Here is a 51,566-nt window from a genome sequence, read left to right on the forward strand (position 1 = left end):
GTCGAAGCGTAAGCCCCGGCGTTGGTGGAAATGGTGAAAATGCGTTGGCGTGATTGGGGAAATTGCGTTGGCGGAATCGGCTAAAGTGCGATGGCGAAATTGGTTGTTTTTACAGTAGCGCTAACAAACGCCCGCTCGTTCGCCGCGTGGGTCGGCCTGACGCCCTCCGAGCACTCCAGCGGGGAGAGCGACCGCAGGGGCGCGATCACCAAGGCCGGCAACAAGCACCTGAGAAAGGCGCTGGTCGAGGCCGCGTGGCACTACCTGACGTGCTCGGGGCGGCCGAAGGACCTCGCCAAGGGCCAGGCCCCGGACCGGGGCGCCCGCAGGCATGCCGCCAAGGGCGTGCGGAGGCTGGTCGAGAGGCGGGAGGCGCTGCTCGCGCGCGGGGTCCACGGCAACAAGGCGAACGTGGCCACGGCGCGCGAGCTCGCCTGCTGGGTATGGGCGGTCGGCCTCATGGCCGAGGAGGCGTAAGGGGGGGCGGTCCCCCGCACATAAGCCAGTCACCCCGGAAGCGGTTCGATCCGAAGCCGTTGAGGCGAACCTCAGGTCCCTTTTCTGCGAGCGCCCAGGGCGCCACACGCGTGCACAGACTGTCGGTTCGACGTAGAAGCCTCAGCCGTAGCAACGGATTGCCCAGCGAGAGATCGCCGCGGGCGGATATTAAACTGCAAAGACGAGCGTCGGTAAGACACGCCGAGGTCGCCGCGGACGGACTGATATAGGGAGAGGGCCTGACCCCATATCGTTGGGGCCAGGCCCGATTTTGCCTCTTGACAATGTCCTGCTCATATTAAAAGGAACGTCCCCAAGTGCCGGCCCGGCAACGCCGATGTTTTGGCGCGGACAGCGAAAGCCCGCCAGAGCGAGCAAGGTGCCTTGAAACGAGGCGGCATTGACCTTCTGGTCATGCCGCCGAAGTTGAAAGGCAGATTGCCGCTCTGGCGGGCTTGCAGCGTCGAGCCGTTGCGCGGTTTGGAAAACCGCGCAACTAGAGCTACATGACCATAACGTAGCGTGATCCCACGTAGTACTGCTTACCCATCAGGACCGGCTCGCCATTGGGGCCCGTGAAGCCGGCACGCAGGTTGAGCAGCGGATCGTGCGGAGCAATGCCCAGCTCGGCCGCCTGCTCGGTATTGGCGCGAACGGCCTCGACCGTGCGGTAGCCAACCGAGACAATCGGCGTTCCGCCAACACGCTCGACCTCGGCAAAAATCGACTTGTCCTCAAGATCGGCCGTCAACAGCTCACGGTAGGCGTCAAACGGCACAAAGATGTTCTCCTCAAAGATGGGCTCGCCGTCGGCTGTACGCACGCGCTTGATGTGCAGCAGCAGCGCGTCCTTCTGCAGGCCAAAGAACTCCATCTCGTTTTGACGTGCCGGCACAATCTGGCGATCGACCACATGCGCGCCCGCCTTCATGCCATTATCGGCACACAGCGCGGTAAACGTCTGCAGCGTCGAAGCGTGGAACTGGCGGTTGATGTGCGGCGTGGAGACAAAGGTGCCACGGCCCTGCTGCTTAACCAGGTAGCCATCGGAGCACAACTCCTCGACGGCGCGGCGCACCGTAATGCGGCTCACGTCGTACTGCTCGGCTAGCTCAAGCTCGGACGGAATACGCTCCTTGGGTGCATAAACACCTTTCTCGATCGCATCCTTGATTTCGTCGTAAATCTGCTGGTAAAGCGGTGCATTTTTGGGCGCAGGCATATCTAATCACTCTTATCGAAATATCGAAATAACTAATACGTATATAACGTCTAGTTTCATATTACCTCATAATGATAAAACGATACACCCTCCCTACCAAAAAGCGACAGCTTCATTTTGGTAGGTTTTATCTGGGCAAACGAGAGCCTCTCGAAAGCAACGGGGCTTTCGGGGGGCTCGTTCGGATGGGTTGCGCAGGACCGGCAAAATGCCAATACCCTACTTGCCGTCGTCCTGCTGCAGGCTGTCCTGTTCGCTGAGGCGCGCCTGCCTGCTGGCCATGCGTGCGGGCTTGTCGGGATCGGGAACGGCCGTGGGCATGGGCTCGTCGACATGACCACCCCACCAGCCGCCCACAAAGTTGAGCGTGTGGAACACGTTGATCACGGCGCCGGGATCAACGTCGCACACCAGCTTGATAATGTCCTGACTCTCGTAGGTCGAGACAACGGTGTTCAGCAGGTACATCTTTTCGCGGCTATATCCGCCGACGACCTCGGCGCAGCTAATGCCGTGCTGAAAATGGTCAACATAGGCGGTCATGACCTCGTCTGCCTTGCGCGTCGTGATCTGCAGCGTCACGCGATCGTAGCGACGATAGAAACTGTCGATGGTCTTGGTCGAAATAAACTGGAACACAATGGAATACGCCGCCTTGTCCCAGCCAAACATAAAGCCAAAGATCGCCAGGATAAAGCAGTTGAAACCAAAGATGACGCCCCAGATGGTCTTGCCCGTGTGGTTGGAAACCCACAGCGCGATAAAGTCGGTGCCGCCGGTGGATGCGCCGGATTTAAGCGCGATGGCAGCGCCCAGACCCGAGACCACGCCGCCAAAAATGATGAGCATGATCTTGTCGCCCAAAAATGGAGCGAAGTGAAAGACGTTGAGGAACAGCGACGAGAGCACGACCTGCATCATCGAGAAGATGACGAAGCGCTTGCTGATGCCGCTCCAGCATAGGAGCGCCACGGGGATGTTGAGCGCGAGCATACCGAGCGAGATGTCGATGTGAACGCCGCCCAGCGAGGTAACGCGATCGAGCAGGACCGCAACGCCGGTGAGGCCGCTCGGAAGCAAGTCGGCGGGCTGAATGAACGCCTGGATCAGGAATGTCTGGAGAACGGCGGAAATCGTGACCGCCACGGCAGTAATAGCGCGGCGGACGATGGTGAGGCGGCCGAGTACGAGCACTCGGTCCGTGAGCTGATCGATGGCGTTCGCCACGTAGGCTCCTTTCGAAGGCAGATGTGGTTGTGGGGCATGCCCGCGATTGTAGCATGGAGCGTGCGGGGGCGCTTCAATTCAACCTCCCTCGACAACCAAAACGGGACCAGCAACCCCCACGACCAAAGGGCAAAATTCCAAGTGAGTAGACTTTTTACGATCTGCCGAGCACACCCAAAACCGCCACCCCTGTGACCTGCGGTTTTACAAAGGAAGATATGCATTGTGCTCGGCCTGCGGCAAAAAGTCTACTCACTTAGTCCGAATCGAAGCCAAACGGATCAAAATCGAAACCAAATTGAGCCAGTCCACCGCAAAAAACGTTTGAACCCGTGCTTCTCGCGGCGGATTGACACTACAAAGCGGCCAAAATGTCGGTCAGATTATCAATAACGGCATCGGCTCGCGATTGATCGAGGTTGACGCCCTCGTGCGGACGCAGTGCCAGGACGCGGGCGCCGGAACGTTTGCCAGCCTCGATCCCCAAAGGCGAATCCTCGATAACCAGGCACTCGGCAGGCTCCACCCCCAGCGCCTCCATGGCACGCAGGTAGATCTCGGGGTCGGGCTTAAACGCACTGCACTCGTGACCGCTGATGGTGTAGTCCAGCACATCGGCGATACCGGCAATCTCTACCAGCTCGTCAATGAGCTCACGATAAGACGAGCTCGCGATGGCACACTTCACGCCGCGCTCGTGCAGTGCGCGCATCACCGGCTCCGTCTGCTCGTTGAGCAGCTCGGCATACGGAACGGGGTGGTCCGGGCTGTAGACCTGCTTGTACTCCACGCGAAGGCGCTCGCGCAGCTCAACATCGTCGGGCACCAGCGCCTCCCAAATGGCCGGCTCGTTAGACCCCGAAAGATCGGGGATCTCGTCAAAGTGGAACCCCTTCTCCTCCATAAACGCCACGCGACGACGGTTGTAGAACCACTCGGTATCGACCAGCACGCCGTCCATGTCAAACAGCACTGCTTTGATCATACGCATCTCCTCCCACCTGCCAAAAAGGGACAGGTTTATTTTGGTAGGTTTTATCCTGGGTTTTGCGACGCGACAGGCGTGCCCTCCCAAGAGCAAAAAAGGGGACGGGGCGCAAACCCCATCCCCTCTCAATCAACCCGTAAGGTCTACTTACTTGTGATTAGTAGGAAAGCTTCCACATGTAGCGACGCATGGTCAGCGGGTGCTGACGGGCCTCGGCGATCTGGTTGCCGTACTCACGCATAACGGCGAGGTGCAGCAGCGGGTTGAAGTAGGTGATGACGCTCGCGGGCACGGCGTCAGCCAGGCCGTAGTCCTTGGAGTCGATCAGAGCGACCTTGGCGCCCATACGCTCAAGGAAGGTGAGGGCGCGGGCGTCCATCGGACGGGTGGCGCCATCGGACATGAAGAAGACGTAGGGCTTACCCTCGGTGGAAACCTCGAACGGGCCGTGGAAGTACTCGCCGGTGTTGTAGGCGGCGGCGTCGATCCACTGCATCTCGGTGAACAGGAAGGCGGCGTGAGAATAAGCCATCTTCTCGGAGGCACCGGAAGCCATGAAGTAGATCATCTTGTCGTCCTTGAAGTCCTCGGCGAACTTCTTGGCGAGCTTCTTGCAGTGCTGAGCGGCGTTCTCGCAGAGATCGAAGATGTTGGTGAGGCCGGTGATCATGTCCTCGTAGTGGTCATAGCCCTCGGTCTGCTGAAGGATCTCGAGAGCAAGAGCGATAGCATAGCCGGGCTTCTCGCACTTGGCAGCGTAGTTGGCGTGGAAGCCGTGAACGATGACGTGGTCGGCGTCGACGGTCAGAGCGGAGCCAGCCTTGTTGGTGAGGGAGACGACCGGGCAGTTGTGCTTCTTGGCGGTCTTGTTGGCCTCGACGGTCTCGGGCGTGGAGCCACCGAGGGAGCAGGTGATCACGAAGGTGTGCTCGTTGACCCAGGAGGGCGTGTCGTAGTTGAACTCGTTAGCAGTGAAGATCTGAACGTTCAGCTTGTCCGTGTTGTTGGCCAGGAAGTACTTGGCGGGGTAAAGGTCGGACATGGAAGCGCCGCAGCCGACGAAGGCGACGCTGTGGATCTCGTGGTTGGACAGGACGTCAGCGACGATCTGCTTAGGGAGGTTAAGGTCGATCTCGTACATCTGACACATTCCTTTCGATTTTTGCGGCGCCACATTGCCGGGCGCTCGCAGGGTTACCGTGGTTTGGACCGAGTCGCCGGCCCGTTGAGGATGTGTCAAAGGAACTGCCCCTTTGACACATTTAGGGATGGAAGCCTGCCTGGGGTATGGGATGCCAGGCAGGCCTCCGGGGGAAAGCGGTTAGGCGCTTAGTCGCGACTAGGCCAGGATGCCGGCCGCGGAGAGGGCGATGCCGCCCACAATGGCGATCACGAGAAGCCAACCGGTGTTGACGTTCTTCTTGATGAGCCAGTACATAAGGCCGGTGAGGCCGAGGGAGATCATCTGGGGCATCATGCCGTCCAGGATGTCCTGGATAACGACGGTACCCTCAGCGAACTGCAGCGGGGTAGTGGCGCCGATCAGCGTGGCGATCATGCCGCCCACGGACATAAGACCCACGATGCCGCAGACATACATGAGCTTCTCCATGAGGTCGCCGCCCTGAAGCTTGCTCAGGTACTCGTGGCCGCCCTGATAGCCCATCTTGGCTGCGAACCAAGTGATCAGCACAGAGGGGACGATGGAGATGAGCATGGCCAGGATCGGGCCCATGATGGAGCCCTGCTGAGCCAGCTGAACGCCCAGGCCAAAGGCGATAACGCGGATGGTGCCCTGGAAGAAGGAGTCACCGATGCCGGAAAGCGGACCCATGAGGGAGGTCTTGACCGCGTTAATCGAATCGGGATCGAAGTTCTCGGGATCCTTGGCGTACTCCTCCTCCATGGAGGCGGCGAGGCCCAGGATGAAAGCGCTCGTCTGCGGGGTGCAGTTGTAGAACGCCATGTGACGGTGGTAAGCCTCTTTCTTAGCAGCGAGCTGCTTGGGGTCGGACTCATCCGGATAGAGGCGATCAAGCGTGGGAACCATGCCGTAGAGGAAGCCCATGTTCATCTGACGCTCGTAGTTCCAAGAGGCCTGGATGGCCCAGGAGCGCCAGAAGAACTGGCTGACCTTCTTGTTCAGGGACACGTCCTTGGTTGCGGTTGCCATAGTGTGTTCCTCCTTAGTCTTCGTCGTCTTCGAGCGGATCGTAGTCGGAATCGACACCGGCGGCTGCATGGGAACCGTTGAACTTGAAGCCCATGAAGACGACAGCCAGGCACACACCGATCAGAGCGACCGCGATGACGGACAGGTTGAGGTAAGCGGCGAGCAGGAAACCGATGAACAGGAACGGAGTCATACCCTTCTTGATCATCATGGTGAGCAGCAGGGCCAAGCCGTAAGCGGTCATGATCTTGGTCGAAACGTTAAGACCAGTGGACAGCCACTCGGGAACCATGTTGACGATGGCCTGAACCAGGTCGGTGCCAACAAAGACGGCGAGGAAGATCGGCAGGAAGTACATGACGGCGTACAGACCGGAGCCGGCGCAGATGTGCATACGGTAGGCGGTCTTGAACTTTCCGTTATCGATCGCGCTATCTGCCACATGAGTGAGGGCGGCGATGATGGAACGGAACACGATGCCGAGGAGCTGACCCAGGACGGCGACCGGGATGGCGATCGTCATGGCGGTCTCGGCGGAAGCATCGGTCAGGCACGCAAAGGCAGCGGCCACGATGCCGCCCAGGACCATATCGGGCGGAACGGCGGCGCCGACCTGCACCAGGCCCATGGACACGAGCTCGACGGCGGCACCGACGGCAAGGCCGGTGGGCACATCGCCCAGCAGCAGACCGACGAGCGTAGCGCCAACGAGGGGCTGCTCGAAGTTAAGACGACCGAGCAGGCGGGAGTCCCACATGCAGAACACGCCGACGAGGCCGACGAGCACCGCACTGATGAACGTATTCATACCCTTCTCCTTTCAGTCAGGCAAAAGCCTGGTTGATTACAGCTTGGCGTCGATGTCGACGCTCTGATACGTAGGGGTCTGCTGGACGTAGAGCTTAATGCCCATGTCGAGCAGCTGGTTGACGTCGGCCTTCTGGTTGGCGTCGAGGAAGACGGAGCTGTCCTTGCCGCCGACCTGATCGGCACCGTCGTGGTTGGCGGTGGCGCCCAGGTTGATGGCGTCGAGCTTGTAGCCCTGGCAGAACTGCAGCATCTCGGCCGTGTTGCCAAAGACGAACATGACGCGCTCGCCGAGGGTGTTGAGCTTGTCCATCTTGGCGAGGGCACGCTCGACGGTGAAGACGTTCAGGCGCACGCCCTGAGGCTTGGCCAGCTTAAGAGCGCCCTTCTTGATGTCATCGTTGGCGGCAGCGTTGTCGACGACGATGATGCGCTCGGCCTGAACCTTGGTGGTCCAGGTAAAGACGACCTGGCCGTGCAGCAGACGGTAGTCAAGACGTGCGAGGACGATCTTGGCGGGACCGGAGCTGTGACGGGGCGCCTTTGCCTTCTTAGCGGGAGCCGCGGGAGCCTCGACCGGCGCGTTGGGGTTGGTCAGACCGGTGCGGGCCTCGTTGATGAGGGCCACGAGCTCGGCGCCCTTGACGGGAACGGGGCTCATAGCGAGCGTGAGCGCCAGCGGAATGTTGAAACCACTGACAACCGTGAACTTCGTGCCGTTCTTGGAAAGCTCGACCATGTTGTTGTTGACCGAGCTGCCGAGCATATCGGTCAGCACATAGACGGTGTCGTCCGCGTTGAACGTGGCGATCATGGCGTCCACCTTATCGGTGATAGGCTCCTTGTCGTCACGAGCAAGCGACACGACGTGGACGTTCGACACGTCGCCGAGAACCATCTCGAGCGTGTCTTTGGCGCCTGCGGCCAGGCCGCCATGAGATGCGAGAATGATCTGATTCATCTTGCCTCCTCCTTTTCGTTATGGTCATTATAACGTCTTATACGTTGCTTATATTGCTAATTAGTATAAAGACCGTTTGCGGGTGAAAATCGACCGTTCGCGGGTTTAACGCACTTGAAACGTGGGAGCTGGGCAGGCCGGCGACGGCGGGATAACCCCAGGTCGGACGCCGTGCGCAACCCCCTATCGCACGAAGTACCAGGGGCTTTCTTGCACGGTGGGCTCCAAGGCAATGCCCGTGCGTTCCTTAAACAGATCCATGTCCTGCGATTTCTCTGTCCACCACGCGTTGGGCTTAAAGGTCATGCTCTCAACGACATGACCGACAAACACACTGTTGCGCAGCTTGGAGAAGTCGGTGTTCATAATCAGGATGGACGCGAGCACCAGCACAATGCCCAGGACCTTGATCGCGCCGGCGGGCTCGGCATAGACACCAATGCCCACCAGTACGGTGACGACCGTCTCGAAAGACATTACGACGGGAACCTTCGATGTCTCGAGTCCCATGGACAGACCCTGCATATATAGGATGTAGGCCACGGCTGTGGGGATGAGTCCAAAACCAAGGAACAGCAGCAGCAACTGTGGCGACATTGCCGCGGCGACATCCGGCCACGGAGCCGCGATAGCTGCCATAACCGCACCGCCAAAAACAAAGCCCCAAAACGTGACAGCCAGCGGGTGGACCGTCTTGGTTGCTATCCGGCTAAACACCGCGAGTGACGCACCACAAAGGCCTGCAATCACGCCCGACGTGACGCCCCAAACCGAAAAATGAAAACCGGAAAGGTCACCATTGGTCACTGCAAGCACGCAGCCAACGATGTTAAAGACAATGGCAACGAGCTTGTTGGGGGTCACGTCCTCGCGATAAAGCACGCGGCCGAGCATGACGCCAAACACCGGCGAGGTGTAGAGCAGCACCGAGGCCGTGGACATGCCCACCTCGCCCATGCACTCGTAATAGCAGGTGTTGGCGGCGGCCAAACCGACGATACCGACAAGCGCGCAGGGAACGAGCTCTTTAGGACTTGCCTTGAACAGAGCCAGCGGACCCTGAGCCACGGTAGACCCCTCACCCGGACGGCAGCCCATAAACATCAGGACCGGCGCCAAGATAAGCGCTCCGACCAACAAGCGAAAGGCAGCCATGCTCTGGGACGAAACGCCCATGGCCGAGATGCCGTTTACAAAGATTCCGATGCTGCCCCACATAAGCGCGGCGATCAGCACCAGCACATAGCCCAGATTGCTTTTCTTCAACGCAGCCTCCTCGGTATTGTTTCCAATATGCTTCACACTACGTTATAGTCGTTATATACATTTTTCAAGACACAAATCGGCGAGCGGAAAAATCTGCTCTACCGCTACAACCCATTGGTGCAAAGGGGTCAGGTTCATATGCGCCAACTTGGTGTAAAGTAACCTGTCCCCAATGACTAGGACTGTCCCCAAGTGCCGAACGTCTCCAAGTGCCGCATCTGGGCCAAGGCGACGCCGATGCTTTGGCAACGCCAGCGAAAACCCACCTGAGCGAGCAAGGTGCCTTGAAGCGAAGCGGCATTGACCTTCTGGTCATGCCGCCGAAGCTGAAAGGCAGATTGCCGCTCAGGTGGGTTTGCAGCGTCGAGCCGTTACGGCGTTTGGTAAAACGCCGTAACTAATAATCCAGCTTCCACATGTAGCGTCGCGTCATGTAGTCCTTGTGGGTGACGGCAGAGAGCGCGCGCATGTACACGTTGTTGAGAATCGGGGCAAAGATCAGGTGGTTGAAGTATTCGCTCACGCTGTCCTTGATGTCATTGAGGCCGAGCTCCTTGGCGTCGAGCTGATAGACGCGCTCGCCACCGTACTGGTTGACGAAGCGGATGCCGCGCTCGTCGTTGCAGCGGCTGCGGCCGACGCTGATGAGCTGGAACAGCGAGGTGCGCTTGTCCAGGATCTCGAAGGGGCCGTGGAAGAAGTCACAGGTGTTGATGGTGCAGGAGTCGATCTGCAGCATCTCCTGCACGTTGCAGATGCTAAAGACGTAGGCGGCACCAAAGAGCGGACCCTGAGCCATGACGTTGATGCAGGGCTTGTCGGCGTTCTGCTCGGCCCACTTGGCAGCGAGCGGACGAGTGTACTCGACGGCCTTGCGATAGATAGGGTCGACCAAGTCGAAGGCGGCCATGGCGGTCTCGTACTCGGCATAGCCCTCGGTCTGCTGCGTAAGCTCCATGGCGATCATGGTCACGACAGCGGAGTTGGTGCGGCCCATGCAGGACTCGTCGACGGCCAGGCTGTCGTACTGGATCTTGTAGTCGCAGACCTCGGTGAGGCCGGACTCGTCAACATAGATGGCGATGGTGCTGGCGCCGTGGTCCTTGGCGACCTGGGCGGCGATGATGGTCTCCTTGGTGCCGCGCATGGACACGACGACGGCCAGAGTGTTCTCGTTGACATAGGCAGGGGTTGCGTGCACGAACTCGTTGCTGGTGTAGCTGGAGCTCACGACCTGTGTGGCCTCGTGCTCCATAAAGTACTGGGCAGGATAGTTACCGCCGTTGGATCCGCCGGCGCCAATCCACACGACGCGCTTGATGCCGCCCTTGTCAGCCTTGTCAGCCAAAACCTGGGAGACGACGTCCTTAACCTGTTCCTGAGTAGTCATCGTGCATCAGCCTTTCTTCTCGTTTGATGCTCTCGATGGCATACAAGTTACATACATGTTTTGGCTATGTCGACTAGTTGTATGCTATATTTGTCTTAGAAATTTTGCTGATGCGGTTTTCGATAACTAGCTACCAGCGGTTTTATTGTTGTATTGAATACATGCTTGATTAGACTCGCATACAAGTTAGATACAGGTTGATCGCATGAACGCTTCATCTAAAAAGAAACTGAGCCAGTACGAGCGCTTGGCGGGCATGTTGCGCGACCGCATCGCCGCCGGCACCTACGCGCGCGGAGACAAGCTGCCGTCCGAGATGGAACTCATGGACGAATCGGGGCTGTCGCGCAGCACCGTACGCCATGCCCTTAAGGTGCTCGTTGATGAGGGTCTGGTTCGAACCGAGCGCGGGCGCGGCGCCTTTGTGGCCGACACGCCGGCGCTCCACGAGAACAACCTGGTGTTTTCGAGCTATACGGCGCAGGTCCAGGGTCAGGGCATGAAGCCCACCACGCGCACGGTGGACTCGGGCTTTACCAAGGCGGGCGGCAGCATAGCCAAGTTCTTTGATGCCGCCGTGGGCAGCAAGCTCGTCAAACTTGTCCGTCTGCGTTATCTGGACGATGCGCCACTGTGCCTGGAGACCACCTATCTACCACCGAGCTTTGAAGCACTCATCGACCGCGATATCAACGGTTCGCTCTACGCCACGCTGCGCCAGGAATTCCATCGCGCGCCGGCACAGGGACATAAGACCTTTGAGGTGTGCTATGCCTCGCAAAACGAGGCGTTTTTGCTCAACGTTGAGCGTGGGCAGGCGCTGATCCTGATCACCGACTACGTCTACGACACCGACGGCCGCCCGCTCCATGTCTCCAAGCGCATCCAACGCACCGACCGCGCCAAATACACCGAGCCCATCGGCTAACCTGTCCCTAAATGGTAGGTTTGGGGAGGTCGGGGAACCAGGTCGGTTTGGGTTGGTTGGGCGTGCGCTCGGCTAGGACCAACTCCATCCAGCACATGTCGTACCAGCGGCCGAACTTTTGGGCGCAGCGATCGAAGGCGCCCACCAGGCGATATCCCATATGGGCATGGAAATCCTGGCTGTTGTGCGTCAGGTACTCATCGTCCTTGTCGTGCGGCACGGCAATGAGCGCGCACATGTTGGTGATGCCCATCGCGATCAGGCACTGCTTGAGCGCATCGTGCAGCTTGCGGCCCAGCCCGCCGTGGCGCACGTCGCGCGCCAGGTAGATCGACGTCTCGACCGACCAGTCGTATGCCTCACGGCTGTTGAGCGGACTCACATAGGCATAGCCTACCGGACGCCCGTCCAGCTCCATCACCAGATACGGATAGCGCTCGAGCGTGCGCTCGATGCGCCCGGCGAACTCCTCAACGCTCGGCACCTCATATTCGCAGGTAATCGCCGTCTGGCGCACATACGGCTCATAGATGGCAAGCAACGCCGGCGCATCATCGGGCGTCGCCAGGCGAATCGTCGGCTCGGGCATCTCGGTCATACAACCCTTCTCCCCCAAAAGCAAAGACCGCCCTGCGCCAAACCCAGCGCAAGGCGGCCCCTCGTCATTACATCAGGCTACAGGACAGCCGCCAGTGCGTCGATGTCCTCCTGCGTCGTGGCCCAGCTGGTACAAAAACGCACCACCGTGTGGGTCTCGTCGTACTTTTCCCAGTACTCGATCGAGGCATGCTCGCGAATGCGCGCCATATCCTCGTTGGGCAGAATCACGAACTGCTGGTTAGTCGGCGTCTCCAAGAAGAACCGGTAACCGTGCTCGTGCAGCACGTGACGAAGCGCCTGCGCGGTTTCAATCGCCTGGCGACCAATCTCAAAATACAGGCCGTCGGTAAAGAGTGCCTCAAACTGCACGCCCGTCAGGCGGCCCTTGGCCAGCAACGCACCGTGCTGTTTAATACGCGGAATGGGATGCGCCGGGGCGTGCATGCCGCAAAACACCACAGCCTCGCCGCAGAGCGCGCCGCACTTGGTGCCGCCGATGTAGAACACGTCGCACAGCTGCGCCAGCTCGGGCAGGGTAATGTCGCACTCATCGGCCGCCAGCGCATAGGCCAGGCGGGCGCCGTCCACAAACAGCGGAATCTCACGCTTCTGGCACACCGCATGAATCGCCGCGAGCTCGGCCTTGGAATACAGCGTGCCGTACTCAGTCGATAGGCTCACGTACACGGCGCCCGGGAACACCGTGTGCTCGTAGCTCTCGTTTTCGTAGAACACCTGGATATAGTTCTCGAGGTCCTCGGCGTGCATCTTGCCCTCGTAGCCGGGGATGGTGAGCACCTTGTGGCCGCCAAACTCGATTGCGCCCGCCTCGTGGCAGGCGACGTGGCCAGTCTCGGCGGCAACGACGCCCTCGTAGGGCGCAAGCAGCATGTCGATCACCGTCGCGTTGGCCTGCGTGCCGCCCACCAGAAAAAACACGTCGGCATCGGGGGCCTGACAGGCCTCGCGGATAAGCTGCTTGGCACGCTCGGTGTGTGCATCGGCACCGTAGCCGGGCTGCGGCTCCATATTGGTGTCGACGAGCGCCTGCAGCACTGCCGGATGTGCGCCGTGGGAATAGTCGTTGTTGAACGCGAGCATGGCAATCCTCTCTTACCGGGTATCGGCCAGATGATTCAAACGGAGCTATTGTACGCCGTTGGGATAGGCAATGCGCGCGGCAAGGCACTCGAGTGCCAGTACCAGAGCAAAACCGCAGCTCACATCACTCAAAAAGTGCGCCCCGATCACGATACGGCCGAACGCAACGAGCGCCACGACCACAGCCGCCGTCCAAAAGACCACGCGGCGGCGCGACGGTTTTTCCTTAAAGGCCGCCGCGGGAAGCCCGGCGAGCATAAGGCCGATCGCCGCATGCGCGGTGTGTCCACTCGCGAACGACTTGAACCCGTCCTTGATCACGCCGGCGGCGATATAGGCCCACTTGTCGGGGTTGCCGATCACCCACCACGGCTGAAAATTGAGCCCCGGCGTGACCTCGATCACGCGCATGCGCGGGCGTGACCATAACGGCTTAACAATGACGTTGAGGATGATGGCCTGAGCGACCCACACGGCCAGTACCATCAACGCCCAGCGTGTGAGCTCGTCGGGCTCGGTCGTGCGAGTAAGGCGATAGACGACAAGGTTAGCGGCGATGACCAGCACAAACGTCAGTACCAACTGAACCGCGATGAGTTTGCCGCCAACCCGCAGGGACGAAACGATCTCGTAGCCGGCCAGGCCAATGTTGACGAGGATGCCGAGCACGGCGAGCCATTTGCTCCCCCTGGAGTCGGGACGCACCGCGCGCACGAGCATAACGCCCGCGATGCTCGCCGTCAGCTCAAACGGCAGCTCGCCGGCGGCCTCGATAAAGCGGCCGTACATGCTGCCGATGTTGAACAGCGCGCACGAGATCTGATAATCGAAGAAGCTGCCCACGCCCAGACAAAGACACAGGACAACCGCGATAATGGCGACATCTTTCTTATAGATGTATCCGAACATGCTTTCCTTTCGGTCGGGCGAAGGGCGGTCAACCTGCAATGTGGGTGAGACGAAGATGGCTTTGTCCCGTAAATACCCTTACAGGTTGAGCATAAGTAAGCGAAAACGTTCCATTTGTGGCAAGGTGGCCCGAAGGAGGAGGGAAGCGTACTTGCGTACGCGACCGACGAGTGAGGGTCAGATTGCCCAAATGGGGCGTTTGCAGCGTCGACCCGTTAGTCGTCGTCGCTCGCACCCAACTGCTGCAGCAGCATGAGCGCGGCCGCCACCGGGCCGGTGCCGTCGTTGGCGTCGAGGCCGCGACCCAGGCCGCTGCCCGCACCGGCGCCCGCCTTGTAGGGCACCGACAGCTTGCGACTCTTGGGGAAGTTCACCGCGCCATAGCGGGTCTTTAGTTCAAAGGCCACCTTCTTGGGCACGTCGACGCCCAAAAACGTGATGCGGCCGCCACTGAGCGTGACGCTCTCGAGCCCCAGGCGCTCGCCGCGAATGCGGATGCGCGCGCGATTGAACAGGTTGAGTCCCGCCGACGGCAGCTCGCCATGCGCGGCCTCGGTCTCCTCCTGCACCTCATCGATGCTCTCTAGGTCCTCGGCCGCTGCGAGCTTGCGGTACACGAGCACGCGCTGGTCCACCGCCGGCATGTACTCCTCGGACAAGAAGTAGTCGGCCGGCAGGTTAATGCCCACGCTCGCCGCCTCCACGCCGGCGTCATCATCGCCGCGCGCCTCGGCCACTGCCTGACCCAGCATCTGCGTAAACAGATCAAAGCCCACGCTCGACAGGTTGCCGTGCTGCTCGGCGCCCATGAGCGAGCCGGCACCACGGATCTCCAGGTCACGCATGGCGATGCGCATGCCGCTGCCCAGGTCCTGGAACTCGGAAAGCGCGGTCAGGCGCGCCGTTGCCTCCTCGGTGAGCGGCAGCTCGCCCGGGAACATAAAGTACGCGTAGGCCTGCGTGGCAGAGCGGCCCACACGGCCCTTGAGCTGGTAGAGCTGCGCCAGGCCCAAACGCTGCGAGTCCTCGATGATGAGCGTGTTGGCCGTTGCGTTGTCGATACCGCTCTCCACGATGGTCGTAGCGATAAGCACGTCAATCTTCTTGGTCGCGAACTCGATCATCACGTCCTCGACCTCGCGCGGGCTCATCTTGCCGTGCGCCACACCCACGCGCGCCTCGGGCGCGGCCTCGTGCACGCGCGCCACGGCGTCGTCGATGGTCTTGACGCGGTTGGACACGTAGTACACCTGACCGCCGCGACCCACCTCCAGGCGAATTGCCGCACTCACCACGTCGGGGTCGTACTCCACCACGTGCACGATCACGGGACGACGCCCGGTCGGCGGCGTGGTGATCAGGCTCATGTCGCGCACGCCGCTCGTGGCCATCTGCATGGTTCGCGGAATCGGCGTGGCCGAAAGCGTGAGCACGTCAATCTGCTCGCGCAGGTTCTTGAGCTGCTCCTTGTGCTGCACGCCAAAGCGCTGTTCCTCGTCGATGATCACCAGGCCCAAGTTCTTGGGGTTCACATCGGCCGAAAGCAAGCGGTGCGTGCCGATGAGCACATCGATCGTGCCCTCGGCAAACGCCTTGAGCGCGCGCTTCTGCTGCGCCGGCGTGCGGAAGCGGCTGAGCACCTCGACCTCCAGACCAAACGGGGCAAAGCGCTCAAAGAAGGTCTCGTAGTGCTGCTGGGCCAGAATGGTTGTGGGGCAGAGCACCATGACCTGACGGCCGGAGTCCACACACTTAAAGGCAGCGCGCAGGGCGACCTCGGTCTTGCCAAAGCCCACGTCGCCGCAGAGCAGGCGGTCCATGGGCTTGGGCGCCTCCATGTCGGCCTTAATATCGGCGATAGCCTCCAGCTGGTCGCGCGTCTCGTCGTAAGGGAAGCTCTCCTCCATCTCGATCTGCTCGGGCGTGTCGGGCGGGCAGGCGATACCGGTAATCGACGAGCGGCGCGTATACAGGTCGACCAGGTCAAACGCCAGCTTTTTGGCGTTCTTGCGCGCCTTGTTGGTGGCGCGTGTCCAGTCGGCGGTGTTGAGCCTGGTCAGACGCGGCTTATCGCCGTCGGGGCCAACATAGCGCGTGATGCGGTCGACCTGCTCGAGCGGCACGTAGAGCTTGTCGCCGTCGGCATATTCCAGCAAAAAGTAGTCGCGCTCCTTGCCGCCCACTTCCTGGCGCGCGATCTCGCTAAAGAGCGCGATGCCGTGGGTGGCGTGCACCACGTAGTCGCCCGGCTTAAACGGGAACGTGATCTGCGTAATGTCCACCTTGCGGCGGCTGCGCGCGCGGTTGGCGTCCATGCGGGCGTTGAGATCGGCGATCGAGAACACGGCCAGGTTGGCATCGGGCACCACTACGCCCTGCGGCAAGGCGGCATCGACAAAGGTCACACGTCCGCGCGAAATAGTGGGCACGGCGGCGCCGGCGGCAGCCTGGTCGGCACCCGCCTCGAGCGAGCGGGCGTTGAGCGCGTCGGCCTTACGCTCGCGAATGGAAGCATGGGCCTCCTGGCGTGCGGCACGGTCGGCGGAATCCGCCGCTGCCACGCGTACGCGCTCGCCAATGACGCCGGCATTTTCGGGCGCGGCCGTCAGCGACTCCTCAAAGGTAATGCCCTCGTCGCCAAAGGTGAGCTCCATCGACTCGCGCGCACCGCGATCGGGGATGGCAAACACGCAGGCATAGCGCTTGCCCACGACTTCCTGAATGCGCGTCATAAAACGGTTGTCCGAGCCTGCGATGGCCGGCTGCTCAATCTTGAGCTCAGCCGTCACCGCACCGCCGGCACGGATGAGGCTCACATAGTTCAGGCGCTGCTGGGCACCAAAATCGAGCTGTTGGGCGCGCACGTACAGACCATCCAGGCGGTCAATCCCTGCCTCGCCGGCACGGGCCTCAATATCCTCGTAGGCGCGCAGGCAGTCGTCGAACAGCGAGCGCGGCTCGGACAGAACCACGAGTGCCTTGCCGCTCACGTGCGCCAACGGGCTTACGGTCTGGCCGTACATCACCGGCAAAAAGCGGTCGAGCTCGGGCGTGACGATGCGTGCATCCACCATCTCGAGCAGCGCTGCCAGTTTGCTGTCGTCCTGGCTGGCGCGATAGAGCGCCACATGCATGTTGTGGACGGCCTCGTCGGTAAGCGCCAGCTCACGACAGGGGAAGATCTCGATGCTGTCCTCGTTGCCGATGGTCTGCCCCGTTGAGCTCACCATGCGGCGGATGCGGTCAATCTCGTCGCCAAAAAACTCGATGCGCACGGGCGCCTTTTCCTGCGCGGGGAACACCTCTACGGTGTCGCCGTGCACGTGAAACAGACCGGGCGCATCGGCGGCGCCGGCATTGGTGTAGCCCATGCCCACCAGGCGCTGCGGCACCTCATCAAAAGGAGTCTCCTCGCCCACCGCAAAGGTCGTGGACTCCCAATAGCGGCTCTCGACCGGCGGCACGCAACGCAGCAGCGCGCGAGCCGAGGCGACCATGATGCAGTTGTCCCCGCGCACGATGCGTCCCAGTGCCTCGCAGCGCTGCGCCACCACGGCATCGTCGGGCGCCTGCTCGCGCCACGGATAGTCCTTGCGCTCGGGAAAACGGCACACGTGCGCTAGGCCCACGTAGGCGGCAAGGCTGCGCGCGGCGCGATCGGCCGCATCCTCGCCACTCACAATGTAGACCGTGGGACGCGGGCGGCGCGCAAACTGGGCGGCCGCCATAAGCGTGCGGCCCGACTGCGACACAGCCAGCGTCACGTCCTCGCCGGCATCGAGTCCGGCCTCGACGGTCTGCAGCGCCTCGGCAGTGTAGAGCTGTGCGGCTATACGGTGAATGAGCATGCTGTTCCTCCGGCATTGCGACGCCAAAAGCCCGCCGGGGCAAGCTCGACGGGTCGTACGTCAAATACATTGTCTGTCATGGTAGCGCATGGAGAGGACTCCGGCTCAAGGGCAGACCCAGCCCCGCAAAAAACGCCAGACGAAGATGTGTTCCGCCCTACCCCGCTACGCGCACGCTGGGGCACAAATCTGCCAGCGGACACTCGTCACACTTGGGTTTGCGGGCGTCGCAGATCTCGCGACCGAAGGTGATCCACTGATGGTTGACCGACTCCCAATACTCGTGCGGCAAAATCTTGAGCAGATCCTGCTCGGTCTTGAGCGGCTCCTTGGCATGCGTCTTGGGACTCAGCATCAGGCGGTGCGCAATGCGGTTGACGTGCGTGTCCACCGCAATGCCCTCCACGATGCCATACCCCACGTTGAGCACGATGTTCGCCGTCTTGCGTCCCACGCCCGGCAGCTTCACGAGTTCCTTCATGTCGGCCGGCACCTCGCCGCCATAGTCGGCGACGATCATCTGCGCGGCCTCCACGGCATGCTTGGCCTTGCTCTTGTAGAAGCCGAGTGACTTGATGGTGTCTGTCACGTCAGCCACGCTCGCCCCGGCCATGGCCTCGGGCGTGGGCCACTGGGCAAACAGCCTCGGCGTCACCTTGTTGACCTGCGCATCGGTCGTTTGCGCCGAGAGCAGCACCGCGATCAGCAGGCGGAAGGGATTCTCGTGGTCCAAAAAGCACTCGACCGGGCCATAGCGACGGTTGAGGCGCTCACACACCTCGATGGCGCGCTCGCGCTTGGCGGCATTGGTCTCGCGTGGCATAACGACTCCTCGGCTCAACGGCACAATAAACTTATGGACACAATTGTCCCACGTCCGAGACGCTTACGCCTCCAAGAATGCGCCGGTCTGACGGCTCCACAGGCTCGCGTACTCGCCACCCGCCTCGACGAGCTGCGCATGCGTGCCGTCCTCGACGATCTCGCCATCGGCCAGCACCACAATGCGGTCGAGCGCCGCCACGGTGGACAGGCGGTGCGCCACCACAATGGAGGTACGGCCGCGCATCAGATTCTCGAGCGCCTCCTGCACCAACGCCTCGGACTCGCTGTCGAGGGCAGAGGTCGCCTCGTCGAGCACCAGAATCGGCGCGTCGGTTAGGATGGCGCGGGCGATGGCCACGCGCTGACGCTGGCCGCCCGAGAGCTTGACGCCGCGCTCGCCCACCATAGTGTCAAAGCCACGGGGCAAGCGGTCGATAAACTCCAGGGCGTTGGCCAGGCGCGCGGCCTCGCGAATCTGCTCATCAGTGGCGTCGGGACGACCGTAGGCAATGTTTTCGCGAATGGAGCGGTGGAACAGCAGCGCCTCCTGCGGCACGTAGGCAACCTGGCGGCGCAGGCTCTGCTGCGTGCAGCGCGAGACGTCCTGACCATCCACGAGCACGCGGCCGCCCTGCACATCGTCCAAGCGCAACAGCAGCTTGGTGAGCGTCGTCTTGCCCGAGCCCGATTTGCCCACCAGGCCCACGCGCTGGCCCGCCGCCACATGAAGTGTCAGGTCATCGAACACGCTCTCGCCCGCCGCAGCGTCACGGTACGCAAAGCTCAGGTGCTCAAAATCAATCGCGCCCTCGGTCACTTTGAGCTCAGGGGCGTCCGGGTCATCTGCCACCAGACGCGGCTCGTCCAGCACGCGCGTCATCTCGGCCGCATCGCCCAAAGCGCGGTTGATGCGCTGCATCATGGAACTCACGTAGTTCAGGCGCATGGTGAGGTTATAGGTATAGGTAAAGATCATGACGAGCGAGCCGGCCGAGATGCCAAACCACGCGTTGCCGCCCGCCACGAACACACTCACCACGGCCATGGTGATGACGATGAGGCCCGAGGTCGTAAAGTTGCGCTGCATCATGGCGTGCATCGAGACCGTCTCGGCGTCGCGCGCGGCGCGATCGGCGGCGTCGAACAGATCGCGTTCAAAGTCCTCGCGCCCGCAGGTCTTGACGGCCAAGATGTTCGTGACCGCGTCGGAGAGCACACCCGAGAGCTTGTTCTGCGCGGCGGACGTCGCGGCCGAAAGCGGCATGATGCGCTTGTACATAAGCCAGACAAACGCGATGTAGACGACCATGATGCACACCAGGATCACGGTAAACGTCGGCACCACCGGGGCGAGTGCGGCCACGGTGCAGATGACCGAGGTGATGGTGGGGATGAGCGAATACACCGTCACGTCGACCAGACCCGTGTAGCCGCTCATAAAACGGCTCGTCTGGCTCACGAGCGATCCGCCAAAGCGGCTGGTATGGAATGTCATGGATTGGTTGGAGAGCGTGTCGAAGCATAAACGCGCCAGGTGATAGTTGCCTGCGATCTCGAGCTTGTAGACGGTGTAGTCCTGTAGCTTGGAGAGGATCTGACCCACCAGGTTAACGAGTACGAGCGCCAGGATATAGGGGCCGAAGACCTCAAACACCTGGTCACCCGCCGCGGGACCGGCTTGAACGCGGTCGACAATGAGGGCCATCACATAGGTATTGGCAAACGTCAGCAAAAAGATGTAGCCCGCCGACGAGAACACCGAGAGAAAGACAATCAGCGGCTGCGTGCGCGTGACACCCCAAAACCGCTGCAGCGTGCGGCGCACGGTGGAGCGGCTGAGCGGGCTGGTGCTTCTCTGAGACATGGACTTCCTTTCGCGTCTGATAGGGCGAAACGCCATTGTTGCACACCGAAGCGCGCTTCAGGCATGCGCGATGCGAAAAGCGGTGGGGCGCCCGCGTTTACGCCGGCGCCCCACCGTCTTGTTGCAATTAGCCCTCGTCTTCTTGGTCTGTGGGAAGGCCCGCGGGCGTGAGTCCCAAGATCTCATCGGCTTGATCGGCGTCTTCCAGTGCGTCGATGTCCTTGAGCTTGCGCTCCATAACGTTGGTGCGCGTGGTAATGATGCCCTCGACCGTTTTGCCCGCGGTCTCGATCTGCTGCTGGGCGCGGCGCAGCGCCGCCTGATAGCGCGGCAGCTCGGCCTTGACGGCGGAGAGCACGCGCAGTACGTCGTCGGTACGTTTTTGCAGCCTAAACGTCTGGTAGCTCATCTGCAGGCTATTGAGAATGGCGGCCATGGTGCTGGGACCGGCTACGTTGACGTGATAGTCGCGGCCCAGGGTCTCGATAAGCCCGGGGCGGCTGACGACTTCGGCGTACAGTCCCTCAAACGGCACGAACATGATGCCAAAGTTGGTCGTTGCCGGCACACTCAGGTACTTTTCGCAGATGTCCTTTGCCTCGCGCTTCACCATCATATCGAGCGTCTTGCGCGCTGCGGCGACGGCCTCCGCGTCACCCGACTCCTGCGCGTCGAGCAGGTGCTCGTACGCGTCGCCCGGGAATTTGGAGTCGATCGGCAGCAGCACGGGATCGCCCTCGTCTACCGGCAGCTTGACGGCAAACTCAACGCGCTCCGAGGCGCCGGGCTTGGTGGTGACGTTTTCCAGATACTGGTCGGGCGTAAGGATGTCCGCCAGGATCGCACCCAGCTGCACCTCGCCCAAAATGCCGCGCGCCTTTACATTGCCCAGCACGCGCTTAAGGTCGCCAACGCCGGTGGCGATAGATTGCATATCGCCCAGGCCCTTGTACACGGCCTCGAGCTGGTCGCTCACCTGCTTAAACGATGCCGACAGTCGGTCGTTGAGCGTGCGAGAGAGCTTCTCGTCCACCGTCGCGCGCATCTGATCGAGCTGCACGTTGTTGTCTTTGCGGATGGCGCCCAGCTGAGCATCAACCGTCTCGCGCACCTTGTCCAGGCGTTGTTCGATGCCCTCGCGATTGGCGCCGAGCTGTTGGGCCGTCTCGCGGCGCAGGTCATCCATCCGGTCACCAGCTTGCGAGAACTCGCGTGCGATGGCCAGGTAACGTTGCTGCTCCACGGCCGCATCTGTCGTCTGCTGCTGCGCGATGGCATTGGCCGTGCGGCGAGTTTCGGCCAGCGCGACGTTCAGGGCATCGAGTGCGTTGTTGGCCTGCTCGAGTGCTGCCAGCGTTTCCGCGCTACTGTCGCCACGCTCCCGCAACTCGGCACGCAGGCTCTTGAGCTGGAGGGCGCAAGCCACAGCAACCCCCACCGCCACCAAGGCGATCACAACAAGCACGATATCAATAGCAGACATAGACTCCGCCCAACAAACTCAATCGGTCATCAATCAAAACCGCGATCAATCTTACCCCGCCACACACACCGGGCGCCCGGCCCCTTCTTGGGCGCCCCTCTCCTCCGCATATTCCATAATGCGGCGCGCCGTTTTCCTGCTCACCTTTGAGTCATCGCCGGCCAAGTATGCGTATACGTTTCCTTTATTCAGGCGCAGAGCACGGCAGAGGCCATAGCGCGTTACACCCGATTCCTCCAATGCTTCCAGCGTTTTCTTTCTCATCAGGGCGTTCACCCTTCTATCGGCCGCCGGCTTTTCCTTCACCGCTCTATACGCACGCCAAACGTTGGCATAACGATTAGGGAGCTCACTTTTGGCGCATAGAGACGCCATGCTACCCGCTTGGCCGTACAAGAATAAAACGTCTCGGTAATCCTGTTCCATCCACGAGCCCTCGGATAAACCCAAAACGTATTCGGCTTTTCCTTGCGCTAAAGCGAGCAAAAACAGAGGCTCCGCCACGCGCGGCGCATCCGTCGTCGCCTGCTCAACCAATTTTCTAAAACTCAGCGACTGCTGTCCGGATAGCTCTCGGCAATAGCCTTTTAAGAATCCCTCAAAGGTCAGATTCAACCGAGCACCTCCTTTCTGTATTGCCTGTATGCACAGACCATCTCTTGATAGCTTCGCTCCGAAGGCGACGACGCCAGTGCTTCTCCCTCGTCGAATATAAGCCGTTCGAGCAGACCCCAATCAAGTTGGTCGACGAATGCCTGACTATGAAGATCGATGATGTCGTTCGGACGGTAGGCATAGAGCTTCATTACCGCCAGGTCCTCCAAGGATGGCGTAAAGTACCTGATAAAACGCGCCCCAATATCCAAGGGAATCAAACGGTCTTCGTAATTGAATGGCATCTGATTACAATATGCCACCGCCATACCATTCACCTCGGGGTATCGAGCTATGATCTCGCGGAGACACCTGTCTGCCTCAAACACATCAATGTCATGTGTAACCGACCGATTCGTCACATCGTTTAGCATGAAGGCGCTTCCTCCCACCAATACAACGCTCGGTCTATCGTCTCTTGGACCTATTTCCAGCTCCGCCTCTTCGTCAATGCCCAACAGAGTCTGCTCTAAATCCTGCTTATACATATCAAATCCTATTATTATTCATCTTCAATAATACTATTCAGTCGCACGATAGGGCCCGTAAGATGCAAGGATTCCACTCGTGGCGATAATCCTTGCATCCAAGAAGACCAATGGCGGCAAACGTCAGCCTTCCCAACCGACCTGGAAGGTTGTTATGGCATCGCCTAGGCGCTGGCCGAGGGCTGACAGATGTTGGAGCACCTCGTTGGGCGATGCGCCGTTGAGGATGCACGTGAGGGCATACGACGCCAGAAAGATGGCCGCAAGCCCTAACGGGATGAGCACGATCATCGCCAATGTGCGCAAGCGCTGGCCCACACGGCGACGACGCGCACGACGCTTGTCGAACGCGAGCTCCTGCGCATATGAATCTTGCTGTACGGAATAGGCCTCTGGCGCCGATTCACACCCGGGCACAGCTGCAGGTACAGCAGCGGGCACGACATTTTGCGCAAAGGGCTGGGCTGCCGCCCCTTGCATTTGCATCTCCATGAGTCGTTGCTGCTGACGCAGCATGCGCTTAGCTTGTTGCTGTGGAGTCTCAAGAAACAGGTCCATGTTGGCCTCCAAAGTCGGAGAATTCGACGCTTACGACCAGCATCCCGCACCGCCATGACCGCGACAACGCAATCGCCGGCAATAGCCACAAAGTTTCTTTTGCTCAAAAGCTGTCGAAAAGCTCAACAACTCCCCTACCAGCACTTTCTCTGAGCTTTTTTCGCCAGCAATCTTTTGGCCTTCCACCCTTACGCCAACTGACCAAAATCTAACCAAAAGCTTGACGGAAATTGTGGAGACCGGGACCCCATACAAAAACGTGCCGCCCCAAAAGGGGCGGCACGCAAACTTCTTATCTGCTTTTCTGTAACGAGCATGCGACGACCCAACGCCGGGGCGCAGGGCGGGGAAACCTTTGCCTCGCGCGACCCTGCGAAGCCGTGAGCGAGAGGGAAAGGTTTCCCCGCCCTGCGCCCCGTGGTCGGTGAGGACCGACTACATGCCCGCGAGACCGCGGGCAGCGGTGGCGCACAGAAACGCCAAGGCTAGAATCACGAGCGAGCCCGCAATATCGGCCACCACGCCCGCAAAGCGACGCTCAAACAACCAGCTCTCAAAGTGCGGGGCGACGTTGCGCCAAACACGCCACAGCAAGATGCCCATACCGATGACGCCCGGGATATTGAGCAGTAGGATCTCGGAGCACAAAAGACCGATCAGGTTGCCGGCGGCAAAGCCCGCATCGCCCTCGCAGTATTTGCGATAAATCATGTACAGCATGTACGCCACAAACGGCTGCAGGCACGCAGAGATAAACGTAACTACCATCGAGGGATCCTGCGAAAAGACCTCGGTGAGTTTATCGACGCTCGTGGCGTCCTTCGAAGCCAAGAACAAACCGATAACCACAAGGGGCACCACGCCCAAAATTACCTCGACCAGAGTAAACAACTTGGCAGTCAAATCCTCACTAGCCGAATTCAAATGAGGCGCCCACTCAAGATGAGCATGCGCCCCAACCTTCTTGTCCTTCTCGACACGATCGGCCTTTTTACCCTCGGCAACCCGACGACCAGGATCCTTGCGAGTTCCCGCCGCAGCAACCCGAGCCCGAGACTTCTTACCCATACAAAAACACCCCATCAGGTAGTAGATAAACTAAAAGCCGCTACCCAGTGTACCCCCTAAACAACGGCGCCGCCCCAACCCGGAGCAAGCCCCGTCAACCAAATGGCCGCAACCCAATCCCTATACAAAACGTGCCGCCCCTATCGGGGCGGCACACAAACTTCTTATCAGCTTTTCAGTAACGAGCACGCGACGACCCAAAGCGGGCCGGGAGGGCCGGACTACCTTCCCTCAACGCGACCCTGCGAAGCCGTGAGCGAGGAGGGAAGGTAATCCGGCCCTCCCGGCCCAGCTCACGCTAGCGCCACACGCTAGTAGTTCACCACCTGCTCTTCAAAGTACGCCTTGGGGTGGTTACACACCGGGCACACCTCAGGCGCCTCGGCACCAACGTGCAGGTGCCCGCAGTTCAGGCACTTCCACACCTTCACGCCCTCACGCTCAAACACTTCGCCCGACTCGATGCGCTCGACGAGCTTGTTGTAGCGCTCCTCGTGGGCCTTCTCGACGGCGGCGACGCCACGGAACTTCTCGGCGATCTCGGCAAAGCCCTCCTCCTCGGCGGTCTTGGCGAACTCGTCGTACATCGTGGTCCACTCGTAGTTCTCGCCCGCGGCGGCGTCGCGCAGGTTGTCCAGAGTGCCCGGAACGGCGCCGTCGTGCAGATACTTAAACCACAGCTTGGCGTGCTCGGACTCGTTGCCCGCCGTCTCGGCAAAGATATTCGAGATCTGAACGTAGCCATCCTTCTTGGCCTTAGATGCGTAGTAGCGATACTTGGTGTGTGCCTGGGACTCACCGGCGAAAGCGGTCTCGAGGTTCTTCTTGGTTTGGGAATTCTCAAAATCCATAGGTGTACTTCCCTTCAACACGTGCCGCCCATAGGCTTTGAGCGACCTTGTCTTTAGGATGCCCTCAAGCCGCGAATTTAAACCTTACAATCCCGTTCTTCAGATTTGAGCGGGCTACACACTCAACCAACGATCGTCCTCGGCTCGGCAAAAGCCCTCGCGCTCCAGGTCAGCTAGAATGCCCGCGATCAAGTCGCACTCGACCGGCTCGCGACCGGCTGCCGCTTCCATCTCGTTAACGCCCACCACGGCATCAGCAAGCGTAATCCCCGCCGGCTGGCCATCACGCGCTGCCAGCAACATGCGCACGATATGCGCGCGTTTTTGGCGACGCGAGCCCTCGAACTTGGACTGACGGCTATAGCCCGCCGAACGCCTGGACGGATTAGGCAGCGTCTTCTTAAGATACGCGCCATAATCTAGCAGCGCGTAATACCACGCGCGCGGCGTATCGGCATCGTCCTGAGGCACGGCAAAGGGCGTAATCTCGTCGGTCACCGCATCGGGAGCCGCCGGACAGGCCGCCTGAATCAGCGGCACCAGCTCGCGATCGGGAACAGCCGGCACATCGGGAAAGAAATGATGCAGAAAGACCGTGCGCACGTTGGTCTCCAGATACACACCCGGAAGATCAAACGCAAACGACCGGATACCCTGCGCCGTTGCCGGGCCAATACCAGGCAGGGCGACCAGGTCACGCGTCTCACGCGGAAACTCCCCGCCCCAATCCCCTACGACCCGTTGAGCGGCCCCGTGAAGCGCCAGAGCGCGTCGGTTGTAGCCCATGCCCTGCCAAGCGTCCAAAACATCGGAAGGCGCGGCCTGGGCAAGCGCCTGCACAGTCGGAAAACGATCGAGCCACACCGGCATGCGCGCCTCCACACGCGGCACCTGCGTTTGCTGCAGCATGACCTCAGAAAGCCAAATGATGTACGGGTCGCGTGTACGGCGCCACGGAAGGTCGCGATAACGCAGGACCCCTTCCGAACGAATCATCGAACGAAAGGGGTCCTGAATCATGGCTATGCTCCTTATGCGGCGTTATTCCTCCCGGTAAGCGCACGCGCAGGTGGCGTACTCGGGAAACGCTTCGCGGTCGGCGAACTTGGGATCGACGGCTGGGAACTGGCGGTGAGCGACGATGTCGCCGAGCGAAACGGAATCGAGGTAGTCGCGCATCAACGCCTGGGCTCCGGCCCACAGGGGATGATAGCAGCACGCGCCCATGCGCGCACAGTCACCATCGGGCGCGGTGCAATCGTTCATAACCATAGGACCCTGAACGGCCTCGACGACCTGGCGGATAGTGACGTCGTCCGGACTGACCTTGAGACGCATGCCACCGTGGACGCCACGCAGGCTCTCCACAATACCGGCCTGGACCAAACCGTGCTGAATCGAGCGGGCAAACGAATACGGGACATTGACCTCTTCGGCAGCGGTGCGAACAGAAAGCAAACACTCCGGATCCTCGGCAAGCATCGCCAGCATACGAAGGGCGTAATCAGTCTTCCTCGATATGTCCATTTTTCCCCTTTCAAGGAATACGAACAGCTCGAACGAGCTCCGGGGCCGAGCTTGTGTCGAGACGCTAAATGACCGCCAGGACATCCAAATGGTAAATCGGATATCCACTGAGTGCCGCGCTTGGAGCGAAATGCATCAGATGCGGCGCACAGTGCAATTTAGTATAACCTAACCCCCTGTCTCGTAGAACAGGTGTTGCGCAACAAAGCTGTTGTTCAGACAAATATACTTATTAGATTTTACTTGCGTTCCCGAAGGCGCGGGGATTCTGGGCGAAGATGCACCAGGGCGATCGTTCTATCAAAACAAAGTGCATCAAACGCAAAAAGCCACGTCCGAAGACGTGGCTTTAATTGCGTTGGCGGGAAGTACGGGGCTCGAACCCGCGACCTCCGACGTGACAGGCCGGCGCTCTAACCAAACTGAGCTAACTCCCCAGGCAGACGTTCGCGTTTGTTTCCGCTCGCGTGCGCTGCGGGGATTAGTATACACAGAAGTCTGTCCGGCGCGCAACAACTTTTTTGAAAAATTTTTTGGGGCCATCCGGGAGGGCTTCCGGGGCTGAGGGCGGGGGTTAAGTTTGCTGCTCTACAGTCCTGCGCAAGACGGAAAGCACATTAAGTGCTTTCCTTTGCGTGCGGAACTCGCGACAAACTTAACCCCCGCCCTCAGCCCCGGAAGCCCTCCCTGCCGTCACATTATTCAACCAGTTTTGCGGGCGTGCGCCGCTACGCGGCTAGCCCGCGCGCTCCTCGGCGGGGTTGGTCTGATTGTTTTTGTTGAAGCTCTGCCTTTGGCTCAAATGGAAACGGGAGACGCATCTGCATCCCCCGCTTTTGTTGTGGTTACTCTAGGTCAATAAATTTAGTGCTTAGGATCTTGCCGTCTTTTACTAGCATTCTGGCCATGGTGGGGCCTCGGGTGCCTCTGGGGTAGCTGGCGCTGCCCGGGTTGAGGACTAAGCAACGGCCCACTTGGGCTTCTTTGGTTACGTGAGTGTGGCCGTTGATGGCTACGTCTGCGGATCCCACCGGAAGGTCTTCGCGGTAGTGGGCTACGGCGAATTTGAGGCCTTCGTAGGTAAAGAGCGCAAGACGGTCTACATCGGGACCGTAGTCGCGGTAGTAATCGTTGTTGCCCAGTACGGCCCGCACGGGGGCGATGGTGCATAGGTGCTCGTAGTCCATCTCTGACGTGAGGTCGCCGGCGTGGATAATCAGATCCGCGCCCTCAAGCTCGTCCAGGAGCGCAGGCGATAAATAGCCGTGGGTGTCCGAGATGATGTCGATGCGCTTGGCGCTTGCACTGTTCATGGGATCCCTTCCGCAAAAAAACGATTCGGCAGATACATACAAAAAGGCCCCACGGCTCCGCAGACGATGGGTCTACAGGGCTGCGGGGCCAGTGTGCTAGAGACTCAGAGCCTTCTTGAGCGGCACGACGCGGCGGCGCGAAACCGGCACGCGTTCGTCGACGCCCGTAATGCCCAGCTGGATGGCGCCCGAGGGCACCGTCTCGACGTCCGTGACGCACGCCAAGTTGACGATATAGCGACGGTGAACACGGAAGAAGCCAAAGTCGCAGAGCTTGGCCTCAAACTGCGCCAGCGAGGTCGTCGACAAAAAGCGATCATCGACGGTATAGATGCAGGAGTAATCGTCCTTAGCCATGATAAAGCGAATGTCGTCCACGGGAATGAGCACCTTGCGGCCGCCCTTTTCCACCGGGATACGCTCGATGGTCACCTTGCTGTCCGTAACCGGCTTGGCGCGTTGCATGACCTTCTCGATCGCGCGATCCAAGCGAGCTTCTTCGACCGGCTTCATCAGATAATCGACGGCATCCACGTCGAATGCCTCGACCGCATGGTCACTATACGCAGTCACAAACACGATCGCCGGCGGATTTTTGAGCTTATGCAGCGCCTCGGCAAGTTGCAGGCCCGAGGCACCGGGCATCGAGATATCGAGAAACACGACATCCACGCGACTTTCCATAAGCATCTCGATGGCGGAGCGGACGCTCGACGCCTCCGTGATCGTGCCGATCTTGCCCGTTTGCTCGAGCAGGAAGCGAAGCTCCGAGCGAGCCGGCGCCTCATCATCCACAATCATCGCACGCAGCATAGGGATAAAACCTTTCGTCAACTAACTACGCCGGGCATCCGTCGCATGACGTTGAACCCGTAGCCTTTTATTTTACTCTTGAATGTCAAAGATGCTCTCTGACAAATCAAGATGAAGGAGCACTTTGGTGCCCTTGCCCGGCGCCGATTCGACACGCGTATAGGAGTGCGGCCCATAAAAGCGATGGATGCGCTCCGAAATATTGTGCATGGCCACACCGGCGCCGCCACCCTGGGGAGAGCTGGCGTCGGGACGGGCAGAGCGCTCGTCAAACAGTCTGGCGGCGGTACCCTCATCCATGCCCACGCCATTATCGGCCACGGCAATCAAGATTGCATCCTCGCCGTCTTGGTGAACGGTCACGTCGATCCTCAGGGCGTCGTCATCGCCCATACCATGACGTACGGCGTTCTCGACAATCGGCTGGATCACGAACGCCGGCACCAGCGTATCTTCCACGTCCTCGGACACATCGAACGTCGCAAGCACGCGGTCCTCGCCAAAGCGGGCCTTCTCAAAGGTAAGGTAGCGCTTGGTCTGTGCAACCTCGCGCGAGACCGGAATAAGCGATCCCGAGTTGTCGAGCGTGGCACGATAGAACGATGAGAACTCACGAAGCAGTTCGCGGGCCCGCAGCGGGTCGGTGCGCGTAAACGATGCAATGGTGTTCAGCGTGTTGAACAGGAAGTGCGGGTTAATCTGCGCCTGCAGCGCACGCACCTCGGCGCGCGCTGTGAGTTCCTTTTGCACCTCGAGCTCGTGGATGGCGAGCTGCGTGGACAAGATCTCGGCAAAGCCCGAGGCAAGCGCGTACTGGGTACGGTCGACGGCGCGCGGGGTCTTGTAGTAGAACTTGAGCGTGCCGACGGTACGATCGCCCACCTTGATGGGGGCGATAATGCCGGCGGGGACTTGGTTGTGCGAGCCATCCGAGCCCACGACATCCACCATACGGTTGAACGACTGCACGATGCCATGTTCGATAACGTAGCGTGTGGCAAGCGTGTGGATGGGAGAATCTGGCAGTAGTTTTTCCTCAAACTCGCCCGCGCAGGCCAACACGTTGCCCTCGTCGGTGATGGCCACCGTCATGGCGCGCGTCTCGGGCAAAATGCGCCGGCACACCAAACGCGCCGACTCCTGCGTCAGACCGCCCTTAATGTCCTCGAGCATGGCCGAGGCCACCGAGAGCGTCTCCTCGGTGTACTGGGAGCGCACCGAATCGGGATTGAGCGTCAAAAAGATAAAGATGCACAGAAAGATGCACAGCAGCGCGCAGGCAATCACCGTGGCGATCGGCTCGATACCGGTCACCAAGGCAAAAATAAAGTACACCAGCACGCAAATGGCGCAGGCAACGGCAATGATGCGAAAGATTGATATTGAACTATCGCGCTGGGCGCGGCGGTCGATCATTCGGCCCCCTCCAGGATACTGATCAGTTGTGCGTCACGCCAAAGCCCGTCCATGATCTTGGGCCAAAAGCTCTGGAAACGCAGGTAGCTTGCAGCGTTTTGGCGCGCATAGGCCTTTGCCTCGCCGATACCATGGCGCCAAATGCGCAGGTAGCCCTCATGCTCGCGGGTAAACACGCTGCGGACCATAGCGGTCTTGCGCACGCGGTCGTCGAGCTCGCGCGAAATCCACGGGCCCGGGTAGGGCATGAGCGATGCCGCCGTAACGGGAATGAGCTCCTTTTGATGCGCGGCGAATGTCAACTTGGCCCGTTCGTAGTACCAACGGTATACATCCTGCATAAAGCGCGGTGAGCGTTTTTCGGACTCCGGGGGCAGATGGCGCACGATCCACTCGCTATCGAACCACACGTCGTAGCCAAACATGCGCATGTTAAAGAGGTAATCCAAGTCCTCGCCGCGGGTGATAAACGGGTCAAAGGCTACACGCGTAAAGGCGCGGGCGTGCAGGGCCATCAGGCCGCCGCACACGTAGTTGGAGCGCGAGATGCGGGTGCCCGAGAGCGCCTTTTTCATCCAACGGTTGAACTCGATGCGCTTGGTCCACCAACGATGGCAGATGCCCGCCTTGTCCGTGGGAGCCAGCGGCGAGCCGTCGCGATCGTAGAAATAGCCGCTCTTGACCAAGATCGGCAAGCCCTGACGCGTCTGCTGCCCCAACGCATAGGTCGCGCGCTTCATAAAGTCGGCGTCGATGACAGTCTCATCGTCATCCAAAAAGATAACCGCGTCATGCCCCAGCACAGCGGCACAGGCTAACCCCATGTTGCGGATGGCACCGTAGCCTCGCAGGCTCACGCACTCGCCCGAACCCTTGGGCGCGATCTGAGCAACCCGGTCTGCGATGCGCGAGGCCTGGGTGTTGGTGACAACGGTGACCTTGAGCGTGGGATGCGCGTCGACAATCTCGCGCACACGCAGCGACACATCGGCTGTGGCAGAAACGGGACAAACCACCAAAAGGATGATGCGCGGGATGTCACGTACCTGCTCAAGCGAGGCCAGGCAGCGGTCGAGTTCGGGATTGTCGGCGTTGAGTCGCGTCGAATGGTCATAGGTGCCAGGGGCGTTTGCGCAAGCGTCATCGCCCGCCCAATACGTTGGAATCACGACCGTGGCGTTCATGCCTTACCCTCCCTGCAACACAAAAACGGGACGCCGCCAAACACAGGCGACGCCCCGCGACCTAGCTGATTCCATCATACCCACTTGGGCAAATCATTGCTCGCAAGTCGCAATGTTTATTGCGGATAACCCCAAAAGAGTACCGTGGACAGGCACAATAGCCGCTCGCTCCTATGCGGCATGCTCTGCCGCCCGAGTCATGCGGGACAGGCGGACCAGCAGCATAAAGCCAACGATCAGCAGCACACCAATGGAAAGGACGCCCAGCGACGGGTTGCCGGTCAGCGAGGTGACGACCGACACTAGGAAAGTGCCCATGACGCTTGCATAGCGACCGAAGATGTCAAAGAAGCCGTAGTACTCGTTGGACTTTTCCTTGGGGATAATGCGGCCAAAGTAGCTACGGCTAAGCGCCTGCACGCCGCCCTGGAACAGGCCGACCATAATGGCAAGCACCCAGAATTCAAAGGCGGTCTTTAGGAAGAACGCGGCGAACAGCACAATGCCCATGTAGGCGGCGACCGCCACCAGGATCATGTTGAGCGTGCCCACGCGTCCGGCGAGCTTGCCGTAGATGATGGCAGACGGAAAGGCCACGAACTGCGTAACGAGCAGCGCCAGCACCAGCTGCGTCGAATCGATGCCCAAAGCCGAGCCGTAGCTGGTAGCCATGGAAATGACCGTGTGGACGCCATCGATATAGAAGAAGAACGCGATCATGTAGACCAGCACGGTCTTGTTGTGGGCGATCTCGCGCATGGTGTGTCCGACCTCGGAGAACACACCGCCCACGATGTGGCCGATGGTGTCCTCGGGACCGCGCTCGCGACCGTACTTTTGCTTATAGGTGCGAATGAGCGGCAGGGTAAAGATGAGCCACCAGGCACCGGTGATGATAAACGACAGACGCGTTGCCAGCATGGTGGGGACGCCAAGAGCGGGGCCGCCCATGATGAGCGCCAGGCAGATGATGAACGGCACGGTGGAACCGATGTAGCCCCAGGCATAGCCCGAGCTGGACACGGCGTCCATGCGCTCGTCGGTGGTAATGTCGGGCAGCATGGCGTCGTAGAACGTCATAGAAGAGTTAAGGCCGATGGTGCACAGCACGTACACGGTCAAAAATGCCATGGCGGACATTGGGATAGCCTGCGCCAGGCAAAGCACCAGGCCCGTGAGGAAGAAGCCCAAGAAGAACTTGATCTTGTTGCCGGCGTAGTCGGCAAGCGCGCCCAGAATGGGCATGAGCATGGCGATGACCAGCGAGGCAATCGTCTGCGCATTGCCCCAGGCGACCACCAGGTCGGCCGAAGAAGCGCCGGTATTGATGGCGTTAAAGTAAATGGGCACCACCGAGGTATTGAGCAGCACGAGGGCCGAATTGCCCACATCATACATAACCCAGTTACGCTCGAGCTTGGTGTATTTCATGGACAGGGACCCTTCGTATTCGCCCGATATGCAGTTAGTTCATCGTACCCCAATTGTCCAGAACCGCCGGTAAGGATTCGGCAAAGGGGCACGCACGGGCCCTATTCCTCGCGGTCGAACTCCTCATCGGCATTGAGCACGCGACCGCTGTAGTTGACGTGACTGGTCACGGCATCCATGTCACCGGTCTCGATAAAACGTGCGACCGTGCACTCGTAATCGACCAGCGCGCGATCAAAGACCTCGGGGAAACTCTCGTTCGAGACCTCGTCGGTAAAGGGATTCTTCCATGTCAGATGGCCCAGGTTACCGGTGCGCTCGGGCAGCTCCGTCGTCACGCGATGGGCAAGGCCGTCGAGCAGCGAGTAGTCGTGCACCAAGCCCTCAACCAGCGAGATCGCGCGCGTCTTTGCGGAGCCGGCCGGCTCAATCGCGCGGTAAAGTCGCTGCATATTGGCAACGGCAGCACCGTACTCCCCCGCCGGAATGTCAATGCCGTACACGCGTCCGGCAACATAGCTCATCAGCACGCCGGCCACGCGATTGATGCGATCGGTAGTGACGATCTCGCCCGCCGGCGGGTAATCGTCGACCGTAGCGCCATCGCGTTTAAGCTGCAGCATCAGTACATCCAGGTCGCTCTCGATCACGGCATGGACCTGACTGCTCGAATCCTCAAGCTCTGAATCGGACTCCACGATGCCAAACTGCTGCTCATAGACAAAAGGATGGGCGTTGCGGTCGAGCACGTAATGAGACAGCAGGCCCAGCGCAAAGGCGCGACCCAAGCTGGCGTCGCGCGGCAGCAGATGCGACACGCCGTCGCGCAGGCACGCGAACTGGCGAGACACGCGCGACCGATGCATGACCTGCGCCAGCAGCGTGCAGTCGGAAACACGCGGTGTCAGAATGTGAAAGAAAAACGGGTCGGGGCCTTGGTTGCCCAAGATAAAGGCAATGCGCTCTTCATCGGACGTGATGACGCCCTGCGGAAGACGGTCGATGCTTTCCTCGCCAAACAGATGATGGGTGATAAGCGCGGGCATAATGATCCTTTCGATTTCATTCGATGCCACCCATTATGCCCACCGCGCGCCCATGCCAAACCTGCGATGGTAAACGACGGCACGCAGACCGTCTACGCAAGCCCCAAGTGTGCTTTAACCTCGGCAGCGCGACGGCGGGACACGGGCACCGTCGAGGTTACGCGATCGAGCCTGAGCTCCATAAGACCCGTGGAACCGATCTCGACATTGTGCACGTCTTCCAAATTGACCAGATAGCTGCGATGAACGCGAATAAAGCCCTCGGAGACCAAGCGACGCTCGAGCGAAGAGATCGACTCATTGATCAGGTACGTTCCCTCGGCGCAGATGGCGTTGCAAAAATCGGCGCGCGCCTCAAAGTAGCAGACGTCTGCGGCGGGAATGAACACCTTTTTGCCCCCGCGGTCCACCGTCAGACGCAAAGGCTGGCGCGGAGCGTGGATAACACGACGGACACCCAAGGCTGCCTCGATCTTGTCGAGTGCCTTTGACAGGCGTGCGTCCTCGACCGGCTTGACGACATAATCGACGGCATCGAGGTTATAGGCATCAGCCGCATACTCGGCAAACGCCGTCACAAACACAACCACCGGCGGCGTCTTTAGGTTCTGCAGCGTCTCGGCAAGCTCAATTCCCGAGCGACCGGGCATGGTAATGTCTAAAAACAACACGTCGGGCTTGTTCGACAGAATCGACTCCACGGCTTCGGTGACATTGCCCGCCTCGGCAATCTGACCCGCACGCGCATCCTTTTCCAACAGATAGCGTAGCTCAGCCCTAATGGGAGGTTCGTCATCAACCACCAAGATGTTCCAGCCTTCGGACATATGTGCTTCCCCTCTTTTTCTCTCAATCCAACCGCGTGCTACGCCGTCAACGGCGCGGGCTCATGCGGCTCGCCGTTCAGCTCGACGATGACCTGCGTTCCCACGCCCTCCTGGGACTTCACGCGCATGCCGGAATCTTCTCCGTAAAAGAAATGGATGCGCTGAAGCACGTTGAAGAGCGCCAGGCCGCAACCTCGCTTGACGGAGCCGTCGGCGGTAATGCTCTCGGGCTCCTCCAGGCGATGCTGCTCAAACAGATGCGCGCAGACTTCTTCGCTCATACCGATGCCGTCGTCCTCGACGATGATCTCCAAACCGTCATCGGTCTCGAAAGCCCTAACATGAATAGAAAGCGGCTCGGTCTCGCGCTGCGCGTGCTTGATGCAGTTTTCGAGCAACGGCTGCAAGATAAACGGCGGCACCATGCAATCGCGCACCTCAAAGTCGATATCGACCGAGACGCGCAGACGGCCGTCGCCATAACGAGCCTGCATAAGGTTGATATAGCGAGTGCCCTGTTCCACCTCGTGCTCGAGCGTTGTGAGGGTATCGGAATCAGAGAGCGTCTGACGGTAGTAATTGGAAAAGTCGATCAGCAGCGATCGCGCCTTGTCGGGCTCGGTTCGAACGAGCGACACGATCGTGCTAATGGTATTGAATAGAAAATGAGGATCGACCTGCGATTGCAAGGCGCGCAGCTCCACGCGGGCCGTAAGCTCGTCCTGGCGCTCGAGCTCAAAGCTCGCAAGCTGCGTGGAAATGAGGTCGGCAAAGCCCGAGGCAAGCGCCGTCTGGCGCATATCGATGCTGCTCAGACGGGGATAATACAGCTCGAGCGTGCCCACGCAATGCCCGCGCACGGTAAGCGGTGCGACAATACCGGCGCGCAGGCGCGGAAAGTAGCCACCCGTCTCGGTCGAGGCATCGCGCGAGAACACGCTTTGCTCACCGCTGTTGATCACGTTGAGCGTAGTCCGCAGTACCACCGGGGTGCCCGCGGGGCATTTTGCCGAGTCCTCGCCCCAGCTCGCCAGCACCTGCTTGCCGTCGGTAAAGCAGATGGCAGAGGCGATAGTTTCGGACAGGATGATCTTAGAGGCGCCCAGGGCAGCTTCGGGCGTAAGGCCGCGCGACGTGTAGGCGAATATTTTTGAAGCGATGGCGAGCGTGCGGTCGGTTGCGCTCGATGTGAGGTCGTCGGGAACGACAAAGACGTACGAGAAGAAGAAGCACAGCATGACCAAGCCGGCAATGACGACAACGGCCGGAACGGGATTGGGATTATCGGTTAGATCCCAGATGAGCAGCAGGATAAGCAGCGGAACGACAATACCGAGCAAGATGGCTTGAACCACATGCTGAGCGGTACGAAAGACCTTGGTAGAGTTGTAGCTCTTGCCCAGAATCAGCCTATTGAGATCCACCGTCATCTCCTTCTTACTGACGCACCCCATAGCAATAAAGAGGGCCGCAAGCGACCCTCTCCATTGCATTATGCAATCAAATACTGTGTTTTACATCAAGCCATCGATGAACGGTAGCTTAGGCGCTGTACTTGTTTGCCTCGCCGAAGGTGCCGGCCTCGACAATCCAGCCGTCCTTCATGATGACGTCCATGTTGTCGGTGTTGAGCACGTGGATGTCGGCGGCGACGTCACCGTTGACGACCAGCAGGTCGGCGCACTTGCCGGCCTCGATGGAACCGGTCTCGTCCTCGATGTGGCACATCTTGGCACCGTTGAGGGTGGCACAGGTGATGGTCTCGACCGGGGTGAAGCCGATCTTGTCGACGAACTCGTACATCTCCTCAATGGAGCAGGTGCCGTACGGGGTGACGAAGGAGAAGGAGTCGGAGCCGATCGTCATGACGACGCCGCGCTTCTTGGCCTCGCGCAGGCAGTCGTAGTTGCGCTGCAGCTCCTTCTCGACCAGAGTGCCCTCGTACTTGTCGTGCAGCTCGGGAACGTAGACGGGCGGATAGGTGGCGTACCAGGTGGGCAGGAAGGCGATCGTCGGAGTGAAGAAGGTGCCCTGCTCGGCCATGAGGTCCATGGTGCGCTCATCGATATCGAAGCCGTGAATCAGCTGCTCGCAGCCAAAGCGAACGGAATCGTAGGCAGCGGCGTGGTTGTTGTAGCAGTGGCTCCACACGGGGATGCCGACCATCTTTGCCTCTTCGACCACGGCCTGAATCTCCTCGGAGCAGTAGTGCTGGTCGCGGCCGGAGTCCCAGCGCCAGATGCCGCCACCGGTAGCCCAGATCTTGATGGCATCGGGGTTCTCGCGCAGGCGACGACGGACGGCCTTGCGCAGATCCCAAGGACCGTCGACCTGATCGCCCCAGGGGTGCGATTCCTTGTTGAGCTCCTGGCTGCAGTGGTGCGAGTCGCCGTGGCCGGCAACGCGGCAGAAGCCAAGGCCGGTGGCCAGAACGCGCGGGCCCTTGAAGACGCCCTTGTCGATGCAGTCACGGATCTGGATACCAAAGCGGCCGATCTCGCAGACGGTGGTGAGGCCGTGGGTGAGGCAGTCGTAGGCCTGCTTGACGGCGACGGCCTGCTTCTCGAGGAGCGGCTGCATGACCCAGTCGGTGTCATCATCGGTCAAGTTGCCCGAGAAGTGCAGGTGGGTGTCGATCAGGCCGGGAAGGACGGTCTTGCCGGCGGCGTCGATGACCTCAACGCCCTCGGGAAGGTCCTGCATGGCGCCGGCGTACTCGATCTTGCCGTTGTCGTCGACGAGAACGAGGGAGTTCTCGACCGGCTCGGCACCGGTACCGTCGATGAGCTTGCCGCCAACGATTGCATACTTAGTGGACATGGTTCCTCCTTATGGATCCATATAGTGGGCGAGGCCGTGTTGGGTTAAGGCCTCACAAAGCTACCCAAGTGGCGCCGGGTTCGGTGCGCGGAAGAGAGGGTCCCGCGCACCTGATCCGCCCCGGCTCGGCGTTACTTTTTGCGGGAATTGGTGAAGGCCATGAGAGCCAGGCCGACGGCCAGCCAGCCGATCACGATGCTCCACTCCACCATGTTGAGAGAGGCGGGAGAGAACGGAATCACGAGCAGGCCGATGATGATAGCGCAGGCAGCGATAGCGAGGCCGATGCCAAACTTGCCGCCGGGCACCTCGTAGGGACGAGGTAGGTCAGGCTCGGTGAAGCGCATGCGCAGGCAAGCGAGGGCGACCATGCCGCAGGAGAAGATGAAGGCGAGAGCCGACACGTTGGTCAGAGGGATGAGCATGTTCTTGCCCAGGAACGGACCGACGACGGTGATGACACCCAGGACGACGCAGGCGAGCTTGGGGGCGCCGGACTTGGGGTCGACCTCGGCGAACTGCTCGGGCAGCTGGCCCTTGCGGCCCATGGCGAGCATGATGCGGCTCGTGGCGCCGTAGAAGGAGTTCATCGGGCCCATGGGTCCAAGCGTGGCGATGACGAGCATGGCCAGGTACAGGAGCATGTTGATGCCCTTGAGGCAGGCGAGCGCGGGAACCGGACTCTTAACGAACTCATGCCAGTCGAGGATGGTGCCAAACGAGTAGATACAGACCATGTAGAAGCCGCCGGCGGCCAGCAGTGCCAGGGAGATGATCTTGCCGAACTTGTTCCAGTTGAGGCCCTCGGCTGCTTCCTCAGCCTGCTGAGGAATGGTGTCGAAGCCGGCGTAGAAGAACGGGGTCAGTACCAGGACCGACACGATGCCGGCGAACAGGCTGGTGCTCTCGGTAGCGGCCTTGCCGCCGCCAGCGCCGGTGACCTGGGAGAACACGGGCATGGCGTTGTCCGGCGAGCCGGTGAACAGCGAGACGCCCATGGCGAGCAGCATGCCGCAGAGCAGGGCCTTGGTCAGGAAGGCCTGGAGCTTGGCAGCCGAGCTGGCGCCGCGGAAGTTGAGGAAGATGACGTAGACTGCAAAGCCGAGCGCGATCAGCGTCGGAAACAGGTAAACGTCGGCGCCCAGGATGGTGTAGAGCTTGACGGCGCGCAGCCACTCAAGACCGGGCAGGCTACCGAACATCTCGGACACGAGGGTCGAGATGGCGATGGCCTCCCACGGGCACAGGATGCCGTTGCCCAGGGCCAAAAGCCATCCGGTGATGTAGCTCAGCGTACGGCCAAAGCTACGATCGACATACTCGACGATGCCGCCCGAGATGGGGATAGCAGCCGTGAGCTCACCGAAAACAGCTCCGACGGGCACGAGGAAGATTGCACCCAAGAGGAATGCGATCATAGCGGGAACGGGACCGCCGCCCACGACCATCCAGTCGCCGACCTGCAGAACCCAACCGGTACCGATGATGGCACCGAAGCCGATGGTGAAGAAGTTCCAGAGCGAAAGCGTTTTCTTCATGCCGCCGTTATCCTCGACTGCAACTTCTGCGTTCTTGTCCGCCATTGTTCCCCTCCTTTCCTGTTTGACGCCCTTGGCGTCACCCCTTGCGCGGTCCGTTTTGCCGCGCGCTTTTATTCCATGGCTTTAAGATACGGCCTTGGCGCAGCAGCGCCGCTCGCAGCTCGACCGAAGGCAGAATTGCAAAACGAGCGGCACCGTTTTTGGGACGAACGGCGGGAGACGTCATTCGTCTTGGACGCTTTCATCTTGTCTGCTTTTGAATACCTGTTGCCGTGACGCTTGGCGCGCGGCGCGGCAACGTTCATACCATTTGTCAGGCTTTTGGCGCACATACCCATGTGTCGTGCATCTTTTTATGTAGGATAGACAAGTTACACATGAGGCAAGGTGATTCGAATGGCATACGGATACAATGACGGCGACCAACGGCCACAAAGCGTGCGCCTTGCCGGCCGCACCACGCCAACGCCCAGAAGCACCTCCGACAACGACAGCCCGCAGCGCCCCCAAGAGCAGCCCGGGGCTTCTTCGCGGCAACAAAGCCGTACCGTGCAGCAGTCAGACCGCGTGAGTACGAGCACACGCCAACGTCAGACCGACACATCGCAGCCACGCCGCTACGATCGCCGTAAGACCGACTACTACGTCAAGCGCTCCTTTTCGCGACCTCAACGCGATCGCGGCAATTCCGCCCCTCACCCCGCGTCGCACACCACAAGCCACGCACTTCCGGCCCGCCGCCTACGCCTTGCGCTTTGCTCCATCGCCGCCTGCCTCGTCTTTGTGTTTTTGGGATCCTGTATCTCCCACGGATCAGCCGGTCTTGAGCCCACTGCCGAGGACAAGCTGCTTAAAGCTCCCGTCGCGCCCGGTTACTCCTTTGCGTTCTCGACCCCACGCTCGCAATGGCAGGCCGGCGCCATGCCCCATATCTACCAAATTGACCCCGCATGGTCGGAGCTGCCCTATGCCGGCGGCACTATTCGCGAAAACGCTTGCGGTCCCACTTGCCTCACCATGGTCTATATCTTTAAGACCGGCCACACCGATAAGACGCCGGTCGATATATGCGCACTGGCCGAAGCCGGCAACTACGCCCCCACCGGTGCCACCGAGTGGTCGTTTATGACAGGCGGTGCGTGGCAGCTGGGGCTCAACGGAACACAGCTCTATAACGATCGCGAATCGATTACCCAAGCACTTCGCTCGGGTGCGCCCGTCATCGCCGCAGTGCGCCCCGGTACGTTTACCAACGTAGGCCACTACATCGTGCTCTACGGCATCGACGACGCCAACCAGATTGGCGTCTACGACCCCAACTCGGCCAGCCGCAGCGCCCGCCGCTGGGGCGTCGTAGAGGTCCTCAACGAAGTCGAAGCCATGTGGGCCTACTACTAGTCATTGGGGACAGACTTAAATGAGTGGTCATTGGGGACGCTCTTGTTTGACTAGTCATTTAAGAACGTCCCCAATGACTAGGTGAATAGCAAAAGCCCCGCAGTCGGAGCGGACTACGGGGCTCATGAAGAGAGGCTAGTTTGTGGGCGCTTTGCCTGGCGCCCACGAGAGAGGCAACAGAGTAGAGACTACTCGTGGATGCGGGTACCGGAGAGGCCGGCCATGGTCTCGGCGGCCTTGTCCAGAGCGCCGATGATGCAGGTGCGGCCCTTGCGGGAACGGGCGAACTTGATGGCAGCGCGGACCTTGGGCTCCATGGAACCCTTGCCGAACTGGCCCTCGTCGGCCAGGCGCTCGGCCTCGTCGGCGGTGAGGTCCTCGAGCTCCTCCTGGTTGGGCTTGCCAAAGTTGATGGCGACATGCTCAACGGCGGTCAGCAGGAACAGGACGTCGGCGTCGCAGTCCTCGGCCAGCAGCTCGCCGCCCAGGTCCTTGTCGATGACGGCGGGAACGCCCTTGTAGCAGCCCTTGTTCTCGTAGTCGCGGACGACGGGGATGCCGCCGCCGCCGCAGGCGATGACGATGAACTCGTTGTCGAGCAGGTTGAGGATGGAGTCGGCCTCGACGATCTTCTTGGGATCGGGGGAAGCGACGACGCGACGCCAGCCGCGGCCGGAATCCTCGACGAAGACCTTGGAGGGATCCTCGGCCATGAACTCCTTGGCCTGCTCCTCGGTGTAGAAGGGGCCGATCGGCTTGGTCGGGTTCTTGAACGCGGGATCATCCGGGTCGCACTCGATCTGGGTGACGACGGTGGCGGCGTGCCAACGCTTATAGCGCTTGTGCATCTCGCGGCCGATGCCCTGCTGCAGGTGATAACCAATGTAGCCCTGGGACATGGCGCCGCACTCGGGCAGCGGCATCTCGGGGGTACCGATGGCATCGTGGGCAGCGGCGAAGGCGTTCTGGATCATGCCGACCTGCGGGCCGTTGCCGTGGGTGATGATGATCTCGTTGCCCTGCTCGATGAGGCCGAGGAGGGCATGGGCGGTGTTGCTCACGGCCTCGATCTGCTCGACGGGGTTGTTGCCGAGGGCGTTGCCGCCAAGGGCGACGACAATACGATCGGGCTTGCCAAGAGGCTTAGACATTGCTGGAATCCTTTCTGTAAAAGGCCTACAACCCATTAATAACCCGCGTCCGTGCGATACGCGAGTTTATTAAGGTTTATATTCTCTTTATCGCTCATTTTATTCATTTTGAAAATAGCGGAACGGTGAACGGTCGTTTTTATCCGCTCAGCGTACAGAACACCAGCTCAGACATATCTACGCCATTTACGTGCAACTTTATTTAAATGCAGCGAGGATTATGTCGGATTATGCAAACTACATCTCTGCTAAACACAAAACGGACAGCGCAATATCTTACTCGCACTATACGAGATTCTATGCACATATAAGTCGAGTATGCACCCCTGCAAAAACAAGGGGCTTTTCATCCAACAAAAGGAATAAAGAAGAGCTCCGAAAAAGCGGCAACGGCCAAGTCCCCCATCCATCCCCAAAGTGGCGCGAGGTTTCGCGGCAAAGCCGCGAAACAGCGAAGTGGACGGAATACCCGACCATCTACGTCCTTCATCCGCCCACACAATCCAAGGACGTAGTCGTAGCAGGATCTGAGGGCTGACCTTTGCGGACGCTCCGCAGGACGAAAGAACCCCCGCCGCACGTAGTGCGCAGCGGGGGTTCTTTCATGTCCGAGGACGTCCGCGAAGGTCGGCCCTCAGATCCTGCGGTGGGAGACCTAGGCCTCGTTGTACACCGTCTTGAGCTTCAGCAGGTGAGCGTAGCGGTCCATAGCGGCCTGCTCGTTCTCCTTGAAGAGCTCCTCGGCGCGCTCGGGGAAGGAACGCGTCAGCGAAGCGTAACGGGCCTCGTTCATCAGGAACTCCTGATAACCGCCCGCGGGCTCCTTGGAATCGAGCGAGAACTTCTTGCCGGCAGCAGCCTCGGGGTTGAAGCGGAAGAGGTTCCAGTAACCGCACTCGACAGCCTTCTTCATCTCGGCCTGGCAGTTCTGCATGCCACCCTTCTTGATGGAGTGCATCTCGCAGGGGCTGTAGCCGATGATGAGGGACGGACCGTCGTAGGCCTCGGCCTCGTGGATGGCCTTGAGGGTCTGAGCCGGGTTGGCGCCCATGGCGACCTGCGCCACGTAGACGTAGCCGTAGCTCATGGCAATCTCGGCCAGGGACTTCTTCTTGGTCACCTTACCGGCAGCGGCGAACTGAGCAACCTGGCCCAGGTTCGAGGCCTTGGAGGCCTGACCACCGGTGTTGGAGTAAACCTCGGTGTCGAAGACGAAGACGTTGACGTTGTGGCCGGAAGCCAGGACGTGATCCAGGCCACCGAAGCCGATGTCGTAGGCCCAACCGTCGCCGCCGAAGATCCAGAAGGACTTCTTGGTGAGGTAAGCCTTGTCGGCGAGGATCGCCTTGGAAGCGTCGCAGCCGCACTTCTCGAGCTCGGCAACGTAGGCAGCGGCAGCGGTCTTGGAAGCCTCGGCGTCGTTGACGGAGTCGATCCAAGCCTGGCCGGCAGCCTTGAGCTCATCGGACGGACCATCGGCAGCGATGATGTCCTGGGTAGCAGCGATCAGCTTGTGCTGGACGGCCTCGTAACCGACGGCCATGCCCAGACCGTGCTCGGCATTGTCCTCGAACAGGGAGTTGTTCCACGCCGGGCCGTGACCGTCCTTGTCCTTGCAGTAAGGAGCGGTGGCAGCGGGGTTGCCCCAAATGGAGGAGCAGCCGGTGGCGTTGGAAATGAACATGCGGTCGCCGGCGACCTGGGTCACCAGACGTGCATAGGCGGTCTCGGCGCAGCCGGCGCAGGAGCCGGAGAACTCCAGGTAGGGCTGCTTAAACTGGCTGCCCTTGACGTTGGCCGCGATGAGCTCCTTCTTCTCGGAGACGTTCTCGACCATGTAGTCCCAAACGGGCTGCTGGTCCATCTCCTGCTCGGTGGGAACCATCTCGAGGGCGCCCTTGGGGCAAACCTTGACGCAGTTGGTGCAGCCCATGCAGTCGAGCGGGGACACGGCCATGGTGAACTTCATGCCCTTGGCCTTGGGGCCCATGGCGTCGAGCGTGCGGGTAGCCTCGGGCGCGGCGGCAGCCTCGTCCTCGGTCATCGCGAACGGACGGATGGTGGCATGCGGGCACACGTAGGCGCACTGGTTGCACTGGATGCACTTGGTCTCGTCCCAATGGGGAACGACCACGGCGACGCCGCGCTTCTCGTATGCGGAGGCGCCCAGCTCAAACTGGCCGTCGGCGCAACCGACGAAGGCGGAAACGGGCAGGCTGTCGCCATCCATGCGATCGATGGGCTCGAGCAGGTTCTTGACCTGCTGGGCGATAGCGGACTTGGTCTCCTCGGAGAGCTCGACGGGAGCGGCATCCTCGGCAGTTGCCCAGTCGGCCGGAACCTCGAACTTACGGAAGGCGGTAGCGCCGGCATCGATGGCCTTGTGGTTGGCGTCGACGATGGCCTGGCCCTTCTTCATGTAGGACTTGGTAGCCGCGTCCTTCATGTACTGCAGGGCGTCCTCGGCGGGCAGGACCTTGGCCAGCGCGAAGAAGGCGGACTGGAGCACCGTGTTGGTGCGCTTGCCCATGCCGACCTTGGCCGCCAGGTCGATAGCGTCGATCAGGTAGACGTTGACGTTGTTGTTCGCGATGTAGCGCTTGGCCACGGCGGGCATGTGCTCGGCGAACTCCTCGTCGCTCCACTGGCAGTTGACCAGGAAGGTGCCGCCCGGCTTGACGTCGCGGACCATCTTGAAGCCCTTAACGATGTAGCTGGGGTTATGGCAAGCGACAAAATCGGCCTTGGTCACGTAGTACGGCGAACGGATCGGGGAATCACCAAAGCGCAGGTGCGAGACGGTGACGCCGCCGGTCTTCTTGGAATCGTACTGGAAGTAGGCCTGGACGTACTTGTCGGTGTGGTCGCCGATGATCTTGATCGAGTTCTTGTTGGCGCCGACGGTACCGTCGCCACCCAGACCCCAGAACTTGCACTCGATGGTGCCGGGGGCTGCGGTGTTGGGCGCATCCTCGACCTCGGGCAGGCTCAGGTTGGTCACGTCATCGACAATGCCGATGGTGAACTCGCGCTTGGGCTCGTCCTTCTTGAGCTCCTCGAAGACAGCGAACGCGGACGCGGGAGGCGTGTCCTTGCTGCCCAGGCCATAACGGCCGCCGACGACCTTGATGCCCGTCTTGCCGGCCTCGTAGAGAGCGGAGACGACGTCCTGGTAGAGCGGCTCGCCGATGGAACCCGGCTCCTTGGTGCGGTCCATGACGGCGATCTTCTGGACGGTCTCGGGGAGAACGTCGACGAAGTGCTTGATGGAGAACGGACGGAACAGACGGACCTTGACCAGGCCGACCTTCTCGCCGTGAGCGTTGAGGTAGTCGATGACTTCCTCGAGCACGTCGCAGAAGGAGCCCATGCACACGACGACGCGGTCGGCATCGGGAGCGCCGTAGTAGTTGAACAGGCCGTAATCGGTGCCGAGCTTCTCGTTGATCTTCTTCATGTAGCCCTCGACGACGGCGGGAAGCTCGTCGTAGACCTTGTTGCAGGCCTCGCGGTTCTGGAAGAAGATGTCGCCGTTCTCGTGGCTACCGCGGGTATGCGGGTGCTCAGGGTTGAGCGCGTGATCGCGGAAAGCCTGGACGGCGTCCATGTCGCACATCTCGGCCAGATCCTTGTAGTCCCACATGGCGACCTTCTGGATCTCGTGGCTGGTGCGGAAGCCGTCGAAGAAGTTAAGGAACGGGGTCTTGCCCTCGATGGCGGCAAGGTGAGCCACCGGCGAGAGGTCCATGACCTCCTGGACGTTGCCCTCGGCGAGCATGGCGAAACCGGTCTGGCGGCAGGCCATGACGTCGGAGTGATCACCAAAGATGTTCAGGGCGTGCGAAGCGACGCAACGCGCGGAGACGTGGAAGACGCCCGGGAGCTGCTCGCCCGCGATCTTGTACATGTTCGGGATCATCAGGAGCAGACCCTGAGAAGCCGTGTAGGTGGTGGTCAGAGCACCGGCGCCCAGCGAACCGTGAACGGTACCGGCTGCACCTGCCTCGGACTCCATCTCGACGACCTTGACCGGGGTGCCGAAGATGTTCTTGCGACCCTGGGCCGCCCACTGGTCGACATGGTCGGCCATCGGGCTGGACGGCGTAATGGGATAGATTCCCGCTACCTCGGTGTACGCATACGAAACATATGCGGCCGCCTCGTTGCCGTCCATAGACTTAAACTTACGCGCCATATACCCCTCTCCTCTCATATAGGTATACAGGCCCCGGCGATCGCCGGGATGTTGGCGTGATGGGATTTACGCTGTTGCTTCCAATCATCTGGCAGGCAGGCTCAGCAGCAGGTACATGGCGTGGAGAGAAGACATGCCGAGGCGAGGGGCAGCTGATGCGCCCTACAGGCCCGACCGCCCGTCTTGCACATGACCGAGCGCCGCAAAGGCCGCATGCCGGATGCTCCCGGGCACGCCCCGGCGATGGGAAGCGCCCGCAACGGAAATCCGCATGCGGGTTTATTGTACCCCGCCTTCAAGTGTAATTTCGGCAAATATAGGCGGGCGGTAAAGGTTTACCTTGGGTGACTGCCAAGGGCCAAAATGGCCTCTCCATCCCCAGGCTACCGGCTCTGGCGCGCCAAGGAGTGTCCCCAGCCGGCAGAGAAAAGGAACGTCCCTATCCGCCGGCTAGAGAGCACCGAAGAGAATGGCGTAGGTAGTGGATTCGCCGAGCTTGAGCTCGTCGCCGGGATTGAGTTGGGCGGAACGGCCGGGCTCGACCTGAATGCAGACGCGCGTGGCCCCGTTTACCACCACGGTTCCGTTGGTGGACGACAAGTCCTCGACGTGCCAGATATTTTGAGCATCGCACCAGATATGGGCATGGCGGGCCGAGACGTCGTCGGTGATGCCGCCCTCCCCCGTTGCCAGCGCGCCGATCTCAACGCCTTCCTCACTCGGCTGAATCCAGCGCGGGACGCTCACCACGTAGCCGTTTTGCACGCACAGCAGTCCCAGCGGATGCGCCGGCGCGACCTCGTGCTCGCCCGCGACCGAAGATGTGCTCAGCGAGCGCGGCGTCGACGTGTCGCCGCCACGGGTCGCATGAGCGCGGCGGCTCGCCCGACTTGGAACTAAGGCGGGCGTGAGAGCAAACGGCATAGGGAACGAATCTTGCGGATGTACTCCTCGACGTCAGGCAGGTAAGCCCCACGAAGTCACCGGGGAGGCCCAAGCGGCCCGGCACCACTTCCAGATTCTGACCAGGGCGAGTCGTTCGCCGGTGGCTGAAGGCTCGCTCCCACCCAAAAGGGGAGATTCGCGTTGTTCCCCAATCGCTCTCGCATCTTTCATTTTGCTCGAGGTGGGCTATAAAAACTTTCCTGGTGAAAGGCGGCGATTGGTTTCCTTTCTTTCTAGAGGAGCGCGCCTGTAATCTGTTTTCATCCTAAATCAAGTTAAGATCGGACCTTCCAGAGGCAAGTCGACTCAAACTGCGAGGCTCCATGTTGGAATAAAGAGCGCTGTCGAAGTGCCAACAACACAAAGCTTGCCAGTCTCAAATAGAACCTTTTGGGAGTCCGATTGGGCCGCACACCGAATCCCCGCTGGTAGTTTTTTATAGCTGCGCAACAATAAACAAGGTTAGTGCCAGTCCAGCATGAAATTGAGGAACGTATGCATTTTTTCTCAGTAAGTGATCGTCGTTACTGCTTCGATGAGGTCACTCGCAATTGCTTTCAGGTTGACCAAGCATCAGAAGATGCGCTTCGCATATTTGAAGCATCAGGAAGAACGGTCAACTCGAAGTTGCTAACAAAGTCACTTGCTGCGAAAGGCTACGACCAAACGACCATAGCAGAACTTGAAGACGACATTGATGAGTATCAACGATTGTCTGAGCGGACTTTCTTAACAAAAGACACGCCTCGAAAACTTAGATCCATCGAACTCCACGTTTCACATGCATGCAACCTTGGTTGTAGTTACTGTTTTGCCGGTAAAGGAGATTATGGAACGTCTCCTCTGCTGATGACAGACGAGATAGCCTTCAAGGCGGTCGACTACCTCGTCGCAAGTTCATCGGAAAACGAAACGCTTGCGATCGTCTTTTTTGGTGGGGAACCCATGATTAACGAGCCGCTGATATGGAAAACGGTCGACTATTCAAAAAGAATATACCCCAATAGAAACTTTACCTATTCTATTACGACCAACGGAACGCTTTTGAATGACACTGCTGTGAATTCTTTCAAGGAGCACGGGTTTTCTGTTCTGATTAGTCTCGATGGTACAGGATGCAAGCACGATGCATCGCGCCCGTACAAGACGGGAGGCGGCTCTTTCTCCGATATCGACAAAAACGTTCGTCGTTTTTCCGAGTCGTTCCCCTTCGGCGCAAGAGCGACCTTAACAAATAATAACTGTAACCTTGTTGAAGACTATCTTCAGTTTAAAGAGATGGGCTTCAGAAGGATTTACTTCTCGCCCGTGAGCTCATTCGATGAGAATATCAAACTCGACGAACACTCATTAAACAAAATCAGGGCGGGCCTAATAGATTTGGCGGATCAATATCTCAAACAGATTGATCAAGGGGAAAAGCCCTTGTTTAGAACATTGAAAACTGCAGTTGATTTGATTATGAGCAACAGGATCGCCTTTGTCGGATGCGGGGCTGGCAGGCGTTTTATTTCCGTGACTCCCGAAGGGGACGTATACCCCTGTCACAGGTTTGTCGGGATGATGCGATTCAAAATGGGCAACATCGTCACCGGAATTGACGAAACTAGGTATATTGAAAACTGGAGTCAGGGTGTCGAAAAAAGAATTGACTGTACGGACTGTTGGGCTCGGTCTTTCTGTGGTGGGGGCTGTAGCTGGGAGGCTGCAGACGAGCACGGCTACTTGCCCAAGAGTCTACACCCTGCATCATGTGAATATAGAAAAATGTGCTACGAGATGGCTTTTGACCTTATTTCCCGCCACTCATCTTCGCAGGAGAAAAATCAACGAGAAGCTACTGTATCGGAATAAGCGGTTCAGCGCATTGCTTTCACCATTGTGGAGGTGTTCGTTCTTCTGATTACCGTCTGCGAAGCTTATTGCTACGTTCGCCGAAACCATTCTAGAAATATGGTGAACTAGACATCTTGGTTTGTTATACACAATATTGAGGTTTTCTGCACTCAAAGGGAGGTAGTCGTGAAGCATATTCATCCGATTAATCCAGGAAGTGGCGACGAGGCAGGCGTGAAGCCGATGTCTTTTGACTGCCTCTTGGGCATTACTGACATCTGTACTGTTTATGATAAAGCAGATGGCTGTGGTGCATACGATTACTGCGACTATGACATGGATGGCGGCAGCATCTGCGTTGTAGATCACTGTGGCATTGATCAAACGTAGTCTCTAATTGGATTAAGGTGAGGAGCTGTTATGAAGCATATCCATCCTGTTGGTTCAAATGAACATCCTCCCGTTGAGCCTTGTTGTCTTGGAGTTGATATATGCAATTTTTACGACATCGCCGAGTGCCCTGTTGCGGATTGGTGCTATGTCGATAAAGAATCAAGCTGTGTTTTGCCAGCAGATTGGTGCGATCCAGTTGACGAGTAGTTTTGTGGCTAGGAACTATTTGGTCCAAATCAGAATAAGATGGGAACAAATACCAAAATCTCGTGTCTGGGAGGAGTTATGCCATTATTGCAAGGTCTCGTCGGATTAGCCTTTATACTTGCGTTATATCTGGCACCTTTTTTAATTCTATTCTTCATTATCCGACTCTTTCTTCGGAGAAAATAGGAGTGTCACGCAAACATTAGCGTAGCTTTCTTCCAATATGAGCCGAGCATTGGCAAGTGGAATAAGAAGCCCGACCGTTCGCCACATGAAAGTGAACTGCGTCCCAAATCTTGGACGCCCTAAATAGCGACTAGGCCGCGAGAGCCTGATTCCGGTACTCCTCCGGGGTCAGGCCCTTCAATCTTACCTGCCTCCGGCTCGTGTTCCAGTGGACTATGTATTCCTCCAGGTCGCGTTTGAAATCCTCGAACGTCTTCCACTCGCGGCCCCTGTAGAACTCGTCCTTGACGTGGCCGAAGAGCTGCTCGGTGGCGGCATTGTCGATGCAGTTCGCCTTCCTGGACATGCTCTGGACGATACCGGCGGCCTCGAGCCTGGATGTGTATGAGGCGTGCTGGTACTGCCAGCCCCGGTCCGAGTGCATGGTCGGGGCGGCGCCCTCGGGGATCTTGGACAGCAGCTCGTCGAGCATCCTCACCTGCTGGGACATGTCGGGCGTGGTCGATATGTCGCTCGCCACGATCTCCTTGGTGCAGAAGTCCGGCGTCGGGGCCCAGTAGGCCTTGCCGCCAGCCACCTTGAACTCGGTGACGTCCGTCCCCAGCTTCTGCCACGGGGCCCCGGCGTCGAAATCCCTCGCGATCACGTTCTCGAACGTCCTGCCGACGACGCCCTTGTACGAGTTGTACCTGTGGTAGGCCGTCTCGCGTCTGATGCCGCAGCGAATCCCCATCTCGCGCATCATCTTGAGCACGGTCTTGTTGGCTATCACGGCCCCCTCTTCCGCCCTGAGGCACATCGCTATCTGCCGGTGCCCGCAGCCGTTGGCGGTGCGCGAGAAGATCTCGGCGGCCGCCTCCCGGAGCTCGGCGCGCGTGGGCCTCGGCGGGTGCACGAGGGCGTAGTAGTAGGTCGACCGCTTGAGCTCGGCGCATGCGAGCAGGTGCCCGAGCGCGTGCCCCTCGGCGCGCAGGGCCGCGACCGCTTCGGCCTTCGCCCTGGTCAGAGCCCGTCCCTCTCGACCAGGGCGCGTAATTTTTTTAGGTAGGCCACCTCGGCCTCGAGCCTACGGCACCGCTCCTCGAGCTCCTCCTCGCGGGTCCGCGGCCTCGCCCTGGAACCGCTCGGCCGGCCCTTGGGCCTCGGGCGCAGGGCCTCCGCGCCGCCCTCGCGGTATAGCGCGCACCACTTCTTGAGCGGCGACATCGACATTATGCCGAACGCCGCCATCGCCTCGGTCTTCGTCATGCCGCCGTCGACGACGGCGGAGGCGGCGGCGACCTTCTGCTCGTATGTGTACCTGCCCTGCTTTCCGTCCATGCGCAGCAGCACCTCGCTCCCGAATGCGCGGTATATCTCCTGCCATCTTCTCACGGCTTCCGCGGGAAGCGAAAGGGCAATCGCGGCAGATTTATACCCGTGTCCGAGCTCGAAGAGCCCTATGGCCGCCTTCCTGGCCTCGACATCATGCTTCACCCTCAAATCAACGCGCATGAAGAAAGTGGAGTGGGAAGGATAAACTGGACTTTCTTTTAAGGATCCTCAAGCGTATTGCCGCTCGTATTCCACTGGAGACATGTAGCCCAGGGTGGAATGCATGCGCACCCTATTGTAATAGAGCTCTATGT

The 51,566-nt window shown here is 59.9% G+C and carries 43 protein-coding genes, 1 tRNA gene and 1 pseudogene; 6 read left to right on the plus strand and 39 right to left on the minus strand.

Annotated features, from left to right (window positions below):
- Nucleotides 1-126 precede the first annotated feature (126 nt).
- Nucleotides 127-477, plus strand: a pseudogene (locus AAAX72_RS08645) (transposase); the annotation flags it as partial.
- 523 nt (nucleotides 478-1,000) lie between these two features.
- Here AAAX72_RS08645 and AAAX72_RS08650 read toward each other — a convergent pair.
- The 9 genes from AAAX72_RS08650 to AAAX72_RS08690 all read right to left on the minus strand — a co-directional run bounded on the left by AAAX72_RS08650 (nucleotide 1,001) and on the right by AAAX72_RS08690 (nucleotide 10,532).
- Nucleotides 1,001-1,720 (minus strand): GntR family transcriptional regulator, encoded by a 720-nt coding sequence (locus AAAX72_RS08650; protein WP_152067315.1) that lies wholly within the window; start codon nucleotides 1,718-1,720, stop codon nucleotides 1,001-1,003.
- Nucleotides 1,721-1,939: 219 nt separating this feature from the next.
- Nucleotides 1,940-2,947, minus strand: a complete 1,008-nt coding sequence (locus AAAX72_RS08655; protein ID WP_349130004.1) for a YitT family protein — start codon at nucleotides 2,945-2,947, stop codon at nucleotides 1,940-1,942.
- Between the two features lie 355 nt (nucleotides 2,948-3,302).
- Complete coding sequence (locus AAAX72_RS08660) at nucleotides 3,303-3,932, minus strand: HAD family phosphatase (RefSeq protein ID WP_161115153.1); 630 nt, start codon at nucleotides 3,930-3,932, stop codon at nucleotides 3,303-3,305.
- Nucleotides 3,933-4,092: 160 nt separating this feature from the next.
- Nucleotides 4,093-5,076 carry an SIS domain-containing protein gene (locus AAAX72_RS08665; protein ID WP_226790479.1) on the minus strand — a complete coding sequence of 328 codons (984 nt, stop codon included), beginning with the start codon at nucleotides 5,074-5,076 and terminating at the stop codon, nucleotides 4,093-4,095.
- 198 nt (nucleotides 5,077-5,274) lie between these two features.
- The gene (locus AAAX72_RS08670; protein ID WP_117848824.1) at nucleotides 5,275-6,108 is read right to left on the minus strand and encodes a PTS system mannose/fructose/sorbose family transporter subunit IID; all 834 of its coding nucleotides are present in this window, start codon (nucleotides 6,106-6,108) and stop codon (nucleotides 5,275-5,277) included.
- 13 nt (nucleotides 6,109-6,121) lie between these two features.
- Complete coding sequence (locus tag AAAX72_RS08675) at nucleotides 6,122-6,916, minus strand: PTS sugar transporter subunit IIC (RefSeq protein WP_006235136.1); 795 nt, start codon at nucleotides 6,914-6,916, stop codon at nucleotides 6,122-6,124.
- 36 nt (nucleotides 6,917-6,952) lie between these two features.
- Complete coding sequence (locus AAAX72_RS08680) at nucleotides 6,953-7,876, minus strand: PTS mannose/fructose/sorbose transporter subunit IIAB (RefSeq protein WP_349130005.1); 924 nt, start codon at nucleotides 7,874-7,876, stop codon at nucleotides 6,953-6,955.
- Between the two features lie 183 nt (nucleotides 7,877-8,059).
- Nucleotides 8,060-9,142, minus strand: coding sequence for a DMT family transporter (locus tag AAAX72_RS08685; protein ID WP_349116383.1), 1,083 nt, complete (start codon nucleotides 9,140-9,142; stop codon nucleotides 8,060-8,062).
- Nucleotides 9,143-9,539: 397 nt separating this feature from the next.
- Nucleotides 9,540-10,532, minus strand: a complete 993-nt coding sequence (locus AAAX72_RS08690; protein WP_349130007.1) for an SIS domain-containing protein — start codon at nucleotides 10,530-10,532, stop codon at nucleotides 9,540-9,542.
- A gap of 205 nt (nucleotides 10,533-10,737) precedes the next feature.
- On the opposite strand from AAAX72_RS08690, the gene AAAX72_RS08695 reads away from it, so the two are divergent.
- Complete coding sequence (locus AAAX72_RS08695; protein ID WP_349130009.1) at nucleotides 10,738-11,460, plus strand: GntR family transcriptional regulator; 723 nt, start codon at nucleotides 10,738-10,740, stop codon at nucleotides 11,458-11,460.
- A 7-nt stretch (nucleotides 11,461-11,467) separates the two neighbouring features.
- Here the strand turns inward: AAAX72_RS08695 and AAAX72_RS08700 are convergent, their stop codons facing one another.
- The 25 genes from AAAX72_RS08700 to AAAX72_RS08820 all read right to left on the minus strand — a co-directional run bounded on the left by AAAX72_RS08700 (nucleotide 11,468) and on the right by AAAX72_RS08820 (nucleotide 39,669).
- The gene (locus AAAX72_RS08700) at nucleotides 11,468-12,058 is read right to left on the minus strand and encodes an N-acetyltransferase family protein (protein ID WP_349130010.1); all 591 of its coding nucleotides are present in this window, start codon (nucleotides 12,056-12,058) and stop codon (nucleotides 11,468-11,470) included.
- A 77-nt stretch (nucleotides 12,059-12,135) separates the two neighbouring features.
- Nucleotides 12,136-13,161 carry an aminotransferase class V-fold PLP-dependent enzyme gene (locus tag AAAX72_RS08705; RefSeq protein WP_349130012.1) on the minus strand — a complete coding sequence of 342 codons (1,026 nt, stop codon included), beginning with the start codon at nucleotides 13,159-13,161 and terminating at the stop codon, nucleotides 12,136-12,138.
- A 45-nt stretch (nucleotides 13,162-13,206) separates the two neighbouring features.
- A complete protein-coding gene (locus tag AAAX72_RS08710) occupies nucleotides 13,207-14,070 on the minus strand; it encodes a phosphatase PAP2 family protein (RefSeq protein WP_349130014.1) in 864 nt (287 codons plus the stop codon).
- 215 nt (nucleotides 14,071-14,285) lie between these two features.
- Nucleotides 14,286-17,918 carry a transcription-repair coupling factor gene (gene mfd, locus AAAX72_RS08715; RefSeq protein WP_349130016.1) on the minus strand — a complete coding sequence of 1,211 codons (3,633 nt, stop codon included), beginning with the start codon at nucleotides 17,916-17,918 and terminating at the stop codon, nucleotides 14,286-14,288.
- 157 nt (nucleotides 17,919-18,075) lie between these two features.
- Nucleotides 18,076-18,741 carry an endonuclease III gene (nth, locus tag AAAX72_RS08720; protein WP_349130017.1) on the minus strand — a complete coding sequence of 222 codons (666 nt, stop codon included), beginning with the start codon at nucleotides 18,739-18,741 and terminating at the stop codon, nucleotides 18,076-18,078.
- Between the two features lie 63 nt (nucleotides 18,742-18,804).
- Nucleotides 18,805-20,607 (minus strand): ABC transporter ATP-binding protein, encoded by a 1,803-nt coding sequence (locus AAAX72_RS08725; RefSeq protein WP_349130019.1) that lies wholly within the window; start codon nucleotides 20,605-20,607, stop codon nucleotides 18,805-18,807.
- Nucleotides 20,608-20,734: 127 nt separating this feature from the next.
- Nucleotides 20,735-22,090, minus strand: coding sequence for a DNA recombination protein RmuC (gene rmuC, locus AAAX72_RS08730; RefSeq protein ID WP_349130020.1), 1,356 nt, complete (start codon nucleotides 22,088-22,090; stop codon nucleotides 20,735-20,737).
- A 51-nt stretch (nucleotides 22,091-22,141) separates the two neighbouring features.
- Nucleotides 22,142-22,705, minus strand: a complete 564-nt coding sequence (locus AAAX72_RS08735; RefSeq protein ID WP_260700026.1) for a hypothetical protein — start codon at nucleotides 22,703-22,705, stop codon at nucleotides 22,142-22,144.
- Complete coding sequence (locus AAAX72_RS08740) at nucleotides 22,702-23,232, minus strand: DUF6036 family nucleotidyltransferase (protein ID WP_260700024.1); 531 nt, start codon at nucleotides 23,230-23,232, stop codon at nucleotides 22,702-22,704. Before AAAX72_RS08740 ends, AAAX72_RS08735 begins: the two co-directional genes overlap by 4 nt.
- A 123-nt stretch (nucleotides 23,233-23,355) precedes the next feature.
- The gene (locus tag AAAX72_RS08745; protein WP_349130022.1) at nucleotides 23,356-23,790 is read right to left on the minus strand and encodes a hypothetical protein; all 435 of its coding nucleotides are present in this window, start codon (nucleotides 23,788-23,790) and stop codon (nucleotides 23,356-23,358) included.
- A 435-nt stretch (nucleotides 23,791-24,225) separates the two neighbouring features.
- Complete coding sequence (locus AAAX72_RS08750) at nucleotides 24,226-24,858, minus strand: hypothetical protein (protein WP_349130023.1); 633 nt, start codon at nucleotides 24,856-24,858, stop codon at nucleotides 24,226-24,228.
- A 311-nt stretch (nucleotides 24,859-25,169) separates the two neighbouring features.
- Nucleotides 25,170-25,709 carry a rubrerythrin gene (gene rbr / locus AAAX72_RS08755; RefSeq protein WP_006235152.1) on the minus strand — a complete coding sequence of 180 codons (540 nt, stop codon included), beginning with the start codon at nucleotides 25,707-25,709 and terminating at the stop codon, nucleotides 25,170-25,172.
- A 114-nt stretch (nucleotides 25,710-25,823) separates the two neighbouring features.
- Nucleotides 25,824-26,729, minus strand: a complete 906-nt coding sequence (locus tag AAAX72_RS08760; RefSeq protein WP_349130025.1) for an adenine glycosylase — start codon at nucleotides 26,727-26,729, stop codon at nucleotides 25,824-25,826.
- A 21-nt stretch (nucleotides 26,730-26,750) separates the two neighbouring features.
- A complete protein-coding gene (locus tag AAAX72_RS08765; RefSeq protein ID WP_022094514.1) occupies nucleotides 26,751-27,236 on the minus strand; it encodes an Rrf2 family transcriptional regulator in 486 nt (161 codons plus the stop codon).
- Between the two features lie 359 nt (nucleotides 27,237-27,595).
- A tRNA-Asp gene (locus AAAX72_RS08770) sits at nucleotides 27,596-27,673 on the minus strand.
- Nucleotides 27,674-28,081: 408 nt separating this feature from the next.
- The gene (locus tag AAAX72_RS08775) at nucleotides 28,082-28,549 is read right to left on the minus strand and encodes a YfcE family phosphodiesterase (RefSeq protein WP_349130026.1); all 468 of its coding nucleotides are present in this window, start codon (nucleotides 28,547-28,549) and stop codon (nucleotides 28,082-28,084) included.
- A gap of 96 nt (nucleotides 28,550-28,645) precedes the next feature.
- Nucleotides 28,646-29,362, minus strand: coding sequence for a response regulator (locus AAAX72_RS08780; RefSeq protein WP_006235156.1), 717 nt, complete (start codon nucleotides 29,360-29,362; stop codon nucleotides 28,646-28,648).
- Between the two features lie 72 nt (nucleotides 29,363-29,434).
- Entirely contained in the window at nucleotides 29,435-30,778 is a 1,344-nt protein-coding gene (locus AAAX72_RS08785) for a histidine kinase (protein ID WP_055310084.1), read from the minus strand.
- Nucleotides 30,775-31,962, minus strand: coding sequence for a glycosyltransferase (locus AAAX72_RS08790; RefSeq protein ID WP_349130027.1), 1,188 nt, complete (start codon nucleotides 31,960-31,962; stop codon nucleotides 30,775-30,777). Before AAAX72_RS08790 ends, AAAX72_RS08785 begins: the two co-directional genes overlap by 4 nt.
- Before the next feature lie 171 nt (nucleotides 31,963-32,133).
- Complete coding sequence (locus tag AAAX72_RS08795) at nucleotides 32,134-33,393, minus strand: MFS transporter (RefSeq protein ID WP_055310082.1); 1,260 nt, start codon at nucleotides 33,391-33,393, stop codon at nucleotides 32,134-32,136.
- Between the two features lie 101 nt (nucleotides 33,394-33,494).
- Nucleotides 33,495-34,439, minus strand: a complete 945-nt coding sequence (locus AAAX72_RS08800; RefSeq protein ID WP_349130030.1) for a zinc dependent phospholipase C family protein — start codon at nucleotides 34,437-34,439, stop codon at nucleotides 33,495-33,497.
- A gap of 92 nt (nucleotides 34,440-34,531) precedes the next feature.
- Complete coding sequence (locus AAAX72_RS08805) at nucleotides 34,532-35,266, minus strand: response regulator (RefSeq protein ID WP_349130032.1); 735 nt, start codon at nucleotides 35,264-35,266, stop codon at nucleotides 34,532-34,534.
- A 38-nt stretch (nucleotides 35,267-35,304) separates the two neighbouring features.
- Nucleotides 35,305-36,696: a histidine kinase gene (locus tag AAAX72_RS08810; RefSeq protein WP_117786915.1), complete on the minus strand. Its 1,392-nt coding sequence runs from the start codon at nucleotides 36,694-36,696 to the stop codon at nucleotides 35,305-35,307.
- 112 nt (nucleotides 36,697-36,808) lie between these two features.
- On the minus strand, nucleotides 36,809-38,086 hold the full coding sequence (locus AAAX72_RS08815) for an amidohydrolase family protein (protein ID WP_117633809.1): 1,278 nt from the start codon (nucleotides 38,084-38,086) through the stop codon (nucleotides 36,809-36,811).
- 131 nt (nucleotides 38,087-38,217) lie between these two features.
- Nucleotides 38,218-39,669 (minus strand): APC family permease, encoded by a 1,452-nt coding sequence (locus tag AAAX72_RS08820; protein ID WP_117746461.1) that lies wholly within the window; start codon nucleotides 39,667-39,669, stop codon nucleotides 38,218-38,220.
- Nucleotides 39,670-40,023: 354 nt separating this feature from the next.
- Between AAAX72_RS08820 and AAAX72_RS08825 the strand changes: the two genes are divergently transcribed.
- A complete protein-coding gene (locus AAAX72_RS08825) occupies nucleotides 40,024-41,025 on the plus strand; it encodes a C39 family peptidase (RefSeq protein ID WP_349130034.1) in 1,002 nt (333 codons plus the stop codon).
- Between the two features lie 188 nt (nucleotides 41,026-41,213).
- On the opposite strand, the gene arcC is transcribed toward AAAX72_RS08825, so the two are convergent.
- From arcC to AAAX72_RS08840, 3 genes are all read right to left on the minus strand, one after another.
- Entirely contained in the window at nucleotides 41,214-42,176 is a 963-nt protein-coding gene (gene arcC, locus AAAX72_RS08830; RefSeq protein ID WP_006235166.1) for a carbamate kinase, read from the minus strand.
- 655 nt (nucleotides 42,177-42,831) lie between these two features.
- Nucleotides 42,832-46,371 carry a pyruvate:ferredoxin (flavodoxin) oxidoreductase gene (gene nifJ / locus AAAX72_RS08835; RefSeq protein ID WP_217107484.1) on the minus strand — a complete coding sequence of 1,180 codons (3,540 nt, stop codon included), beginning with the start codon at nucleotides 46,369-46,371 and terminating at the stop codon, nucleotides 42,832-42,834.
- Nucleotides 46,372-46,821: 450 nt separating this feature from the next.
- Entirely contained in the window at nucleotides 46,822-47,295 is a 474-nt protein-coding gene (locus tag AAAX72_RS08840) for an FHA domain-containing protein (protein WP_349091927.1), read from the minus strand.
- Nucleotides 47,296-47,811: 516 nt separating this feature from the next.
- On the opposite strand from AAAX72_RS08840, the gene AAAX72_RS08845 reads away from it, so the two are divergent.
- The 3 genes from AAAX72_RS08845 to AAAX72_RS08855 all read left to right on the plus strand — a co-directional run bounded on the left by AAAX72_RS08845 (nucleotide 47,812) and on the right by AAAX72_RS08855 (nucleotide 49,752).
- Nucleotides 47,812-49,170, plus strand: a complete 1,359-nt coding sequence (locus tag AAAX72_RS08845; RefSeq protein ID WP_082421808.1) for an SPASM domain-containing protein — start codon at nucleotides 47,812-47,814, stop codon at nucleotides 49,168-49,170.
- Nucleotides 49,171-49,338: 168 nt separating this feature from the next.
- Nucleotides 49,339-49,542, plus strand: a complete 204-nt coding sequence (locus tag AAAX72_RS08850) for a hypothetical protein (RefSeq protein WP_124785779.1) — start codon at nucleotides 49,339-49,341, stop codon at nucleotides 49,540-49,542.
- A 30-nt stretch (nucleotides 49,543-49,572) separates the two neighbouring features.
- The gene (locus AAAX72_RS08855; RefSeq protein ID WP_147324165.1) at nucleotides 49,573-49,752 is read left to right on the plus strand and encodes a hypothetical protein; all 180 of its coding nucleotides are present in this window, start codon (nucleotides 49,573-49,575) and stop codon (nucleotides 49,750-49,752) included.
- A gap of 316 nt (nucleotides 49,753-50,068) precedes the next feature.
- On the opposite strand, the gene AAAX72_RS08860 is transcribed toward AAAX72_RS08855, so the two are convergent.
- Nucleotides 50,069-50,974, minus strand: coding sequence for an IS3 family transposase (locus AAAX72_RS08860; RefSeq protein ID WP_349130036.1), 906 nt, complete (start codon nucleotides 50,972-50,974; stop codon nucleotides 50,069-50,071).
- A complete protein-coding gene (locus AAAX72_RS08865) occupies nucleotides 50,941-51,414 on the minus strand; it encodes a helix-turn-helix domain-containing protein (protein ID WP_271739769.1) in 474 nt (157 codons plus the stop codon). The genes AAAX72_RS08860 and AAAX72_RS08865 overlap by 34 nt, the downstream gene beginning before the upstream one ends.
- Between the last annotated feature and the right edge of the window lie 152 nt (nucleotides 51,415-51,566).

This window comes from Collinsella sp. CLA-ER-H8 (assembly GCF_040092335.1).
In the GTDB taxonomy this organism is placed as follows: Bacteria; Actinomycetota; Coriobacteriia; order Coriobacteriales; family Coriobacteriaceae; genus Collinsella.

Excerpts from the sequence above, each read along its gene's own strand:
- AAAX72_RS08650 (WP_152067315.1), bottom strand. The coding sequence starts at position 1,720 with ATGCCTGCGCCCAAAAATGCACCGCTTTACCAGCAGATTTACGACGAA.
- AAAX72_RS08660 (WP_161115153.1), bottom strand. The coding sequence starts at position 3,932 with ATGATCAAAGCAGTGCTGTTTGACATGGACGGCGTGCTGGTCGATACC.
- AAAX72_RS08665 (WP_226790479.1), bottom strand. The coding sequence starts at position 5,076 with ATGTACGAGATCGACCTTAACCTCCCTAAGCAGATCGTCGCTGACGTC.
- AAAX72_RS08670 (WP_117848824.1), bottom strand. The coding sequence starts at position 6,108 with ATGGCAACCGCAACCAAGGACGTGTCCCTGAACAAGAAGGTCAGCCAG.
- AAAX72_RS08675 (WP_006235136.1), bottom strand. The coding sequence starts at position 6,916 with ATGAATACGTTCATCAGTGCGGTGCTCGTCGGCCTCGTCGGCGTGTTC.
- AAAX72_RS08680 (WP_349130005.1), bottom strand. The coding sequence starts at position 7,876 with ATGAATCAGATCATTCTCGCATCTCATGGCGGCCTGGCCGCAGGCGCC.
- AAAX72_RS08690 (WP_349130007.1), bottom strand. The coding sequence starts at position 10,532 with ATGACTACTCAGGAACAGGTTAAGGACGTCGTCTCCCAGGTTTTGGCT.
- AAAX72_RS08695 (WP_349130009.1), top strand. The coding sequence starts at position 10,738 with ATGAACGCTTCATCTAAAAAGAAACTGAGCCAGTACGAGCGCTTGGCG.
- AAAX72_RS08700 (WP_349130010.1), bottom strand. The coding sequence starts at position 12,058 with ATGACCGAGATGCCCGAGCCGACGATTCGCCTGGCGACGCCCGATGAT.
- AAAX72_RS08705 (WP_349130012.1), bottom strand. The coding sequence starts at position 13,161 with ATGCTCGCGTTCAACAACGACTATTCCCACGGCGCACATCCGGCAGTG.
- AAAX72_RS08710 (WP_349130014.1), bottom strand. The coding sequence starts at position 14,070 with ATGTTCGGATACATCTATAAGAAAGATGTCGCCATTATCGCGGTTGTC.
- mfd (WP_349130016.1), bottom strand. The coding sequence starts at position 17,918 with ATGCTCATTCACCGTATAGCCGCACAGCTCTACACTGCCGAGGCGCTG.
- nth (WP_349130017.1), bottom strand. The coding sequence starts at position 18,741 with ATGCCACGCGAGACCAATGCCGCCAAGCGCGAGCGCGCCATCGAGGTG.
- AAAX72_RS08725 (WP_349130019.1), bottom strand. The coding sequence starts at position 20,607 with ATGTCTCAGAGAAGCACCAGCCCGCTCAGCCGCTCCACCGTGCGCCGC.
- rmuC (WP_349130020.1), bottom strand. The coding sequence starts at position 22,090 with ATGTCTGCTATTGATATCGTGCTTGTTGTGATCGCCTTGGTGGCGGTG.
- AAAX72_RS08740 (WP_260700024.1), bottom strand. The coding sequence starts at position 23,232 with ATGTATAAGCAGGATTTAGAGCAGACTCTGTTGGGCATTGACGAAGAG.
- AAAX72_RS08745 (WP_349130022.1), bottom strand. The coding sequence starts at position 23,790 with ATGGACCTGTTTCTTGAGACTCCACAGCAACAAGCTAAGCGCATGCTG.
- AAAX72_RS08750 (WP_349130023.1), bottom strand. The coding sequence starts at position 24,858 with ATGGGTAAGAAGTCTCGGGCTCGGGTTGCTGCGGCGGGAACTCGCAAG.
- rbr (WP_006235152.1), bottom strand. The coding sequence starts at position 25,709 with ATGGATTTTGAGAATTCCCAAACCAAGAAGAACCTCGAGACCGCTTTC.
- AAAX72_RS08760 (WP_349130025.1), bottom strand. The coding sequence starts at position 26,729 with ATGATTCAGGACCCCTTTCGTTCGATGATTCGTTCGGAAGGGGTCCTG.
- AAAX72_RS08765 (WP_022094514.1), bottom strand. The coding sequence starts at position 27,236 with ATGGACATATCGAGGAAGACTGATTACGCCCTTCGTATGCTGGCGATG.
- AAAX72_RS08775 (WP_349130026.1), bottom strand. The coding sequence starts at position 28,549 with ATGAACAGTGCAAGCGCCAAGCGCATCGACATCATCTCGGACACCCAC.
- AAAX72_RS08780 (WP_006235156.1), bottom strand. The coding sequence starts at position 29,362 with ATGCTGCGTGCGATGATTGTGGATGATGAGGCGCCGGCTCGCTCGGAG.
- AAAX72_RS08785 (WP_055310084.1), bottom strand. The coding sequence starts at position 30,778 with ATGATCGACCGCCGCGCCCAGCGCGATAGTTCAATATCAATCTTTCGC.
- AAAX72_RS08790 (WP_349130027.1), bottom strand. The coding sequence starts at position 31,962 with ATGAACGCCACGGTCGTGATTCCAACGTATTGGGCGGGCGATGACGCT.
- AAAX72_RS08795 (WP_055310082.1), bottom strand. The coding sequence starts at position 33,393 with ATGAAATACACCAAGCTCGAGCGTAACTGGGTTATGTATGATGTGGGC.
- AAAX72_RS08800 (WP_349130030.1), bottom strand. The coding sequence starts at position 34,439 with ATGCCCGCGCTTATCACCCATCATCTGTTTGGCGAGGAAAGCATCGAC.
- AAAX72_RS08805 (WP_349130032.1), bottom strand. The coding sequence starts at position 35,266 with ATGTCCGAAGGCTGGAACATCTTGGTGGTTGATGACGAACCTCCCATT.
- AAAX72_RS08810 (WP_117786915.1), bottom strand. The coding sequence starts at position 36,696 with ATGACGGTGGATCTCAATAGGCTGATTCTGGGCAAGAGCTACAACTCT.
- AAAX72_RS08815 (WP_117633809.1), bottom strand. The coding sequence starts at position 38,086 with ATGTCCACTAAGTATGCAATCGTTGGCGGCAAGCTCATCGACGGTACC.
- AAAX72_RS08820 (WP_117746461.1), bottom strand. The coding sequence starts at position 39,669 with ATGGCGGACAAGAACGCAGAAGTTGCAGTCGAGGATAACGGCGGCATG.
- AAAX72_RS08825 (WP_349130034.1), top strand. The coding sequence starts at position 40,024 with ATGGCATACGGATACAATGACGGCGACCAACGGCCACAAAGCGTGCGC.
- arcC (WP_006235166.1), bottom strand. The coding sequence starts at position 42,176 with ATGTCTAAGCCTCTTGGCAAGCCCGATCGTATTGTCGTCGCCCTTGGC.
- nifJ (WP_217107484.1), bottom strand. The coding sequence starts at position 46,371 with ATGGCGCGTAAGTTTAAGTCTATGGACGGCAACGAGGCGGCCGCATAT.
- AAAX72_RS08840 (WP_349091927.1), bottom strand. The coding sequence starts at position 47,295 with ATGCCGTTTGCTCTCACGCCCGCCTTAGTTCCAAGTCGGGCGAGCCGC.
- AAAX72_RS08845 (WP_082421808.1), top strand. The coding sequence starts at position 47,812 with ATGCATTTTTTCTCAGTAAGTGATCGTCGTTACTGCTTCGATGAGGTC.
- AAAX72_RS08855 (WP_147324165.1), top strand. The coding sequence starts at position 49,573 with ATGAAGCATATCCATCCTGTTGGTTCAAATGAACATCCTCCCGTTGAG.